This is a genomic window from Streptomyces sp. NPDC025618 (assembly GCF_055558795.1).
Window position 1 is genome coordinate 114,496 of sequence record NZ_JBVHLW010000010.1, and the last position, 47,300, is coordinate 161,795.

A 47,300-nucleotide genomic window follows, 5' to 3' on the forward strand; every position below is an offset into this window, starting at 1 on the left:
GCTCTCGGCGACCTCGCGGTGTTCCTCCTCGGCCTGCCGGGCCGCGTGCGCGGCCTGGTAGAGCACGATCGAGGCGGCCGGATCGAGGACCCCGGCCGTGGCCAGCTCCTGGGCGACCGAGGCCCGCCGCAACAGCTGGGCGTCCAGCGCGGCGCGCGCGGCGTCGATGCGGCTGTGCAGGCGGTCCAGCCGGCCGGCGGTCCAGCTCAGATAGACGCCGATGACGACGAGCGCGGCGACGATCCAGATCACAGTGGTCACGCCGGCCCACGTTACCGCTCGCCGAAGGCCCGGCTCCGCGCCCGGCCTCCACCCACGGGTGGACCCGGCCACGCGCGGACATCCACCCGGACCTCTACCCTGGCGCCGATCCGCCTCCACCCGGGCCGCGCCTAACTTCGGGATCAGGACGCCGCACCCCACGGAGGCACCCATGGAACCGCGTTCCAAGCGAGCCCTGCTCGCCCCGCTGACCGTCGACATCGCGCTTCCGCTCGCCCTTTATTACGTGATGCGGGCTCAGGGAGCGGCCCAGTGGCAGGCCCTCCTGATCAGCGGCGCGGTCCCGGCCGCGCACGCGCTCGGCACGGCCGTCGTCCGCCGGCGCGTGGAGTTCTTCGACCTGTTCATCGTCGGGCTGCTCGCCCTCTCCGCCGCGACCTCACTGATCAGCGGGAATCCGCGGGTGCTGCTCCTGAAGGACGCCGCGCTGCCGGCGCTGCTGGGCATATGGATCCTGGCCACGCTCTCCACGGCTCGGCCCTTCGCCTTCCGGCTCGGCGAGCGGCTGCGCACCGAAGCCGCGGCGGCGGACGCCGAGCGCGCCTGGCACGAGATGCCGGCGTACCGGGCGGCGCTGCGCGGGCTGACCACTCTCTGGGGCTGTGTGCAGTTGCTGGACGCGGCCCTGAGCACGGTGCTGGCGCTGACACTGCCGGTCGACGTGGTGCCCTTGACCGGGCGAATAGAGTCCTTCACCCTGCTGGGCCTGGTGGTCGTGGCCACGGTGCGACGCAGCAGGCGCTTCCGGTCCGCGCACGGGCAGGGCCTGTTCGGCACGGCCGGATCCGGTTCCCGGGAGCGCCTGGAGAAGGCTCCGAGCAACGCCTGAGCACGGGCGGGGTCCCGGTGCGCCGGGGCCCCGCCGCCGGGCCGGTCGGGGCGGTCCGGTCAGTCCCTCGCCAGCCCGAAGCGGGCGAAGAGGCCGGTGCGTTCGTCGGCGGCGACCGAGGCCGCGCCGGCCGTCACCGTCTCGTAGACGGCGAGGATGTCCGCGCCGACCCTCGACCAGTCGAAGCGGCGTACGTGCTTGCTGCCCCGCTCGCTGAGCCCGGCCCGCTGCGCGGGGTCGCCCAGCAGCCGTACGGCGGCGGCGGCCAGCGCGTCCGCGTCCTCGTTGGCGAACAGCTCGCCCGCCGACCCCTGGTCGAGGACCTGCGCGAAGGCGTCCAGGTCGCTGGCGAGGACGACCGCGCCCGCGGACATCGCCTCGACGAGGATGATGCCGAAGGACTCGCCGCCGGTGTTCGGCGCCACGTAGACGTCGACGCTGCGCAGCAGCCGTGCCTTGTCCTCGTCGCTGACCATGCCGAGGAATTCGACGCGGTCCCGCATCTCCGGGGGCAGGCTCGCGACGGCTTCCTCCTCGTCGCCCCGCCCGGCCACCAGGAGCCGGGTGCCGGGGCACTCCGCGAGGATCTTCGGCAGGGCGCGCATCAGGACGGGCAGGCCCTTGCGGGGCTCGTCGATGCGGCCCACGAAGCCGATCGTCGGGGCCTCGGCAGTGCCCTGCCACTCCTCCTTGGGCGTGGCGCGGGCGAAGAAGTCCACGTCGACGCCGTTGGGGATGACGACGGCGTCGCCGCCCAGGTGCTCGACGAGCGTCCGGCGGGCGTATTCGCTCACCGCGATCCGCGCGCTGATCTTCTCCAGCGCCGGCTGGAGGATCGGGTAGGCCGCGATCATGGCGCGCGAGCGCGGGTTGGAGGTGTGGAAGGTCGCCACGATCGGGCCCTGCGCGGCCCAGCAGGTCAGCAGTCCCAGGGAGGGGGAGGTGGGTTCATGGATGTGGATGACGTCGAAGTCGCCGTCGTGCAGCCAGCGGCGCACCCGCGCGGCCGACAGGAAGCCGAAGTTCAGCCGGGCCACCGAGCCGTTGTAGGGCACCGGCACGGCGCGGCCCGCCGAGACGACGAAGGGCGGCAGCGGCGTCTCGTCGTCCGCCGGGGCCAGGACGGAGACCTCGTGGCCCAGCCGGATGAGGTGCTCGGCCAGATCCCTGATGTGGAACTGGACGCCGCCGGGGACGTCCCACGAATAAGGACAGACGATCCCGATCCTCAAGGCTTCTCCGTTCCGGAGCTCTTGTCGGTGGGCTCATCATCGCGCCGGCCGAGGTCGGCGAGCCACAGTCGCTGGAGCATATGCCAGTCCTGGGGGTGCTCGGCGATGCCGGAGGCGAAGGCGTCCGCGAGCTGCTGGGTCATGGCGGCGGCCTTCTCCGCGCGGGTGCCCGTCTCGGGCACCTCCACCGGGGCGTGGATCTTCCCGCGCATCACGGGCGAGCTGTCGTACCAGAGGGTCACCGGGAGCAGCAGCGCTCCGGTCTGCACCGCCAGCATCGCGGGCCCCGCGGGCATCTTCGCGGCCTCGCCGAAGAACTTGACCTCTATCCCGGAGGAGGACAGATCGCGGTCGGCCACCAGGCAGACCAGCCCCCCGGAGCGCAGCCGCCGCGCGAGCGTCCCGAAGGCGCTGCCGCCCGCGTGCGGGAGCACCTCCATGCCGAGCCCCTCGCGGTAGGCCACGAACCGGTCGTAGAGCGACTCGGGCTTGAGCCGCTCGGCGACGGTGGTGAAGGGGACTCCGAGCCGGGTGGTGACCCAGGCGCCCGCGAGGTCGTAGTTGCCCATGTGGGGCAGGGCGAGCACCACACCGCGGCCGCTCGCCAGCCCTTCCTCGAGCCGGTGCAGGTCCTCCGGGGTGAAGCCCTCGCGGACGCGCTCCGCGCTCCAGGCAGGCAGCCGGAAGGACTCCATCCAGTAGCGCATGTACGAGCGCATGCCCGCGCGCGAGAGCTGGGCCAGGCGCCCCGGGCCGGCGTCGGGCAGCACCCGGGCGAGGTTGGCCTCCAGGCGCAGCACGCCCTTGCCGCGCCGCTTCCAGACCGTGTCCGCTATCCGCCGCCCCAGCGCGACGGCCACGGGCTCCGGAAGCTTCTTGACCGTGGCCCAGCCGAGCCCGTACAGAGCGTCGGTCAGCTTCTCCCTCACGCGGCGCCGTCCCCCCGGTCCTCCGTGGCGGCCGCGAGGGCGTCCGCCTCGGCGGCCTCCCGGCGCACGGTCACCACGCGCTGCACCAGCGTCACCAGGCTGCCGGCGGCCACGATCCACAGCGCGACGGGCAGCAGGTACTGGATCCCGGGCACGCCGAACTTGTGCAGGCCGGCGAAGCCGCAGGCCACCAGCGAGATGACGAGCCGCTCGGCGCGCTCGACCAGGCCGTTGACGTTCACCGGCAGACCGATGCTCTCGCCGCGCGCCTTGGTGTAGGAGACCACCTGGCCGCTGGCCAGGCAGAAGATCGTCACCGCGCACAGGGTGAGGCTGTCGCCCCGCCCGGCGTACCACAGGGCCAGGCCGCCGAAGATCGCCGCGTCGGCCACCCGGTCGAGCGTGGAGTCCAGGAAGGCGCCCCAGCGGCTGGACCGGCCGAGCTGGCGGGCCATGTTGCCGTCGACCAGGTCGGAGAAGACGAACAGCGTGATGACGACCGTGCCCCAGAAGAACTCGCCCTGGGGGTAGAAGACCAGCGCGCCCGCCATCACACCGCCGGTCCCGATGAGGGTGACCGCGTCGGGGCTGACGCCCAGGCGGATGAGCAGGGCGGCGAACGGCGTGAGAACACGCGTGAAGAACGCACGCGCGTACTTGTTCAGCATGGCCTTCCCGGAGGGTCGTGGCGGGCCGCGTGGTCAGGAGGCCACCGGCTGGCCCATCGTAGCCAGGCGGCCGGGGGCAGCCGCGCACGCATCACTCCACCCGGCCCCCGACCCCCTCGCCACGGCCGAGCCACGACACCGTCACGGCGCGCTCCCCGCCCGTTCCCGGGCCGTTTCCGGCCACACCCACCCGCCGCCGAAGAACGGCTTCCGGTATACGCCTGCGTGTGCGATGTATGGACGCAGCGTTACCGCAGTGGAAAGCTCGAAGTACCGCAGGTGTCGACCGGGAGGCGGGACACACATGGGCGAGAAGACGGGCACATACCCAGGGGCCGCGGGCAGGGCAGTAGCGGCCGACCGGCCGAGCCAGGTGCGCAACGTGGTGCTGGTCGGCCACAGCGGCTCCGGAAAGACCACACTCGTGGAAGCACTGGCCCTGGCCACCGGGGCCGTCAACCGGGCGGGCCGGGTCGAGGACGGCGGCGCCCTCTCCGACTACGACGAGATCGAGCACCGCCAGCAGCGCTCCGTACAGCTGTCCCTGGTCCCCGTCGAATGGGCCGGGATCAAGATCAACCTCCTGGACGCACCCGGCTACGCCGACTTCGTCGGCGAGCTGAGGGCCGGTCTGCGCGCGGCGGACGCGGCCCTCTTCGTCGTCTCCGCCGCCGAGGGCACCGAGGGCATCACCGGCGCCACCCGCATGGTCTGGGAGGAATGCGCCGCCGTCGGCATGCCCCGCGCCATCGTGATCACCCACCTGGAGGCCGCGCGCGCCGACTTCGAGGCGATGACCGAGACCTGCCGCACCGCCTTCGGCGACGACTCCCCCGACCGGGTGCTCCCGCTCTACCTCCCCCTCCACGGCCCCGAGGGACCCGACGGCCACCGCACCGTCGCCGGCCTCATCGGCCTCCTCTCCCAGAGCGTCCTCGACTACTCCTCCGGCGAACGCACCGAGGCCGCCCCCGGCCCCGACCAGCTCCCGCTCATCGCGGAGGCCCGCGACCGGCTCATCGAGGGGATCATCGCCGAGAGCGAGGACGAGACCCTCATGGACCGCTATCTCAGCGGTGAGGAGATCGACGTCAAGACCCTGATCGAGGACCTCGAACGCGCCGTCGCACGCGGCACCTTCCACCCCGTCCTCGCCGCCGCCCCCGCCGCCGAGGGCGCCCGCCAGGGCCTGGGCACCGTCGAACTGCTGGAACTGATCACCGGCGGCTTCCCCACCCCCCTGGAGCGCACGGCCCCCGCCGTCACCACCCCCGACGGCCGCCCCCACGCCCCCCTGGCCTGTGACCCCGCCGGCCCCCTCGCCGCCGAGGTCATCAAGACCTCCTCCGACCCCTACGTCGGCCGGATCTCCCTCGTCCGCGTCTTCTCCGGCACCCTGCGCCCCGACGAGACCGTGCACGTCTCCGGCCACGGCCTGGAGGACCGCGGCCACGAGAACCACGACATCGACGAACGCGTCGGCGCCCTCTCCTCCCCCTTCGGCAAGCACCAGCGCCAGCTGAACCAGGCCATCGCCGGAGACATCGCCTGCGTCGCCAAACTCGGCCACGCCGAGACCGGCGACACCCTCTCCGCCCGGAACACCCCACTCCTGATGGAGCCCTGGCAACTGCCCGACCCCCTGCTGCCCGTGGCCATCCAGGCCCACAGCAAGGCCGACGAGGACAAGCTCTCCCAGGGCCTCGCCCGCCTCGTCGCCGAAGACCCCACCATGCGCCTCGAACAGAACCAGCACACCCACCAGGTCGTCCTGTGGTGCCTGGGCGAGGCCCACCGCGACGTCGCCCTGGAGCGTCTGCGCACCCGCTACGGCGTACGCGTCGACACCGTCCCGCACAAGGTGTCCCTCCGCGAGACCTTCGGCTCCAAGGCCACCGGCCGCGGCCGCCACGTCAAGCAGTCCGGCGGCCACGGCCAGTACGCCATCTGCGAGATCGAGGTCGAACCGCTCCCCGGCGGCTCCGGCATCGAATTCGTCGACAAGGTGGTCGGCGGCGCCGTCCCCCGCCAGTTCATCCCCTCCGTCGAGAAGGGCGTACGGGCCCAGGCCGCCCGCGGCGTCGCCGCCGGATACCCCCTGGTCGACGTCCGCGTCACCCTCCTCGACGGCAAGGCCCACTCCGTCGACTCCTCCGACGCCGCCTTCCAGACCGCCGGCGCCCTCGCCCTGCGCGAAGCCGCCGCCGACACCCGCATCCACCTCCTCGAACCCGTCGCCGAGATGGAGATCCTCGTCTCCGACGACTACGTCGGCCCCGTCATGAGCGATCTCTCCGGCCGCCGCGGCCGCGTCGTCGGCACCGAGCAGTCCGGCAGCGGCCGCACCCTCGTACGGGCCGAGGTCCCCGAGATCGAGATCGGGCGCTACGCCGTGGACCTGCGCTCCCTCTCCCACGGCACCGGCCGCTTCACCCGCACCTACGCCCGCCACGAACCGATGCCCCCTCAGCTCGCCGAGCGCATCGGCGAACTCACCGAGAACGGAGCATAGTTCGCAAGCCGCCCGCCCCAACTCCACAGGGACGGGCGGCTTTGCGATCTCCGGCGACAGCCGGCACCCCGCCCGGATACGCTGGATACGCGGACCAACACGTATGACACGGGCGGCCGTCGGAAGCGGCAGCGTAATCGGGCATGCGCGGCATTGGGGGCAGCAGTGGCAGCAGGGGATCCGTTCGACTTCAGCCCGGGGGCACAGATCCCCCTCTCGGGCTCCTCCGGGCAGACCGCCGCGACCCAGGCACTCGCCTCGGCCGCCTACCGCGACGGCCCCGTCGACGAACTCCTCAAGGCCAACTCCGACTGGGCCACCTCCGAGGTCAAACCACCCCGCATCTCCCTTTTCGAGCCCAACCTCGGCGAAGCGTTCTCCCGCGCCGTGCAGCTCCGCGTCCTCGGCGGCGGCCGCAAGCCCCTCATCCAGTCCTTCGGCCTCGACCCCCAGCCCGTCGTCGAACACTGCCTCGCCGCCAGCCGCATCCGCAAACAGCGCGACATCCGCCTCACCGTCATCATGCTCGTCGCCGGACTGCTCTTCCTCCCCGGCGTCCTCCTCTGGCTGGCCGCCTTCCAGCTGCGCCGCTCCCTCGCGGGCGCGCAGAACAAGCGGGCCGGCGCCCTCGGCATGGCCCTCCTCGCCGCCCTCGCCATCGGCGGCGTCATCTTCATGATCAAGCTGCCCTTCCACGGCTTCCTGGGCATCTATCTCCGCGCCATGCTCATCGCCCCCCTCATCGGCGGCTTCCTCGCCCACCGCGTCTGCGAGAACACCGCCAAGGACCTCCGCGACCGCTGGAGTGGACTCCTCTCCGGCGGCGGCATCGGCGCCAAGATCCCCGAAGCCGTCCCCAAGAACCCCGGCGAGACCGCCGCCGAGCGCCTGCGCCAGTCCCTGGAACGGCTCGCCGCCGAACAGCACAGCAACGTCGTCTTCTACGCCGGCCCCAAGGGCATACTCGGCATGGGCACCCGCTGGGGCAGCTGGCAGCTCGCCGAGGAACTCGTCCCCGCCGACCCCGAGAAGGAGATCAACCCCTTCCGCAGCTGGGACGTCATCCGCGCCATCCACGACCAACTCCGCCTCCTCGAGCGCAGCCCCCTGCACACCGGCGGCTTCCCCGCCCCCGCCGTCGAGCACTGGGTCGTCTCCCCCGTCGGCGAGGGCGCGGGCGCCGTCTCCCGCCCCGAAGGCACCGACGGCTTCCAGATACGGGGCGCGGAGCTCCAGAAGATCTGCAATGAGCAGCAGTTCGGCGCCGGCAGCAGGCACTACCTCGGCGTGCAGTTCGTCCTCTGGGACGGCCAGCTCGTCATCACCCTCCTGATCACCGTCACCGTCCTGCACAAGACCCTGCGCATCGAGGTCACCGGCCACGCGCTCGGCCCCGTCCACGGCCTCTTCATGGGCAAGCCCTCACCCCGCACGAAGACCGTCACCAAGACCGTCAAATTCTGGGAGACCCGCACCCGGAACCTGTCCATCGTGCCCGCCAAGGAGGTCGTCCGGCTCGCCGCCCGCGCCCCCCTCACCTGGTACCCGCCCCTGCTGGAGTTCTGGGGCGGCAAGCTCGTCCTCCCCGAGCCCTTCGGCCTGCGCCACGCCTGGGCCGACAAGCCCTGGCGCCACCGCTTCATGGCCGACGACGCCCTGCGCGCCACCACCCCGGTCCTCCGCGTCGTCCACGAGGCCGCCCTCCGCGTCCTCGCGGAGAACGGCGTGAACACCGAGCGCTTCGCCGGCCGCGCGATGAACCTCAGCGGCGCCATCCAGGACCCCCAGCCGCGCGCCGCCGACGTCTACAACGCCTGAACCAGGAACGGGGCGCCCCCGAAGGGGCGCCCCGGCCCACCGTCAGCCGCCCGGCCTCACCGGAAGATCCCGGTGTGTCCCAGCGAATACCGCCCCGGCTGCGGATAGACCGCCAGCCCGTGCGGCCCCGCGCCCACCGGGATCTTGGCGATCAGGTGCCCGTCACTGGTGTCGATCGCGTACACCTCCGAGTCATAACGCCCCGACAGCCACAGCACCTTGCCGTCCGCCGACACCCCGCCCATGTCCGGACTGCCGCCACCCGGCAGCTCCCACTTCTCCACCAGCTTGCGACTCGGCAGGTCCAGCACCGAGATCGAACCCTCGCCCCGGTTGGAGATGTACATCGACTTCGAGTCCCGGCTGACATACAGCCCGTGCGCGCCCTTGCCCGTGGGCATCAGCCACGGCTCCGTGAACTTGTCACCGTCCAGCACCCAGATGCCGTCCGCCATCATGTCCGCGATGTACCACGTCTTACCGTCCGAGGAGATCTTCACGTCCTGCGGCATGGCCCCGTCGAACGGCAGCTTCTGCTGGCCGATCACCTTCATCTTCGCCGTGTCGACCTTGAGCAGCTCCCCCGAGAACTCACAGGACACGATGAAATACTTCCCGTCCGGCGAGAAGTCCGCGTGATTGACCCCCTTGCACTTCACCGGCTCCGTCTTCTTCCGCCGCATGGTGTGCGCGTCACGGAAGACCAGCTCCCGGTCCATCGACGCCATCACCACCGCGTACTTCCCGTCGGGCGTGAAATAGAGGTTGTACGGATCGTGCACGTCGACCGGCTTCCCCGCCTTGCCGGTCGCCGGGTCGATGGGCGTCAGCGTGTGCCCCCGGTCGTTGTTGACCCACAGCGTCTTCAGATCCCACGAGGGCACCACGTGCTGCGGCTGCGCACCCACCGGAATCGTCTCGATCACCTTGTACGTCTTGGGGTCGATGACACTGACCGAATCCGACTCCGTATTGGGCACATACACCCGCGACGGAAAGTCCTTCACCACCGGCGAGAGCAGGTTCGGCCGGTCCGCCGCGTACAGATCGTGCGGATCCAGCAGCGGCGGCATCCCGGGCAGCCCCGGCGGAACCGCCTGCGCCTTGCGGTGCGTCCCTTCACGCGGATGCGCGCCCGCCGCCTCGTCACCGGAGTCCCCGCCGCAACCGGAGACCAGAAGAGCACCGGCGGCGGCACACAGCAGCGCCAGTCGCAGACGCGAACGGCGAAGGGAGCGAGGAGAGCGACGGCAGAGTCGGTCGTACGAGGACTGGATCATCGGGTCAGCAGCTCCGTAGTCGTCACCGCACGCAGACCGCGGCGGTGCAGGCCGTCGAGGATCGCGGGCAGCGCGGCCACCGTGCCGTCGTGCCCGAAGTGCAGGCTCACGACCGACCCCGGCCGCGCCGCGCCCAGCACGGTACGCCGGACCGCCTCCGCGCCCGGGTCGGTGTAGTCGAGGGAGTCCACGTCGTAGGAGAGGACGTGCTCATAGCCCGCCTTGCGCGCCAGCCCGGCCACCCGGTCCGTGGCGAACTGCGCGCGCGACGGCCGGAACCAGCGCCCGATCCCGCCCGTCAGCCGGCGCAGCCGGTCCGCGCACCGGGTGATCTCCGCATAGGCGTCGGCCTCGCCCATCGCCGAGATGTCGAGGTGGCGCATGGTGTGGTTGCCCAGCTCATGACCGCCGTCGAGGATCCGTCGCGCCATCTCGGGATGGGCGTCGAGCCATTCGCCGACCGCGAGCACGGTCACCCGCGCCCCGGCCCGCTCGGCCTCCCCCAGCAGCCCGGTCGCGGACCGCGGGTCGCCCTGGCCGTGGAAGGTGAGCGCCACGCCGCTGCCCGTACGGGGCCCATGCTCGATCTGCACGGGCAGGCCCGCCGGAAGCGCGGCCAGGGCGGGCGGCGATCCGGACGGCCGGGGCGGCGCCGTCGACCGTACGGACGGGTCGGCGGCCCGGGGGCCGGGGGACCCTTCGTCCCGGCCGCAGCCCACGGCGGCCCCGGCGAGGGCGCCTCCGGCGGCCGCGCGCAACACGGTACGGCGGTGAAGGAAAGTCACCGCACCATTAGAACTTCTTGTTATTAAGACTTTGGGAGATTTGCCCGCTTTTCACGAACGCGTGTCATCGTCCGTCCGGGTATACGGGTGAACCCGGCCGATCTCAGACAGCGGCGGGCCACGCGTCCGCGAGCATCTTGCGGGTGTCCGCGAGCAGTTGGGGCAGCACCTTGGTGTGGCCGACGACCGGCATGAAATTGGTGTCGCCACCCCAGCGCGGAACCACGTGCTGGTGCAGGTGAGCGGCGATGCCCGCGCCCGCGGCGTCGCCCTGGTTCATGCCGATGTTGAAACCGTGCGCCCCGGAGGCGGTGCGCAGCGCGGCCATCGCCCGCTTGGTGAAGTCGGCGAGCTCCAGCGTCTCGGCCTCGTCGAGCTCGGTGTAGTCGGCGACGTGGCGGAACGGGACGACCATGAGGTGTCCGCCGTTGTACGGATACAGATTCAGCACCGCGTAGACGCGCTCGCCCCGCGCGACGATCAAGCCGTCCTCGTCGGACTTGGCCGGAATCGAACAGAACGGACAGCCGTCACCGGCACCCGGACCGCTCGGCTTGTTCTCCCCCTGGATGTACGCCATCCGGTGGGGCGTCCACAGCCGCTGGAAGGCGTCCGGGGACCCTACTCCGATCTGCTGTTCTGGCTCAGTCGTCATGCGGGCCAGCATATTCCTCGGCGGGTATGCGGAGAGGGGCGGCCCTGGCGGGCCGCCCCTCATTGACCCCGCTGGTGCGGGGATCAGGTCACACCTGGACGCGACGCTCCACGACGTCGAGCAGCTTCGCCAGTGCCTGGTCGCGCGGAATGCCGTTCTCCTGCGAACCGTCGCGGTAGCGGAAGGACACCGTCCCGGCCTGCATGTCGTCGTCACCGACGATGATCATGAACGGGACCTTGAGCTTCTGCTGGTTGCGGATCTTCTTCTGCATCCGGTCCGACGAGGCGTCGACCTCGACCCGCAGGCCCTTCCGCTTCGCCTCGGCCGCGAACTCCTGCAGGTACTCGACGTGCGCGTCACCGACCGGGATGCCGACCGCCTGGACCGGGGCCAGCCACGCCGGGAACGCGCCCGCGTAGTGCTCCAGCAGCACCGCGAAGAAACGCTCGATCGAACCGAAGAGCGCGCGGTGGATCATGACCGGGCGCTGCTTGGTGCCGTCGGCGCCGGTGTACTCCAGGTCGAAGCGCTCGGGCAGGTTGAAGTCCAGCTGAATGGTCGACATCTGCCACGTACGGCCGATGGCGTCCTTGGCCTGAACCGAGATCTTCGGGCCGTAGAAGGCCGCGCCACCCGGGTCGGCGACGAGCTCGAGGCCCTGCTTCTCGGCCACCTTGCGCAGGGTCTCGGTGGCCTCCTCCCAGGTCTCGTCGCTGCCGACGTACTTCTCCGGGTCCTTGGTGGACAGCTCCAGGTAGAAGTCGTTCAGGCCGTAGTCGCGCAGGAGGTCCAGGACGAACGTCAGGGTCCGGTCCAGCTCCTCCGCCATCTGCTCGCGGGTGCAGTAGATGTGCGCGTCGTCCTGCGTGAAGCCACGGGCACGGGTCAGGCCGTGCACGACGCCCGACTTCTCGTAGCGGTACACGGTGCCGAATTCAAACAACCTCAAAGGCAGCTCACGGTACGAGCGACCGCGCGCGTCGAAGATCAGGTTGTGCATCGGGCAGTTCATGGGCTTCAGGTAGTAGTCCACGCCCTCGTCGAGCTGCATGGGCGGGTACATACCGTCGGCGTACCAGTCGAGGTGGCCCGAGGTCTCGAAGAGCTTCCCCTTGGTGGCGTGAGGGGTATAGACGAACTCGTAGCCCTCTTCCTCGTGCTTCCGGCGGCTGTAGTCCTCCATCACACGGCGGATGATGCCGCCGCGCGGGTGGAAGACCGCCAGGCCGGAGCCGATCTGCTCGGGGATCGAGAAAAGGTCGAGCTCGGAGCCGAGCTTGCGGTGGTCGCGCTTCTCCGCCTCCGCCAGGAACTCCAGGTGCGCCTTCAGCTCGTCCTTCGACGGCCAGGCGGTCCCGTAGATGCGCTGGAGCATGGGGTTCTTCTCGCTGCCGCGCCAGTACGCGGCAGCGTTACGCATCAGCTTGAACGCCGGGATGAACCGCGTCGTCGGCAGGTGCGGGCCGCGGCACAGGTCCTTCCAGCACAGCTCGCCCGTCTTCGCGTCCAGGTTGTCGTAGATGGTGAGCTCGCCAGCGCCCACCTCGACGTCCGCGCCGTCGTCGTGCGAGGCGGAGCCCTTGAGGCCGATCAGCTCCAGCTTGTACGGCTCGTCCGCGAGCTCCTCGCGGGCGGCCTCGTCGGTGACCACGCGGCGGGAGAACTTCTGGCCCCGCTTCTGGATCTCCTGCATCTTCTTCTCGATGGCCTTGAGGTCATCGGGGTGGAAGGGCTTCTCGACGTCGAAGTCGTAGTAGAAGCCGTCCTTGACCGGCGGGCCGATGCCCAGCTTGGCCTCGGGGAAGAGTTCCTGCACGGCCTGCGCCATGACGTGCGCGGTGGAGTGGCGCAGGATGTCCAGGCCGTCCTTGGAGGAGATCTCGACGGGCTCGACCTCCTCGCCGTCGGCGACGACGTACGCGAGGTCCTTCAGCTCGCCCGCGACGCGCGCGGCGACGACGGTGCGCTCACCGGCGAACAGGTCGGCGGCCGTAGTGCCCGTCGTCACCACGCGCTCTTCCCGCTCGGAATCGCGATGGATGATCACACGGACGTCTGACACCGGTCTCTCCTGACTGAAGGGGCGCGACAGTGGACACTGCGCGCCTGAATCGTACCGAGCCCGGCCCCCTGGTCGCGAAACGGTTTGGCGCCGCAGGCGGGAGGCACCGGAATCGGTCCGGTCAGCCGTCCCCGCAGCTCTCCTCGAAGAAGTCGGGATTCTCCTGCAAGGTCTTCAGCAGGCGGTCCCGCTCGGCGTCGTCCACGGTCAGCGGCATGACGCCCGCGGCGTCGGCCAGCCGCCGGAATCCGCCGCGGCTCTCCAGCCGCCCGCTCACGCGGACCGGCAGTCCCAGCAGGTGCGCGTGGCCGGCGATGCGGTAGTCGTCCTCGCCGAGCGCGATCCGCACCTGGGTGACCTCCGCTCCCGTGAGCACCCGGAGCCGCACCACTCCCGCGCCACCGGGCCGGTCACGGCGCATGCGCACCACGGTGCCGGTGAGCCGCACGGGCACCGAGGGCTCGTTCCGGATGTAGCGGGCACCCGCCTCGCGGAGGACGGGCAGGTCGCCGGGCGAGAACTCCACCGGCTCGGGGTGCGCGGCGAAGCCCTCGGGCGGACCGGCCGTCGGGGACCAGTGCAGCTCCATCCGGATGCCCTCGGAGCCGCGCACGAGGGTGATGATCGCCTCGGTCAGCTCCTGGCACACCCCCGCCTCGACGGCGGACTCGAACGCCTCCCGGCCGCCGGTGGCGCGCTGGTAGTCGGTGGCGTCGCGGGTCGCGTAGAGGGCGCGGAGCAGTGCGGTGGTGACCGGTCGGCCGGTGCGGTCCCGGTCGTCGGGTCCGACCGGGACGAAGACCGTCAGCTCCCGGCCGCCGGGCGCGGGTCCGACGAGCAGCCGGTCCAGGGCGGCCTCGGCGCGGCGGCGGTGGCGGGCCCCGTGATAGCCGGCCGGTTCGTGGGCGGCGAGGGCGGCGGCGAGCAGCATCGCGCGCGCCCCTGCCCGTAAGCGCTCCTGGGCCGCCCAGACGGCGGCCGGTATTCCGGGGTCGGGCACCTCGCGCCGCCAGCGGACCTCGTCGCCGGGCACGCGCAGGGAGAGGAGGATGTCGCGCGCGGAGGGGTCGGGGCTGCGTTCGAGTGCGGTGAGTGCCTCGGTGAGCAGATCGGCGCTGTCGGGGTAACCGCGGCTCTCGGGGAGCAGCAGGCTGGTGCCGGTGCCGTCGGGCGGGGTCCAGCGGCTGTACGCGCCGGGGGTGCCGCCGCGCCGCCGCCAGCCGTGGCGGGCGAGCAGGGCGCCGAGGACGGCGGGGTCGGGCGGGACGGGGGTTCGTGCGGAGCGGTGGCTCGGCCGGTGCATCAGGGTCTCCCTCCCGCCCCGACGCGCGTCATGATCTCGCAGAGCGCGCGGTCGTCGAAGATGCGTGTGGTCGGGATGCGCACGGTGGTCCTGTTCCTGCCGGTCACCGGGTGTCCCGCGAGGTTGGTCCAGTAGCAGCAGTGCCGCAGTTCGAGGCCCTCGTGTCCGGCGCTGAGCCAGTCGTCGCGGGCGCGGGGCACGATCATCACGACGAGGATCTTGTGCACCGAGACGGGGGTGCGGGCGAGCTTCGCCAGGTGGTCGTTGTCGAGGGTGAAGGCGAAGGTGGGGGCGGCCGGGCGGGCGTCGCGCAGGTCGGTGGGGCGGGTGCCCGGAGGTCTGGCCGGGCGGGGGTCGGGGCGGGCGGCGGGCCGGGGGGCCAGCTGGTAGGTGGCCTTGAGCTGGACCTTGATGGTGACTTCGTCGTCGACGCTGTGGCCGGGGGCGCTGTGGCTGACGTGCCAGTCGATGCCGTAGTCGGGGAAGGGCTGGGCGAGGGAGCAGCCGGCGGCCGCGGCGACGGCGTGCAGATAGCCGACCTGAAGCGTTTCCATGCAGGCGGTGGTGGCGAGTGCGCCGCGCGTGGGGGCGGGCGGTTCCGGCCGGTCTCGCCTCCCGTTCGCGGGGGGCAGCCCGCCCCGTTCGGGCTGCGGGAAGGCCATGTCCGAATCCCTCCGGGCGTCGTCGGACCCTGCGGTCCGTACATCTGTGTTGTCTCCTTTGCAACTCCACTGCAAACAAGGGCGGTTCACGTGGCGGATTACCCGGGTATCACCTCGCGGGGAGGGCCAGAACACGCCATTCGACAGACAAGCGCGAGGAGTTGGGCACATGTGCTGGTTCGAGGGACCACTCGCCGCTTTCGACACCGAGACCACGGGAGTCGATGTCGAGCACGACCGGATCGTCTCGGCTGCGCTGGTGGCGCAGTCGTCGGAGGGGGCGACGCCGCTGGTGACGCGCTGGCTGGTGGATCCGGGGGTTCCTGTGCCGCCGGGGGCGACAGCGATACACGGCCTGACGGACGAGCACCTCCAGCGGAACGGGCGCTGGCCGGCGCCGGTGATGGAGGAGGTGGCGCGGGCCCTGGCCGAGCAGTCGGCGCGCGGCATACCCCTGGTGGTGATGAACGCGCCGTTCGATCTGACGTTGCTGGACCGGGAGTTGCGGCGGCACCGGGCCTCGACGCTGGCGAGGTATCTGGGGCCGAACGCGCTGTGCGTGCTGGATCCGTGGGTGCTGGACAAGCATCTGGACCGCTATCGCAAGGGCCGTCGCACGCTGACGGATCTGTGCGCGCACTACGGGGTGGAGCTGGAGGGCGCGCACGACGCGGCCGCGGACGCTCTGGCCTCGCTGGGGCTCGTGCGGGCGGTGGGCCGTCGTTTCGCGGCGCGGCTGGAGCGGCTGACGCCGGCGGAGCTGCACGAGCGGCAGGCGGTGTGGCACGCGGCACAGGCGCGGGGGCTCCAGGCGTGGTTCGCCCGCAACGGCTCGGAGGAGGCGTGCGACCCGGCGTGGCCGCTGCGTCCGGAGCTGCCCGCCGCGGCGTGAGGGGCGGCGGGGGCCGCTCAAGCCGTCGCCGGGCCGCCGGTCAACGCACAAGGCCGGTGCGTCAGTTGACGCACCGGCCTGCTCGGGGTGGGCGATACTGGGTTCGAACCAGTGACCTCTTCGGTGTGAACGAAGCGCTCTCCCACTGAGCTAATCGCCCGAGTGTGTGTCTCGGGGTCTCCCCCGGGAACGGGTTGAACAATACAGGCCGTGGCGGCGCTTCATCAAATTCGGTCGGCCCCGGCCTCCAGCCGGGTGCGCAGTCCGCGCCGCCCGGCGCGCATCATCCAGGCGTGATTGGCGAGGAAGAGCGGCCGCGCGGGTATGGCGAAGCGCCTCATCAGGGGTTTGCGCACCTCGACCTCCTGCTCGAAGCGGGCCTGGCTGCCGGTGCGGCCGTACGGCAGGACGGTCCAGCGGGCCCAGCCCTCCAGGTCGCCGCCCATGGTCATCTGCAGGGTGCGCGCGAGGGGGTCGCGGCTGGCGTCGCGGGCGGTGAAGACCAGCTCGTACGGCAGGAGGGAGCGGATCCGGAAGGTGCCGGTATCGGCGCCGACGCGCCTGGCCTCCCGCACTTGCGGCCACCAGGAGGGATAGTTCTCCGGGATCTCCAGGCAGGCGTAGAGGACGTCGGGTGTGACGGCGAAGGTCCACGTGGCGCGGAAGCGATACCGGTTCGGGGCGGCCAGTGCCGACGGCAGGGGCATGGGCTCAGGACACACCTAAAAACCGAGGGTCCGCAAGGGGTGAACCTTGCGGACCCTCGGTCCTGTGTGGGCGATACTGGGATCGAACCAGTGACCTCTTCGGTGTGAACGAAGCGCTCTCCCGCTGAGCTAATCGCCCGGGCGCACCGCAAACATTACCGCATGTCAGACGGTGTTCGGTACCGGCTGGGGCGGGGCTCAGCGGCGGGCGTTCCAGGGCATGGTCATGCCGTACCGGGACAGATAGACGCCCAGGAGCACGCCGGCGACGGCGAGGCCGGTGACGGTGAGCGCGATGTTGCGTCTGCGGACGGCGGGGTCGAGGGCGCGCTGGGCGGCCTCGGTGACCTTCCGCCTGGTCCAGCGGAGCACGAGCTGCGCCCAGACGAACTCGGTGGCCCAGATCGCCATGCCCGCGAAGATCACCAGCCAGCCGGGGCCGGGCAGGGGCAGCATGATGACGCCGGCGACGACCACGGCGAGGCCGGCCACGAAGACCCCGGCCTGCCAGCTGAGGTGCAGGGCGCGGGAGCGCTTGACGAAGTGCGGGGCCCGGGAGCCGAGGGCCGGCGGCCGGTCCGTGGTCCGCTCCCCGGGCGCGGGTGCCTCGGCCCGACCGCCGGCCGCCGTCGCGTGGGGCCGCCGCTCGTCACTCTCCGCATTCATACGCCCCAACGTACCGGACCGAACCGGATCTCACCGGAATGGCGGTATTCGCCGGGGAACGGCTCCGCCGTACGAGGTATCCGAACACTCCTAAATCGGTCAGAGGGGTTTACAACGGCACCGTAGGTGGCATGTCGATTTCGCCGACGTGCGAATCCCCGAGCGCACACTGAGCGAAAGGCCCTGGCGCTTATGAACACCACGGTCAGCTGCGAGCTGCACCTGCGCCTCGTCGTGTCGAGCGAATCCTCACTGCCTGTTCCCGCAGGCCTGCGGTACGACACGGCCGATCCGTATGCCGTGCACGCCACCTTCCACACCGGAGCCGAAGAGACGGTCGAGTGGGTCTTCGCCAGAGATCTGCTGGCCGAGGGTCTGCACCGGCCCACCGGCACCGGCGACGTCCGTGTCTGGCCGTCCCGCAGTCACGGTCAGGGCGTCGTCTGCATCGCCCTGAGCTCGCCCGAGGGCGAGGCCCTGCTGGAGGCCCCGGCGCGGGCCCTGGAGTCGTTCCTGAAGCGGACCGACGCCGCGGTGCCGCCGGGCACCGAGCACCGTCACTTCGACCTGGATACGGAGCTCTCGCACATCCTGGCCGAGAGCTGAGCCCGGGCCGGGGCTGACACCGGCGCGCCCGCCCACTCGGGGGGTCGGGTGCGCAACCTCGCACAGTGCGGGCCGTACGGCGCCGTCACCGCGGATCCACCGCGGGCGACGGCGCCGTCGCGTTGTGGAGCCGCTAGAGTCGGTCCTCCGATCGAACACATGCCGCCCCAACCCCCGTCGGCCAGGGAGCGAACGAACCGTGCTGATCAACCACGACACCCGGTGCGCGCTCGACGCAGTGGTGGACCTCGTGAACACCGCGACCGCGGGGCCCGAGGGCGGGCCGGCGGACACGCTCGCCGGCCTCGCGGAGCTGCGGCAGTTCGTCGAGCGGCACGACATCAGCGGGGTCGGCGCCCTCGGGCAGCGGGATCTGGCGGCCGTACGGGCACTGCGGGAGCGATTCGCACTGGCGTTCGCGGCCGAGGATTCGACGGCGCTGGCGGAACTGCTGAACGCCCTGGTGGCCGAGGCCGGCACCACGCCCCGGCTGACCGATCACGACGGCTACGACTGGCATGTGCACTACTTCGCGCCGGGCGCCTCCCTGGCCGATCACCTCGCGGCGGACGGCGGGATGGCGCTGGCCTTCCTCGTGGTGGCGGGCGAACGGGAGCGGCTGCGGCGCTGCGAGGCGCCGGACTGCGGGCGCGCCTTCGTGGACCTCTCCCGCAACCGCTCGCGCCGCTACTGCGACGGGCGCACCTGCGGGAACCGGCTCCACGTCGCGGCGTACCGGGCCCGCCGCAAGGAAGCCACGGGCTGACGGAGGCGCCCCTTCCGCAGAGGCGTGCGAAGAGGGCCGGAATAACGCACGGAAAATCGGTTTGGGAAATTGGGGAGCGGGCGCGAAAAACGACTTCCTCAGGGCCCTGGATTCGTCGCCCGGGGCATCTATACCTGACGGGTCGACAAGTGGGCGGCCGCCGGGGCGGATTCGCTAAATGCCGTGCTTTTTCAGGATGGCCTCGATATCCGAGAAGTCGTCAGCTCCGCCCGCCCGCTTGCCCTTGGCCTGAGGTCGGGTCACCGTGCGCGACGGGTCCAGTGACGGAGCGGAGGCGCCGGGGGCCAGCGCCTCGCGGCTCGCGGCCGCCGCGGCGGCCTTGCGCTCCTTGCGGCCGGCCTTGCCGCCGTCGGCTCCGCGCCGCTGCTCCACCGCCCTGGTGATCATGAAGAGCACGGCCGAGAGCGCCAGCACGCCGAAGCCCAGCCAGACGCCGGGGTCGAAGACCAGGCCGGTGAGCCACCGCAGGATCCCCGTCATGGCCAGGCCGACCGGGACGAGGGCGAACGCCGCTATTCGGGTCGCGGCGAGGAAGCGCTTGCGGTACGCCGTGAGCGCCGCGATGCCCAGGCCGGCCACGGACACCGCCGTGGCACAGATCGTCGAGGCCAGCATCCTGCTCCTCCTGCTTCTCGCGCTGCGCGGGGCTCCCCGGGCGGGGCGCCTCCTTCCATCCTGCACCGGGCCGCGCCGCATCGGCCACGGCCGGCCGGGGACTCCGGGAGATCTGGGGGTCATCTCGGGGGCTCGCTCCTCCCCAGGGCTGACGCGCCCTCCGGCCGCCCCGGCTGGGAGACTGGCCCCATGAGCGATACCGACACCGGCACCACCGCGCGTGCCACCCTCGACGTCTGGTGCGAGTTGCAGTGCCCGGACTGCCGTACGGCCCTCACCGACCTGCGCGCCCTGCGCGAGCGCTACGGCGACCGGCTGGACATCCGCCTGCGGCACTTCCCGCTGGAGAAGCACAAGCACTCCTACGCGGCCGCGCAGGCCGCCGAGGAGGCCGCCGAGCAGGGCAAGGGCTGGCCGTACGCGGAGGCGGTGCTGGCCCGTGCGGAGGAGCTGGGCGCCCGGGGCGACGAGCTGCTCGTCGAGGTGGCGGGCGAGCTGGGCCTGGACGCCGACGAGGTGGACACGGCGCTGATCGACGGCCGCCACCTGCTGATCGTCGACGCGGACCAGGCGGAGGGCAAGGCGATCGGTGTGAAGGGCACGCCGACGTATGTCGTCGGGGGCGAGCTTCTGGATGGCAGCAAGTCGCAGGACGGCCTGCGAGCGCGGGTCGAGGGGATCCTGGATCGGGTGCTGGCGGGATAGCGTCCGGGGGTGCGGGTTGCTGGCGCCTGCGGCGGGCTTTGTTCCCCTACCCCGCCCCTTCCCGAAACTGGGGGCAAGCCCCCAGACCCCCAGCAACACGCTTCACGCGTTGTCCTCAATCGCCGGACGGGCTGATTGTGCTGGCTACGGTCCGCACCATCAGCCCGTCCGGCGTCTGAGGACGCGACCGAAGGTCGCTTCCGCCGCAGGCGGCAACGGCCCGCGGAGAGCCCTCGCACCCGCTACAGCAACCGCTTCGAGAAGTGGAGCTCCGTGCTCCGGTAGCCCAGCGACTCGTACAGCCGCAAAGCGACCGCGTTGCCCGCGAAGACGTTCAGACCCAGTGCCGCCGCCCCGGCGGCAAGCGCCTCCGCCTCGGCCAGCAGCATGAGTGAGCGGCCGTGTCCCCTCCCCCGGTGGTCCTCGGCGACCTCGACGTCGAAGACGTAGGCTTCCGGCTCGCGCAGGCGGCCGACCCAGAGCGTGCCGACCGGGGTGCCGTGGTGGGTGAGGACCCGCAGCGCCGCGTCCGGGGTGTCCAGGCCGTCGGGCAGGAGCTTGCGGTGGTCGGCCAGAGACTTGGCGTGCGCCAGGCCGGCAGGCACGCCGCGGTCGATCCAGCTCTGCGCGTAGTGCTCCTGCCCGCGCTCCGCCCAGGGCCTGAATTCGGCCTCGGTCATCCGCCGCCCCTCGGTGCCCTCGGGCAGCCGGGGCGCGGTGGCGGGGAGCGCCTTGGTCATGTTGCGGTTGCGCTCGGCGTAGCCCAGCGCGCCGGCGAGCCCGAGGGCCACCCCGGCGTCCGCGGGCACGGACACCTCGACGCTTTCGCATCCCCAGCCGCGCAGGACCTCCTCGGCGGCGAGGGCGGCCACGGTGCCGCGCCCGCGGTGCCGGTCCCGTTCGTCGATCCCCAGCCGGAGTATCCGGCCGGCCCGGGGACCGAACCGGTCGTCGGTGGCCAGGTCGATGCGGCCGACGGGTCTGCTGTTGACACAGACCTCGTACGACCGGGACCTGGCTCCGGCGTCGGTGCGCTGTTCGGGAGCGGTGGGGCGCAGGGTGGTGGTCACGGGTTTTTTGTACCTGTCCCGCGCCCGTACGTCACGGGCTTTACGGATCGATGTCCGCCGCCGACCGCTCCTCGAAGATCCGCGCGGCCTTGGCGGTCACCGGGCCGGGGGCGGCGGGCAGGGGCCGGCCGTCGACGGCGGTGACGGCCTGGACGTCCCGCAGGGTGGAGGTCAGGAAGACCTCCTCGGCGCGGTCCAGGACGTCGGCGGGCAGGGTCGTCTCCTTGGCGCCGGTCCACTCCAGCACGAGGGCGCGGGTGATGCCGCCGAGGCAGCCGGAGGCGAGGGGCGGGGTGTGGAGTTCCCCGTCGAGGACGACGAAGACGTTGGAGCCGGTGCCCTCGCAGAGGTCGCCGACGGTGTTGGCGAAAAGGGCCTCGGTGGCGCCGTGTTCGCGGGCGCGGGCCAGGGCGACGACGTTCTCGGCGTACGAGGTGGCCTTGAGCCCGGCGAGCGCGCCGCGTTCGTTGCGGGTCCAGGGGACGGTGACGGCGGTGGTGGTGTCGGCCCGCCGGGTGACCGGGCCGAGGGCGACGACGAGGGTGGGGGTGGTGCCCTCGCGGTCGGAGCCGAGGGGCGCGAGGCCGCCGGTGTAGGTGATCCGGAGCCTGCCGAGCGGCATGGGGTTGGCGTCGAGCACCGCGGCGCAGGCCCGGCGTACCTCGTCGAGGTCGGGTGCGGGCAGGCCGAGGCCGCGGGCGGAGGCGGTCAGCCTGGTGAGGTGGCGGGTCAGGGCGAAGGGGCGGCCGTGGACGGCCTTGAGCGTCTCGAAGACGCCGTCGCCGACCGTCAGCCCGTGGTCGAAGACTGAGACGCGGGCACTGTCCTCGTCGTGCAGGGAACCGTTGAGCCAGATCGTCACCGTTTCGTCCCTCCGAGCGGCTGGTGTGTGCCCGACGCTATCGCGAGCAGCCGGGACGCCTTCAGTTCGGTCTCGGCCCACTCCCGCTCGGGGTCGGAGCCCCAGGTGATCCCGGCACCGGTGCCGAAGCGCAGGGTGGGGCGGGCGGTGCGGTCGATCCAGAAGGTGCGGATGCCCACGGCGAGTTCCCCGGTGCCGCGGTCGGCGTCGACCCAGCCGACGCCGCCGCAGTAGGGGCCGCGGGGCGCGGTCTCCAGGGAGCGGATGATGTCCATGGCGCTGGACTTGGGGGCGCCGGTGACCGAGCCGGGCGGGAAGGTCGCGGCGAAGAGCCGGGCCCATCCGGCGCCGTCGGCGAGGGTGCCCCGGACGGTGGAGACGAGGTGGACGAGGCCGGGGTGCGGCTCGACCGCGCAGAGCGCGGGCACGGTCACGGATCCGGTGGCGCAGACGCGCCCGAGGTCGTTGCGGACGAGGTCCACGATCATGACGTTCTCGGCGTGGTCCTTCTCCAGCAGGTCCGCCGCGGTGCGGCCAGTGCCCTTGATGGGCCCGGATTCCACCGTGCGGCCGCTCCGGCGCAGATAGAGCTCCGGGGAGGCGGTCGCGACCTCCACGCCGTGGGCGGGGAGGCGGACGGTGCCCGCGTAGGGGGCGGGGTTGCCGTGGGCGAGGAGGGCGGTCAGGGCGTCGATGTCGGCGGGGGTGCCGTCGGCGGTCTCCGGCAGGGGCGCGCTGAGGACGCGGCAGAGGTTGGCCTGATAGACCTCGCCGGCCGCGATGTGCTCGCGGATGCGGCGCACGCCCGCGACGTAGGCGGCCCGGTCCAGGGAGGACGTCCAGTCCTCGCGCGCGGGGCCGTGCCAGCGGCCGGGGGCCGCCGGGGGGACGGGCGCGGGCCGTACGTCCGCGAAGCGGGCGCACAGCAGTCCTCCCTCGAAGTCCGCGACCACCGCCCACCAGCCCGTGGAGTCCAGGGCTGCCGGGTCACGGGTGACGTCGCGGAGATCGGTGGCGAGGAGGCCGCCGAAGCGGGCCATCGGGAGGGACACCGGAGGGGAGCTGTGCACGTCAACGAGTCTATGGCGGGGCCACGCCGGGTGGCCTGGGCGGACAATCAGCGCAGCACGCTGCGGAAACGGAATTTGAGCTGGCGCTGGAATCCGCTAGAGTTCAACACGTCGCCGGGACGCGGAAGCGAAACGGACAGACACTGCGGACGTAGCTCAGTTGGTAGAGCACCACCTTGCCAAGGTGGATGTCGCGAGTTCGAGTCTCGTCGTCCGCTCGCAGTCCGGGGGATCTTCCCGAACCCCCGCACTCCTGGTGGAGTGGCCGAGAGGCGAGGCAACGGCCTGCAAAGCCGTCTACACGGGTTCAAATCCCGTCTCCACCTCCAAGGACGATTAGCTCAGCGGGAGAGCGCTTCCCTGACACGGAAGAGGTCACTGGTTCAATCCCAGTATCGTCCACCAAGGTCCGCACGGACCTTCCCGCGCGATTAGCTCAGCGGGAGAGCGCTTCCCTGACACGGAAGAGGTCACTGGTTCAATCCCAGTATCGCGCACGCAGCAGCATCCCGGACGATTAGCTCAGCGGGAGAGCGCTTCCCTGACACGGAAGAGGTCACTGGTTCAATCCCAGTATCGTCCACCGAGATCCGCACGGATCTCCCCGCGCGATTAGCTCAGCGGGAGAGCGCTTCCCTGACACGGAAGAGGTCACTGGTTCAATCCCAGTATCGCGCACACCGATCGGCCGGAGGCCGGGGCTTCGAGCTCCGGCCTCCGGCCGTTTTCCGTGCTCTCGTGTTTCTGATTTCCCGGCCGGAAACGCGCGAGGGGCCGGGCACCTCCCCAGGTGCCCGGCCCCTCGTGCCGTCCGCCGTTCCCCCGTCCCCACGGGGCTGATCAGCCGGTCCTGTCCCCGGCCCGGGCCGCTCTCCCGGGCCTGGGGCGCCTCAGCGCCCCAGCATTCCGGCCACGGACGACGCTTGTACGACGACGGCGTCCCAGCCGCCGAAGATCACGGCGAGGAATCCCGCGAGGGGCAGCACCATGGCCGCCGCGACGAGGGGGTGGCGGGTGCCGGACGGACGGGGACCGAAGGCGTCGACGGCTCGCTGGGCGTGTGCCCGGATGACCGAACGTCCTGCGGTTTCCGCCATGGCCCTCTCCCGCCGCGCGTCCCTCTGCCACCGGTCACACCTGCCGTGATCGACGAGCGGCGGGCGTCTGACCTCGGGGGACGAGTGCATCACCCGCCGCTCTTCCTCAAACCCTAGGCGCGGGGGGCCGCGGGGGCGTCATGCCCTCGTACCGATTGGCGGGCCTCCCGGAGGATGAGCGGCCCCGGGCGGCTACTCCTCTGGTTGGAGACCGGCGGGCCGGGCCCCAGGGTCTTCCCGGAAGGGGCGCGCGGAGCCCGCACGCCCGCCGGGGCGTGACTTCGCTCACTTCCGGTGCGTGCCGCAGCTGACTGATCTTCATTTTTTCCGCTCCCCCGCCGGTGGCCGCCGCGCACGCCCCGGCCGCGTCCGCCGGGCCCGCGGGGGCCGCGTCCGACGGGCCGGGAAGCCGCCCAATCCCCGCTGTCCGGCCGCCTCTTGGGGGATCGCGACCACCGCGGCGGGAAGCAACCCGCTCCCCCGGACCGGGCGTCGGGGATTCCCCGGGGCTCCGGCAAACCGGTCGCCGACGCATGCGCGGCCTATCAGCGCGTGCGCCCGGCAATCCGTAAGCTGGGCACGTCAGACGGACCGGGCAGCGGGGATGAAGATGGCGATGATGCGGCTCCGGCGCGAGGACCCGCGTGTCGTCGGCTCGTTCCGGCTTCACCGCCGGCTGGGCGCGGGCGGCATGGGCGTGGTGTACCTCGGCTCCGACCGGCGCGGGCAGCGGGTGGCGCTCAAGGTGATCCGGCCGGACCTGGCCGAGGACCAGGAGTTCCGGTCGCGGTTCGCGCGCGAGGTGCAGGCGGCCCGGCGGATCCGCGGCGGGTGCACGGCACGGCTGGTGGCAGCCGATCTGGACGCGGACCGCCCGTGGTTCGCCACGCAGTACGTACCGGGCCCCTCGCTGCACGACAAGGTGAACGAGGAGGGGCCGCTGTCGGCGGCTCAGACCGCCTCCATCGGGGCGGCGTTGGCCGAAGGTCTGCTGGCCGTGCACGACGCGGGGGTGGTGCACCGCGACCTGAAGCCGTCGAACATCCTGCTGTCGCCCAAGGGCCCCCGCATCATCGACTTCGGCATCGCCTGGGCGACCGGGGCGAGCACGCTGACGCACGTCGGTACGGCCGTCGGCTCGCCCGGCTTCCTGGCACCCGAGCAGGTGCGCGGCGCCGCCGTGACGCCCGCGACGGACGTCTTCGCGCTGGGGGCGACGCTCGCGTACGCCTCGATGGCGGACTCGCCGTTCGGCCAGGGCAGTTCGGAGGTCATGCTCTACCGCGTCGTGCACGAGGAACCGCAGCTCATGGCCGTGCCGGACGCCTTGGCGCCGCTGGTGCACGCGTGCCTGGCCAAGGATCCCGAGGAGCGGCCGAGCACGCTCCAGTTGTCGTTGCGCCTGAAGGAGATCGCGGCGCGCGAGGCGCACGGTGTGACCGACGGCAGGCATCCGCCGGTGCGGCGGGAGCCCGAGCGCCCCTCGGGACGGCGGGCCGCGGAGTACGCGGAGCAGCGCACCGAGCGGCGTACGGTCCAGGCACCCACGCCGCGCCCGCAGCCGCCACGCCAGTCCGGCGGCCCGGCGCGCCCCGCGGTGCCGCGTCCGGCGGGCCGGCCGGGCGGGCCGCGTGGCGCCTCGCGCGGCGGGGCGCGGCCCGGTGCGCGGACGGGGTCCGGCGCCCGGCGGCCGGGGCCGGACCGGCGGCTGCTGCGGCAGCGCGTGACGGTCTTCTTCGTGGTGACGCTGCTGGTCGCGCTGGGCATCACCGTGGCGCAGGGCTGCCAGGCCCCCGCGCACAGCATGGGAGAGCTCCCCCAGGTGCCCGCGACGTCACAGGGCCCGGCGGTGCCGTCTGGTGACGCGCCGTCGGCTCCGGGCTCTTCCTGACGTCCCGTCCGGGGAGTCAGCTCTCCGGGCGGCCCGCCGTCACGGCGTAGAAGGCCACGGCCGCGGCCGCGCCGACGTTGAGCGAGTCGATGCCGTGGGCCATGGGGATGCGGACCCACTCGTCGGCGGCCCGCAGGGCGCGGGCGGACAGGCCGTCACCTTCCGCGCCGAGCATGAGCGCCACCCGGTCGAGGCGGTGCGGTGCGGCGGTGTCCATGGAGACGGCCTTCTCGGCCGGGGTGAGGGCCAGCACCTTGAACCCGGCGGCCCGGACCGTCTCCAGGTCCTGCGGCCAGCTCTCCAGGCGGGCGTAGGGCACGGAGAAGACGGCGCCCATGGAGACCTTCACGGAGCGCCGGTAGAGCGGGTCGGCGCAGTCCGGGGAGAGCAGGACGGCGTCCATGCCGAGTGCTGCCGCGCTGCGGAAGATCGCGCCGATGTTGGTGTGGTCCACCAGGCTTTCGAGGACCGCGACGCGCCGGGCGCCTCGCAGCAGCGTGCCCGCGTCCGGGAGCGGCTTGCGCGCCATGGAGGCGAGGGCGCCGCGGTGGACGTGGTAGCCGGTGACCCGCTCGGCGAGTTCGGGGGTGACGGTGTAGACGGGGGCGTCGGCGGCCTCGATGACGTCCCGCATGACGTCGGCCCACTTGGCCGTGAGCAGCATGGACCGCATCGCGTATCCGGCCTGCCCGGCGCGCCTGATGACCTTCTCGCCCTCGGCGATGAAGAGCCCCTCGGCGGGCTCGCGCCTGCGGCGCAGCTCGACGTCGGTGAGGCCCGTGTAGTCGTGGAGCCGGGGGTCGGCGGGGTCGTCGATGGTGATGAGCTCGGCCATGCTGTGTCCTGGTCCTCGTTGGTGCTGCGGGTCAGCCGCGGGGTTCCGGGCCGACCGTCACGACGTCGCCGACCACGATGACGGCCGGGGGGCGTATGCCCTCCGCCGCGATCCGCTCCCCCGCGGTGGCGAGGGTCGCGTCGACGCGGCGCTGGGCGGCGGTGGTGCCTTCCTGGATCACCGCGACGGGAGTTCCGGCGGGGCGGCCGTGCTTGACGAGGGCGGCGGCGATGGCACCGATGTTCTCCACCGACATCAGCAGCACGAGAGTGCCGCGAAGCTTGGCGACGGCGGCCCAGTCGACGAGGGAGCGCTCGTCGTCGGGGGCGACGTGGCCGCTGACGACGGTGAACTCATGGGCCACGCCCCGGTGGGTGACCGGGATCCCGGCGGCGGCGGGCACGCTGATGGTGGAGGAGATGCCGGGTACGACGGTGCAGGGGATGCCCTGGTCGGCCAGCGCCTGGACCTCTTCCATGCCGCGGCCGAAGACGTAGGGGTCGCCGCCCTTCAGCCGGACCACGTTCTTCCCGGCGCGGGCGTGCTCGACGAGGGCGTTGTTGATGGCCTCCTGGGCCATGAACCGGCCGTACGGGATCTTCGCCGCGTCGATCACCTCGACGTGCGGCGGGAGTTCGTCGAGGAGGTCGCGGGGGCCGAGGCGGTCGGCGATGACCACGTCCGCCTCCGCGAGCAGCCTGCGGCCGCGCACGGTGATCAGGTCGGGGTCGCCGGGGCCGCCGCCGACGAGGGCGACGCTGCCGGTGCCGCCGGAGGAGGCGGCGGGCGCGCGGTAGTGCGGGGCGGCGAGGGAGCCGTCGCGCAGGCCCTCGACGATGGCGTCGCGCACGGCGGCGGAGCGGCGCGGGTCCTGGCCGGTCAGCACGGCGACGGTGACGCCCTCGCTGCGGCCGGTGGCCGGGGTCCAGGCGGTGGCCGCGTCGGCGTCGTCGCTGCGGACGGCCCAGACGCGGCGGGCCTCGGCCTCGGCGGAGGCCGCTTCGTTGGCGGCGGGGTCGTCGGTGGAGATCAGGGCGTACCAGGCGCCGTCCAGGTCGCCGTCCTGATAGCGGCGGCGCTCCCAGCGGAACCCGCCCGTCTCGGCCAGCGCCTCGACGGAGGGGGTGGCGGAGGGGGAGATCAGCAGCACGTCCGCGCCGGCCGCGAGGAGGGCGGGGAGCCGGCGCTGGGCGACCTGGCCCGCGCCGAGGACGACGACGCGCCGGCCGGAGAGGCGCAGTCCGACGGGGTATGCGCTTTCGCTGCGCGCGTGCGGGGCCATGATCTCCTCCGGAGCTGCTGGTCAGAGTGCTGGTGACACTCTATGGGCTCCCCCATCGGCGCTCGGCCGCGCTCCGGTTTCCCCTGTGTTACAGCCGACGGCGAACCCCGCGCCCGCAAGCGCCGGACGGACTGTTCGGGGCACCGCGCCCCATAGGGGCGCGGGGAACGGCGCGAGCGACCACACACAACCCGCAGCCGCGCCCCGCCCTCACATCCCACCCGGTGGGCGCGACCAGCGGCACGCAGTGCCAAGCCCCATAAGGGGCGCGGGGAACTGCGCGACCAGCCACACACAACGGACAGCCGCCGGACAGGCTCAAGCCCCACCCCCGTAGGCGCAACGTCACCGCGAAGCGCGAGGGCGGGGCCCAGCCCCGAGAAAGAGCTCAGCCCTTCTCGGTGACCCCGGCCGTATCGAAGGTGGCCACCTCATGCATCGCCCGCGCAGCACTCTGCACGACCGGCAGAGCCAGCAGCGCCCCCGTGCCCTCGCCGAGGCGGAGGTCGAGGTCGACCAGCGGGCGCAGGCCCAGCTTGGTCAGGGCCGCGACATGGCCCGGCTCCGCGCTGCGGTGCCCCGCGATGCAGGCGGCCAGCGCCTCCGGGGCGATGGCCCGCGCCACGAGCGCGGCCGCCCCGGCGCTCACGCCGTCCAGGATCACCGGCGTGCGCAGCGACGCGCCGCCCAGGATCAGGCCGACGAGCGCGGCGTGCTCCAGGCCGCCGACCGCGGCGAGGACGCCGATCGGGTCCTTCGGGTCCGGCTGGTGGAGTTCGAGGGCGCGCCGGACGACGTCGACCTTGCGGGCGTGCATCTCGTCGTTGATGCCCGTGCCCCGGCCGGTGATCTCGGCGGGGTCCGCCTCGGTGTAGACGGCGATGAGGGCGGCCGACACGGTGGTGTTGGCGATGCCCATCTCGCCGGTCAGCAGCGCCTTGTTGCCCGCCGCGACGAGGTCGCGGGCCGTCTCGATGCCCACCTCGACGGCGCGCAGCGCCTCTTCGCGGGTCATCGCGGCGCCGGTCGTGAAGTCGCTCGTGCCGGGCCGGATCTTGCGCGGGAGCAGGCCGGGGGTGCTGGGGAGGTCGCCCGCGACGCCGACGTCCACGACGCAGACCTCCGCGCCGACCTGGTTGGCGAAGGCGTTGCACACGGCGCCGCCGCCCAGGAAGTTGGCGACCATCTGCGAGGTGACCTCCTGCGGCCACGCCGTGACGCCCTGGGCGTGCACCCCGTGGTCGCCCGCGAAGATCGCCACGGCGGCGGGCTCCGGGATCGGCGGCGGGCACTTGCGGGAGAGTCCGCACAGCTGCGCGGAGATGATCTCCAGCATGCCGAGCGCGCCGGACGGCTTGGTCATCCGCTTCTGGCGTTCCCACGCCTCGCCGAGCGCCTTGGCGTCCAGCGGCCGGATGCCGCGCAGGGTCTCCGAGAGCAGGTCGTGCGGGTCCTCGCCGGGCAGCGCGCGCCGCCCGTACGTCTCCTCGTGCACGACCCACGACAGCGGGCGGCGCTTGGACCAGCCGGCCTGCATCAGTTCGGGCTCGTCGGGGAATTCGTCGACGTAGCCGACGCAGAGATAGGCGACGACCTCCAGGTGCTCGGGCAGCCCGAGTTCGCGCACCATCTCCCGCTCGTCGAAGAAGCTGACCCAGCCGACGCCGAGTCCTTCGGCGCGCGCGGCGAGCCAGAGGTTCTCGACGGCGAGCGCGGAGGAGTACGGCGCCATCTGCGGCTGGGTGTGCCGGCCGAGGGTGTGGCGGCCGCCGCGGGTGGGGTCGGCGGTGACGACGATGTTGACGGGGGTGTCGAGGATGGCCTCGATCTTCAGTTCCTTGAACTGCTTGGCCCGCGCCTTGGGGAGAGACTTCGCGTACGCGTCGCGCTGACGCACCGCCAGCTCGTGCATCGCCTGCCGGGTCTCGGCGGAGCGGATGACGACGAAGTCCCAGGGCTGGGAGTGCCCGACGCTCGGCGCGGTGTGCGCGGCCTCCAGGACGCGCAGCAGCACCTCGTGCGGGACGGGGTCGGTGCGGAAGCCCTTGCGGATGTCGCGCCGTTCCCGCATCACGCGGTGCACGGCGGCGCGCTCGGCGTCGCCGTAGCCGACGGCGGCGGGGCCCGCGGGCTCCTCGTACACCTCCTCCGGTGCCTCCTCGGAGGCCGGAGCGGGCTGCGCGGGGTCGGCGTGCGGCGCCTCGGCGCCGGCGGTGCGCGGCGCGGGGACGGCCACAGGCTCGGCCACGGGCTCGGCGGCGGGGACCGGCTCCTGCTGCGGGGCGGGGATGTGCGCGGCGGCGGGCGCCGGCTGCTCCTCCCGCGCGGCTACGGGCTCCACGGCCTCGGGCGCGGGGGCCTCGGCCGGTACGGGCTGCGGCTCGGCGGGCGCGGGGACGGCGACGTGCGTGACCGCCGTGTCCTCCGCGACGGCCGTGGTCTGCGTGATCAGCGTGTCCTGCGGGCGCGGGACGAGGAGCACGTCCTCGGAGACCTGCTCCTGCGGCGCGGCGTCCTGCGCGGGGGTTTGCTGGACGACGGCCTCGACGGGCGCCTCGGCCACGGCGGGCTGCGGCTCCTGGACAGCGGGCTCGGGGGCCGGTGCGGCCTGTTCGGCCTGTTCGGCCGGTGCAGCCTGTTCGGCCGGTGCGGCCTGCGGCTCGGGAGCGACGGCCGGCACGGGAGCGGCCGGTGCGGGCTCCACGGCCTCGGCCACGGCGGGGGCCTCCTGGACCTGCTGCTCGGGAGCCGCGGCCGGGGCCTCCTCGGAAAGCGGGGCCGCGACGGGAACCTGCTGTCCGGAACCGGCGTCTACAGGTGCGGGCGCGTCCATGACGACCGGCGCGGGCTGCGCGACCTCGGCCGGAGCCTCCGGTGCCGGGATCTGCTCCGCGGCCGCCTCGGTGACGACAGCGGCTTCGGCTACGGCGGTTTCGGCCACAGCGTTCTCGGCGGCAGCGTTCTCGGCGACGACAGGAGCCTCGGTGACGGCAGTGCCCTCGGCAACGACCGGGGCGGGCTGCGCGCTGTCGGCAACCGGTGCCGCGGCGGCGGGGATCTGCTCGCCGGAACCGGGGTCCGCGAACGCCTGGTGGGCCTCGGCGGGCGGCTGCTCCTGCGGTACGGGCGCGGGCCGCGCGGCCTCCTGGACGGGCTCCACGGGCGCCGCCGGCTGCGGCTCGGGCGCGAAGTGCGCCTCGGCGGGCGCGGCCTGGGGCGTCTCCGCCGGCGCGGGCGCGGCCTCCGCGACAGCGGTGACGACGGGCTGGGGAGCGGTCCGGGGCGCGGACGCCTCCGGCTCGGCGGCCGGCTGCGGGGCCACGGCGGCTGATGTCACATCAGCGGATGCCTCGACAGGCGGGGCGGCCGGCGCCTCGGCAGACACCTCGGCAGACACCTCGACAGGAGCCGGGGCGGCCACGGGCTCGTCCCGCGTCACCGCCGGGGCGGCGGCCTGCTGCGGGGTGACGACCGGGTGTTCGGCGGGGGTCTGCTCGGCGGCGGTGGCCTCCGTGCCCGGCGCGGTGTGTCCGGAGCCGTCGGCGACTATCCCGTGACCGGTGTCGGCCGGGTGCGTGGCGGTGCTCTGCGCCGGCACGAAGGCGACGGCGGGAGCCGCGAGGGGCTCCGCGACGGGCGCGGGCGCGGCCTGGGCCGCGGGTTCGGCGACGGCCTCGGCGGCGGGCGCGGCCGGGGGCTGCGCGGTCATGTGCTGCGGCGGCTGCGGCTGCGCGTCCCAGGTGCCCGGCTGCTGCTGCGGCACCTCGCCGAGGCGCGGGACCTGCGGGAAGTCCGCGCCGTTCTGCGGGACGTCGAGGTATTCGGGGCCCTGACCGGGCGTCACGGGCGGCACGGCCCGGCCCGGCGCGGGCGCCTGGTGCGGGGCCGCCGGGCCGCGGTCGGCGAGGGAGCGCACGACGCCGCCGGTGGGGTCGGGCACGGGCGGGCCCATGTGCAGGGGGCGGCGCGGGGCCGCGGGCGCCGCCGGAGCGGCGGGCGCGGGCGGCTGCCTGACGTCGCCGTAGTCGACGGAGCCGGTGTCGCGGCCGCCGCTCTCGTGCGTACCGCCCTGCACCGGGGGCTGCTCCATCCAGGCGCCCTGGGCGCCCGGCATCAGCAGGAGGTCGTCCTCCTCGGCGCCGTCCGCCTCACCCCCGTGGTCCAGGAAGGTGTAGGCGGCCGGGGCGCCGGGATCGGCGGGGGCGACGGGATCCGCGGGGAACGAGGGGCCGGGAAGCTCGCCTGCGTTCTCCGGCTGTCCCTCGCCCGGGAACTGGCCGGTGTCGGTCATGCGTACCCCTCGCCCATCGGTAGTGCTCCTTCCAACCGCTCACGCCCATAGTCAAGAACGAGCGTCCGTGCCTCGCGGCACGTTGCATGTCGCCCGCCCCTACCTTGCCGTGCTCCCGCCAAAAGGAGGGAACGTTCGGGACATTGACGACTGTGGTGTCGGACACCGAAGGGCGGTACAACGATCCGCAACCCTACCCTCCGCCCGGCGAGCGGGGCTCACAGGTGGGTGTGGCGGCCACTCAGGAGGAAGGCCACGGCGCGCTCGCGCTCGGTCCAGGCCGCGGTGTCGAGCTCCACGGCCTGGAGCAGCGCGCACTCCACCGCGTAGCCGCCTTCGGCGAGCGCCCGGCCGATGGCCTCGGCCTCGTCGCGGGTCGCGGCGTGGGCGACGATCCGCTCGGGCCTGCGGGCGGCGCACGCGGCGACGACGGGCGCTCCCCCGCCGCCGACCCGGACGACGTCGGGCTCGGGGAGGTCCTCCAGGACGTGCGGCGCGGTGCCGTGGACGACCTGGAGCTGTACGCCGTAGCGGCGGGCGGCGGCGGTGGTGCGGGCGCAGGCGTCCGGGTCGCGGTCGACGGCGATGACGGCGGCGCCGAACCTGGCGGCCTCGACGGACGCGGCGCCGCTCGCGGAGCCGATGTCCCAGACGAGGTCGCCCACCCGGGGCCCGAGCCGGGCCAGTTGGGCGGCGCGCAGCTCGGCGGACTCCCCTTCGCCGAGGTCCGTGCCGTAGGCGTCGGAGGGCAGGGCCCAGCCGCGTACGGCCGGGGGGTAGCCGGGGTCGCGGCCGGCGATCCAGCCGCCCGCGGTGCGCTGCCGGGTGACGCCCCAGCCCTGGCCCGCGGGCTCGGCGGTGCCGGGGCCGGCGCCGCCGATGACGATGACGACGTTGGGGTCGCGCCAGGTGTGGTCGGGGACCTTGTCGGAGGTGAGGACGGTGACCTGCTCGCGGGCGGTGCCCAGTTCCTCGCAGATGACGAAGGTGCGGTGGACGGGCCCGAGGAGGAGGGCGAGTTCGGCGGGTCCGGCGCCGGGCGAGGTGAGGACGGCGACCTTGGTGTGGGCGCGGCAGACGTTGACGGCGCGCCGCAGGTCGCGGCTGTGGGCGACGACGACCTGGGCGTCGTCCCAGGGCATGCCCACGCGGGCGAAGGCGGTGGCGACGGCGGAGACGGCGGGCACGACCTCGACCTCCAGGCCGTGCTGGGGGGCGCGCAGGGCGCGTACGACGCCGAAGAAGCCGGGGTCGCCGTCGGCCAGGACCACGGCGGAGCCGCGGTGTCCAGCGATGCGGCGGGCGGCGAGGTCGACGCTGCCGAGCCTGACGCGCTCGGCCGCGGGCGGGATCTCGGGCAGTGCCAGGTGGTGTCCCGCGCCCGCCACCAAGGTGGCGGCGGCCAGGGCCGATCGGGCCGTGTCCGTCAGCGGTGAGCCGTCCCACCCGATCACCGTGACCCGGTCGGCCATCGTCGTCAGTCTCCTGGGGCTCGTCTGTCGCGGGTCGGGGCCCACACACGCGTGGGCAGGGTGAGGTTACCCCGCTCGGTCCGGGCCCGAGCGCGCGCGGACGGTTCGGGGCGGGCGCGTGCGGTCGTACGGGCCGGTGTGTCCGGCCTGGCCGCGCGCCGGTTCAGCGCCAGTCGTGGAAGGCGCCCGCGTAGCCGGGGCCGCCGGCGTGCTGTTCGCGGACCTCGTCGAGGTCCTCGGGGAGCAGGCTCCAGACGATGAGGTCGCTGCGGATCTCCGTCCAGCCGCCGTCGGCCGTGCGGCCGCGGCCTATCCAGGCGTTGCGCAGGACTCCCTCGCTGATGCAGCCGATCTTCTGGGCGACCTGCTGGGAGGCGGTGTTGTCGGCGGCGGTGCGCAGTTCGAGGCGCTCGAACCGCTGGTCGCGGAAGAGCCATTCGGCGACCGCGAGCACGGATTCGCAGGCGTAGCCCTCGCCGCGGGCCCAGGGGGCGACGACATAGCCGACCTCGGCGGAGAGGGTGCGCCAGTCGGTGTGGTGCAGGTGCACGCATCCGACGAGGCGGTGGGTGAGGAACTCGGTGACCGCAAAGACGATTCCGCGTCCCTGGGTGCGCTCGGCGGGTGCCCGGCGCAGTGCCCAGTCGCGGGCCTCGGCGGTGGTGTAGGGGTGGGGCGCGGAGGTCCAGGCAGTGACGAGTTCGTCGCTCATCATCTCGGCGAGCGCGGGCACGTCCTGGGCGTCGAACGGGCGCAGCACCAGCCGGTCCGTACTGATGGAGATGGCCGGGAAGGTGGATGTCATGTGCTGCTCCAACGCCGGTGAGGATGGGCTCGGGACGGTCTCGGTCCGGGCTTCGAGTGCACCAGCATGCAGCATGGGTGCGCGGGTGCGCCAAGCGCGACCCGGTACGGCCGCAGGCCCGCGCGTGTGAGGGGTGCGCGGGCCTGCGGCCGTACGGGCGGGGGCGGGTGTCCCGGTGAGAGGGCGGCGATCAGCCCTTCACGGGCCCGAAGGCGGGCAGGACGGCACCGTTGCTGAACTTCCGCTCGATGAACTTCTTGACCTCGTCCGAGTTGAGGAGCCCCGCGAGCTTCACGATGCGCGGGTCGTCCTCGTTGCCCTTCTTGACCGCGAGGAAGTTGGCGTAGGGGTTGCCCTGGGCCTTCTCCAGGGCGATGGAGTCCTTGGCCGGGTTGAGCTTGGCGCCGATGGCGAAGTTGCCGTTGATCACGGCGGCGGCGACGTCGTCGAGGCGGGAGGGGATCTGGTCGGCGGCGAGCTCGGTGAACTCGACGCCCTTGTTGTCCTCGACGTCGGAGAGCTTGGCCCCGGAGCCCACGCCGTCCTTGAGCTTGATGACGCCGTTGTCGGCCAGCAGCTTCAGGGCGCGGCCCTCGTTGGTGGCGTCGTTGGGCACGGCGATGGTGTCGCCCTTGCCGAGGTCGGAGACCTTCTTGCCCTTCTTGGAGTAGAGGCCCAGCGGCTCGAGCTCGACGTCGACGACGGGCACGATGTCCGTCTTGTTCTTCTTGTTGAAGTCGTCGAGGTAGGGCTTGTGCTGGAAGAAGTTGGCGTCGACCTCACCGTTCTGGGTGGCGGTGTTGGGCAGGACGTAGTCGCTGAACTCCCGCACCTTGAGGTTGAGGCCGGCCTTCTTCGCGAGGTTGTCGCGCACGAAGTTGAGGATGTCGGCGTGCGGGGTGGGGCTGGCGGCGACGGTGAGGGTGGCCTCGGGGTCGGCGTCCTTGCCCTTCTTCCCCGAGCCGGCGGAGGTGTCGGACGGGGCGCTGCACGCGGCCAGGCCGAGGGTGAGGGCGGCCGCGGCGGCCGCGGTGGTGATCTTGACGGTGGTACGCACGAAGAGTGCCTCTTTCTTGTCTCACGAGGTGTTGCCGCCCGGCAAAGGGTCCGGGCTCGTGGGGTTGTCGTCCGTGGGGCGCGGGGCCTCAGCGGGTCTCGGTGAGCGCGGGGGCCTCGGCCACGGCCGCGGCCGCGTCCGGGGTCCCGGCGGGGGCCGGCTTGCGGGCGGACGGCAGGAGTCCGCGCAGTCCGACGGTGGCCGCCTGGCGGGCGCCGCGTCCGGCGATGCGGCGTACGACGAGGTCGCCGGCGAGCTGGACGCCGGTGACGATGACGATGAGCAGCACGATGGTGATGTTCATCAGGCCGGTCTCGTGGCGCTGGAAGCCGTAGGAGATGGCGAGGTTGCCGAGCCCGCCGCCGCCGACGGCGCCGGCCATGGCGGAGTAGCCGATGAGGGCGATCACGGTGGTGGTCAGGCCCGCGACGATCGAGGGCAGCGCCTGCGGGAGCAGCACCTTGAGCACGACGGTCCAGGTGCCGCCGCCCATCGACTGGACGGCCTCGACCAGTCCGTGGTCGACCTCGCGCACGGCGGTCTCCACCAGGCGGGCGAAGAAGGGGATGGCCCCGACGGCGAGGGCGACGACCGCGGCGCTGGGGCCGATGGAGGTGCCGACGACGAAGCGGCTGAAGGGGATCAGCCAGACGAGGAGGATGATGAAGGGCAGCGAGCGGCCGAGGTTGACGACCGCGCCGATGACCTTGTTCACCACGACGTTCTGGAGCAGTGCCCCGCGGTCGGTGAGGACCAGCAGGATGCCCAGCGGCAGGCCGCCGACGATGGCGTAGACCGTGGACCACCACACCATGAAGAGGGTGTCGAGACACGCGTCGCGCAGCAGGGGCTGCATCTCGGACCAGGTCACTTGGCACCTTCCTTGAGGAGCTCGTCGGCGGGCTCCGCGTTCTTCGCGGGCTGGAGGGCTGCGACCTCGACCTGGAGGCCCTGTTCGCGCAGGAAGCCGATCGGGACGACGTTGTCCTCGAAGCGGCCGGGGAGCTCGATGCGCATCCGGCCGATCTGCTTGCCGCAGACGGTGTCCATCGCGGCGCCGAGGATCGAGATGTCGACGTTGTAGGTGCGCGACAGCTGGGAGATGACCGGCTGGGTCGCGGCCTCGCCGTGGAAGGTGATGTCGACGACGGTGCGGTCCTCGCCGGAGGGCTCGCCGCCGACGGGGAAGAGCTCGGCGGCCAGCTCGGAGCCGGGGGTGGCGAGCAGCTCGGAGACGGTGCCGGACTCCACGACGCGGCCGCCCTTCATGAGGGCCGCGGAGTCGCAGATGGTCTTGACGACCTCCATCTCGTGGGTGATGAGGAGGACGGTCAGGCCGAGTTCGCGGTTGAGGTCGCGCAGCAGCGTGAGGATGGAGCGGGTGGTCTCCGGGTCGAGCGCGGAGGTCGACTCGTCGGAGAGCAGCACCTTGGGGTCGCCGGCCAGGGCCCGGGCGATGCCGACGCGCTGCTTCTGGCCGCCGGAGAGCTGGCCGGGGTACGCCTTGGCCTTGTCGGCGAGGCCGACGAGGTCGAGGAGTTCGAGGGCCTTGCGGCTGCGCTCCTTGCCGGAGACGCCCAGGATCTCGAGCGGGAGCTCGATGTTGCTCTGGACGGTGCGCGAGGAGAGCAGGTTGAAGTGCTGGAAGACCATGCCGATGCGGCTGCGGGCCTTGCGCAGCTCGGCATTGGCACGGGGGCCGCGCCCGGCGAGTGCGGTGAGGTCCTGGCCGGCCACGGTGACCGTGCCGGAGCTGGGGCGCTCCAGGAGGTTGACGCAGCGGATGAGGGTCGACTTGCCGGCGCCGCTCTGGCCGACGACGCCGTACACCTCGCCCTCGCGCACGTGCAGGTCGACGCCGTCGAGGGCGGTGACCTCGCGGCCGCGTGAGCGATAGACCTTTGTCAGGCCCGTAGTGGTGATCACAGGGGATTCCGTCACTGTCGAGTGCGCGGCGCGGGTGGTGCCGGCACGGGAATTCATTGCGGAACGCGGCATCGGTGATCCCCGGCGGGCGCGTGGTCGCGCGGCTTCGGGGTCCTGGTGACGCGGGGCGGAGCTCCGGTCCGGTCCTGCTGGATCCGGATCGGGCTCTACGGGTCTCGCTTCGGGGCGCGAGGCACAGAACGGGGGCCCTCAGCGGTCACACATTCGACACATGCAACGAGCACCGGGCGTCATCATCGCCTCGGTCGCAAGGGTGCGGCTGCTCGTCGTGGTCATGCGGGAAAGTAAAACAGAAGCGCGTGCGAGTCGGCCAAGCCTGTCCGAATAGCGGACGCGACTGGCCGAAGCGTGGACGTCACCGGCCGATTCCGGATGATCTTCGGGTCGCCCCGTGGCCTGCGCGGACACGGGCCACGGGCGCGTCCGCCGGGTGCGACGGAGGGGGCGGCGACCCGCCGTATGTGGCCAAGACCACGGCCTCCCTCCGGCGGGACGGGGCCGGGGGCCGGTCCCGGCGCGCCCGCGGCGGGCCATTAAAGTCGTCCCATGCTTGTCCAGCCCCCTCCGCCCGCCCGCGCCGCCCGGCGGCCGCGGTGATCGACGCGCTGACGCTCGCGGTCGGCCTGACCGCCCTCGCGCTCGCCGCCTGGTGCGGCTTCGCCTTCTCCCGCGACCAGTCCACCAAGGACTGGCACTTCATCGGCATGGCCGTGGTGTCGCTCCTGGCCCTCGTCCAGCTCGTCGTCGGCGTGGTGCGGCTCGCGGGCGGCGACAAGCCCGCGCAGGGCATGGCCATCTTCGTCGCCTATCTGATCGGGTCGGCCGCGGCCGTCCCCGCCGCCGGGTTCATGTCGCTCGTGGAGCGCACGCGCTGGGGCTCGGCGACCGTGGCGGCCGGCGGTGTGATCCTGGCCGTGCTCGAAGTCCGGCTCTACGACATCTGGGGAGGCTGACCATGACCGAATCCACCGAGCCGTCCGCCAAGGCGGCCTTCGACCTCGGCCAGGGGCCCGGCCGGCTGCTGGTCTGGCTCTACGGCGTCTTCACCGTCGCGGCGGCCTCCCGCTCGATCGTCCAGATGCTCCTGAACTTCGGCAAGGCGCCCCTGGCCTATGTCCTGTCCGCGGTGGCCGCGGTGGTCTACGCCTTCATCACGTACTCGCTGGTGCGCGGCGGGCCCGCCGCCCGCAAGGCGGCGCTGGTGTGCTGCGCGGCGGAGCTGGCCGGTGTGCTCGTCGTCGGGACCTGGACCCTGGCCGCGCCCTCGGCCTTCCCCGACGCGACGGTGTGGTCGGACTACGGCATGGGCTACCTCTTCATCCCGGTCATCCTCCCGGTGACGGCGATGATCTGGCTCCGACGCGGGCCGCAGCTGTCCGAAGGTGCCTGAATGCTGGAGGTGCCACAGGTCAACAAGCACCTCCAGCACCTCCAGCCCGTCCGGCGATTGAGGACGCGCACGCAGTGCGCCTCCGCCGCAGGCGGCGACAGACCCACGCCTTACGACGAGCCGCGTCCGATCTCTCAGGCAAAAGCCGCCGCAGGCACCGGCTTCTCCAGCGTCACCAGGACCAGCTTGCGGGTCACCTCTTCCGTGCCCGTCTGCGCGTAGCCCCACTTGCGGTACAGCCGCAGATTGCCCTCGTTGCGGTGGCCCGTCGCCAGCCGGAAGCGCCGCGCCGACCACTCGTCCGCGAGCCGGTCCTCGACCGCGCCCAGCAGGCGTCCGCCCAGCCCGTGCCGCTGCATCCGGGGGTGCACGATCAGGCCCGCGATGGACGCCGTGCCGTCCCCGTCGACCGTGCCGCGCACCGAGCCGACGACCTCGTCGCCGAGCCGGGCCACCAGCACACAGCCGCCGGCCAGCTCCGTGCGGAGCCCGTCGAGGGTCTGGGTGAGGGGTTCGATGGAATAGTCGCCGTAGAGCTCGGCCTCGCCCTGGTAACAGAGGTACTGGAGCTTGAGGATCTGCTCGGCATCGTCTTCGGTCGCCGCAGAGATGGTCACGCTCATGCCCATGTGCGCACGCCTCCCCTATGTCGGTTCGGTCCGCCCTGACAGGAGCCGTCGCGTGGAACGCCGCCTCCATGGCGCCGGCTGTCTAACGCTCCTTTCCCCCACGTTCAGGAGCCGCAACCTCCGCCGTGAGCATTCTGCGCAGACAACCAAGGCAACGGGAACGTACGGGCCCCAAAGATCCTTGTGAGATACCCAACTCACCTGCGATTTCCCGGTAGGTCGGGTCGTTGCGCGAGAGCAGGGCCCCCAGCAGCCCGGGGCATCTGCCGGGCAGGCGGCGTACGACGGCACGCAGCGCGCGGCTCTCCTCGGCGGCGAGCACCGCCTGCTCCACGCAGGACTCGCCGGCCGGTTCCTCCATGGTCGGGTCGTAGAGCACCTCACGGCGGGCCCGGCGGCGCGCGACGCGGGCCTCGGCCCGTACGGCCGCGCGCAGCCGCAGCGCGGAGACGGACCACCGGCCGCGAGCGGCGCGCCGGTCGCTCAGCAGCCGTACCCAGACGGACTGTTCGAGGTCGGCGGCCTCGATGCCCGCGGCCGGTGCCTCCGCCGCGCACTCGGCCGCCAGCAGCGGCCGCAGTGCGGTCAGAAGATCGTTCGGTGTCATGACGGGCGGGACGTGACCGGCCCGCCCGCCGGTTGCCACCAGGGCGCGCGCTCACCCTCGCGGGTGAGATCGCGCGCCGTGCTTACGGTTGACCGCCGCGCGCCGTCACTTGCGGAAGTCCGCCGCCGCGAGCGCCGCCGTGTCGCAGTTGTCGGAGAAGATCCCGTCGATGCCGGTGGCGAAGTACGCCTTGAACGCGCCGAAGGCGTCGCCGTAGGCGTTGGGGTCCGTGCCGCGCCGGAAGTCGGCGGGCAGGAAGCTGTTCTCGTTGCGCATGGTGTAGGGGTGCAGGAAGAGGCCCTGCGCGTGCGCGTCGTGGACGAGGGTGGTCGGCTTCATGAGCCGGTCGTTCTTGTCGCGGGGGATGATCTGGTTCACCCACGGGCCGATGCCCTGCGCGAAGCCGGCGATCCACTTCAGGCCCTGGGGCGTGATGAGGTCCTTGACCGTGCGCGGGTCCTTGGCCTCGACGAAGTCCCAGGGGCGGGTGGGCAGGTCGTCGAGCAGCAGCACCTTCGGGCAGTCCACGCCCAGCCTGCCCAGCCGCTGGAGGCTGCTCGGCTCGAAGGACTGGAGGAAGGTGTGCCCGTTGCGGCCGGCCCGGCCGTAGCGACGCAGCAGCTTGGCCAGGCGCTCCTCCAGGCCGAGACCGGCCTTGCGGAAGTACGTGGGGTGCTTGGTCTCGACGTGCAGCCAGATCTTGCGCCCGCGCTTGCGGCCCTGCTCGTCGGCCCACTTGAGGACCTCTTCGAAGGTGGGCACGTCCCAGCGGCCGTCGTAGAGGGTGTTGTGCTGCCGGGTGCCCGGGATGCGCTCGATCGCCCGCAGCGTCTTGAGCTCGGCCAGCGTGAAGTCCTCGGTGAACCAGCCGGTGTGGGCCTCGCCGTCGACCGTCTTGGTCGTCTTGCGGGAGGCGAACTCCTTGCGCGTGGCGACATCGGTGGTGGCGGTGATGTCGTTCTCGTGCCGGCAGACCAGGTGCCCGTCCTTGGTGGGCACGACGTCCTGCTCGATGACGTCCGCGCCATTGGCGAGGGCGTACTCGTAGGAGCCGAAGGTGTGCTCGGGGCGGTAGCCGCAGGCGCCGCGGTGACCGACGACGACCGGTGTCGGCAGGTCCTTGTACGAGCCGGAGTCACCGTGCCCGCGCCCGTACGCCGCGGGAGTCCCGCCGGACGGTGTGCCCGGCCCGCGCTGCGCGGCGGCCGCCGTACCCGCCGTGCCGCCGAGGGCGACCGCCCCCGCTCCGAGGGCCGCCGCGGCCCCCAGAAGGGTGCGCCTGCCCGGCCGCTGCTCCTGCTCCATGAACACTCCTAGCGATGTGGTGCTTTCGGTGCCTGTCCGGCACCTGTGCGACGCGCCGATCGTAGGCACGTACGACTTTCCGATGGGAAGACGAAGGTCAAACAGGGTGCAAAGTCACGTCAACACTGCGTATCAGGTCGATGAACCCGGCGTGCGCGTCCGAGGTACCGGCGAGTATGGTCAGCCCTTGCGCTGGAGTGCGCCACCTCGACCACCACGACCGGAGGGCCCGTTGTCCCGCATCTTGCTCAAGGCGTTTCTCGGATTGCTCATGCGCGTCCTGTACCGCCCGAAGGTCGAGGGCGCGGAGCACATCGCCGAGAGCGGCCCGGTGATCCTGGCCGGCAGCCACGTCACCTTCGTCGACTCGCTCTTCCTCGCGCTGGTGGTCAAGCGCCAGGTGTTCTTCATCGGCAAGGACGAGTACGTCACGGGCAAGGGGATCAAGGGCCGGCTGATGGCCTGGTTCTTCGGCAGCTCCGGGATGATCCCGGTGGACCGCGACGGCGGTCACGGCGGCGTCGCCGCGCTGATGACCGGCCGCCGGATCCTGGACGAGGGCAAGGTCTTCGGGATCTACCCCGAGGGCACCCGCTCCCCCGACGGCCGCCTCTACCGCGGCCGGACCGGCATCGCCCGTCTCACGCTGATGACGGGCGCGCCGGTGGTGCCGTTCGCGATGCTCGGGATGGACAAGGTCCAGCCGGGCGGCAAGGGCAAGTTGCGCATCGCCCCGGTGACGATCCGCTTCGGCAAGCCGCTGGACTTCTCCCGCTACGAGGGCATGGACCGCGACCGCTACGTCCTGCGGGCCGTCACCGACGAGGTGATGACCGAGGTGATGGAGCTGTCGGGCCAGGAGTACGTCGACATGTACGCCACCAAGGCCCGGGAGGCCAAGGTCGCCTGACACGCCGTCACTCCTGACCCGGGATCCCCCTAGGCCCGGCCGAGGCACGCGGGCTGGAAGCCCGGGTCGGCCGGGCCCTTGCGTGCCAGGGCGTCGAGCACCCACTGGGCGACGACCGGGTCCTTGGTCGCCTGGTCGTGCATGAAGGGGTCGAGCGGGCACTTGTCCTGGAGCACGACGTTGGTGAGGTGCTCCGCGGGCCCGGTCAGCAGCGCGCTGGTGTAGGGGATGACGACCTCGTCGTGCCGGGTGGTGATCACCGTGTAGTCCGGACCGGCCGGGGTCTCGTCGCCCGCGTTCAGCTTCTTCATCAGGTCGGAGCCGACCTGCTGGTCCACGCAGGAGGGGCAGAAGGTCCAGCCCGCGGGGATCGCCAGCGGGTTCTTGGTGCCGTGGTTGGAGGGCACGATGCCGATGAGGTCGTCGACCTTGTCCGCGCCGCCCAGGAACTTGACGTAGTAGCGCGGCATCATGCCGCCCTGGCTGTGGCCGACGATGTCGACCTTGGCGGCACCCGTCGCGCCCCGCACGGCCTCGACGAAGTCCCGCAGCTCGGCGGCCGCCTGGGGGATCGGGTCGGTCTCCAGGTGCCCGTAGTTGAAGGCGAAGACGCAGTAGCCCGCCTCCTTCAGCTTCGGGGAGAGCGCCGCCCAGTTCTCGCCCATCAGCTTGAAGGTGCCGTTGACCAGCACCACGGGCTGGGGGTGGGCCGAATCCGGCTTGCACGACCAGTCGTTGGCGCCGCGCGGCGGGATGTCGAGGACGGAGGCGGAAGCGGGGGTCGCGAGCCCCGCGAGGCCGAGGGTCGCGGTGGCCGCGGCGGCGAGGAGGAGCCTGACAGTTCTGCGCAGACGCATGGGGGGTCCTTAAGCACGGGACTCTCGTCCGAACCATGTTCGACAATGTCGACCAGTGGACGAGATGGTTGCCTGCGCATAAGGATCACGTCAAGGGCAAATGTTTCCGGGAAATGTCACACGGGCCGAGGCTTGCCGCCCCGGCCCGTGTGCGATTTGCTGCTCAATTGAGCTTTGCCGCGCTCACGGCGCGGGACGAGACCGTCCGACCGTGGCCTAATGGCCTCCTGATCCCTCCTCCAGGCGCTGGCCGCGCAGCAGGAACCACGCCGCGGCCGCCGTCGCCAGCAGCACCGCCGCGCCGATCCCGGAGGCGATCCGCAGGCCCTCGACGAAGGCTTCCTGCGCCGAGGAGAGCAGGGCGTCGCCCGTCCCGCCCGGCAGCCCGGCCGCGGCCTCGACCGCGCCGCCCAGCGAGTCGTGGGCCTCGGCCGAGGCCCGGTCGGGCACCGCGGCCGGCGTGTGGAAGCCGCGGTAGACGCCGGTGACGATCGATCCGAGCAGGGCGATGCCGAGCGCCGCGCCCAGCTCGTACGCCGTCTCGGAGACCGCCGAGGCGGCGCCCGCCTGCTCCTTGGGGACGCTGGAGAGGATCACGTCGGCGGTGACGGTGAACGAGAAGCCCGCGCCGACGCCGACCACCAGCAGCACCGCGCCCAGCACCGGGTAGGCGGTGTCCGTGTGCAGCCAGGCGAGTACGGCGAGCGCGATGCCTATCGCCGCGAGGCCGCCCGCCACCACCGAGCGCACGGACCAGCGCCGGGCGGCCCGCCCGGCGAGCAGGCCCGCGGTCACCGCGCCCACGGCGGCGGGCAGTTCGGCGAGCCCGGCCTCCAGCGGGCTGCGACCCTGGACCAGTTGGAGGAACTGCGACAGGAAGAACACCAGCCCGGACAGGCCCAGGATGGTCAGCAGGTCGGCGAGCACCGCGCCGGAGAAGCCGCGGTGGTGGAAGAGCCGCATGTCCAGCAGCGGCTTGGGCAGCTTGAGCTGACGCCGCACGAACCACAGCATCACCAGCAGTCCCACGACCCCGGCCAGCAGGTAGTTCCAGCGGAAGCCGTACGCCGCCGCCTCCTTGACCGCGTAGACGACCGCCACGATGCCGACCATCGACAGGGCCACGCTGAGCAGGTCCCAGGGGCCGGGCGAGGGGTCCTTGGACTCGGGCAGCAGCTTGAGGCCGACGAGGACGAGGACGGCCATGACCGGCAGGTTGATCAGGAAGACCGAGCCCCACCAGAAGTTCTCCAGCAGGAAGCCGCCCACCACCGGGCCCACGGCCGCGCCGGCGGAGGCCATCGCGCCCCAGATGCCGATGGCGAGGCTGCGCTCCCTGGGGTCGTGGAAGAGATTGCGGATCAGGGCCAGGGTCGAGGGCATCAGGGTCGCACCCGCCACGCCCAGCAGGGCGCGGGCGGCGATCATCATCTCGGGGGTGCTCGCGTAGGCGTTGAGCACGGAGACACCGCCGAACGCCACCGCGCCCGTGAGCAGCAGCTTCTTACGGCCGATGCGGTCGCCGAGGCTGCCCATGGAGACGAGCAGGCCGGCGATGACGAAGGAGTAGATGTCACCGATCCACAGCAGCTGGGTGCCCGAGGGGCGCAGGTCCTCGCTGAGGAAGGGGGTGGCGAGGCCCAGCACGGTCGCGTCGACGGCGACCAGCAGGACGGCCAGGACGAGGACGGCCAGCGCGAGCCAGCGGCCGGGACGCGGCGCTTCCGGCGCGACGGGCTGCTGCGGGGTGATGGTGTGACCGGTCATGGTTTAACCCTCCGCTCCGCTCCGCCGAGCAGCAGCTCGGCGACCATGCGGGTGCGGTCCTTGGCCGCGACCCTACCCTCCTGCACGGCCCAGGCGCCGGAGCCGATCAGGCCGTAGAGCGCCTCGGTGAGCCAGGCGGGCGAGAGGTCGAGCCGGAAGGTGCCCTCTTCCTGGCCGCGCAGGAAGAGCGCGGTGACGCGGGCGTCCAGCCGGTTCCAGCCCTCGTTGACCCCGGCTTCGTAGAGCTGGTTCTCGGTGAAGAGGAAGGCCATCAGCCCGGCCGCCGGCTCGGTCCGCGCGATCAGGCGGCGGACCGCGTCGGCCGCGTCGCCCTCCTCGGTGCGGGCCTCGTCCAGGGCGTGCTCGAACTGGCGGATGCTGAGGTCCTCCAGCGCGCGCACGAGCGCGTCGCGCCCGGCGAAGTGGCGGTGGAGGGTGGCGCGGCTGATTCCCGCCGCCCGGGCGATCTCGTCCATGGACGCGGTCGCCTTGCGGGTGAGCAGCCCGGCGGCTGCTTCGAGCACGTGGTCCGGTTCGACACTCATGAGACGACCATAACCCGAATGAGACAGTCATGTCTCATTCGGGTGGTCGACGCCTCAGGATCGACGTGTGCGTCTAGCCGCGCTTGGCCTCGGCCCACTCGCGCTGGACCGCCAGATCCGCCTTGACCTCGCCCAGCTGCACCGCGACCGCCGAGGGGGCCGTGCCGCCCCGCCCGCTGCGCGAGGCGAGCGCGCCGGGCACGTCGAGGACCGTGCGGACCTCGGGGGTGAGGTGCGGGGAGATCGCGGCGAACTGCTCGTCCGTGAGCTGGTCGAGCTCGAGGCCGTGGGCCTCGCACTCCTTGACGCACTCCCCCGCGACCTCGTGCGCGACCCGGAACGGCACGCCCTGCTTGACCAGCCACTCCGCGATGTCGGTGGCCAGCGAGAAGCCCGCCGGGGCCAGCTCCTCCATCCGGGCGCGGTTGACCGTGAGGGTCGCCATCATCCCGGTGAAGGCCGGGAGCAGGATCTCCAGCTGGTCGCAGGAGTCGAAGACCGGCTCCTTGTCCTCCTGGAGGTCGCGGTTGTAGGCGAGCGGCAGCGCCTTGAGCGTCGCCAGCAGGCCGGTCAGATTGCCGATGAGCCGGCCGGACTTCCCCCGTGCGAGCTCGGCGATGTCGGGGTTCTTCTTCTGCGGCATGATCGAGGAGCCGGTGGAGAAGGCGTCGTGGAGGGTCACGAAGGAGAACTCCTTCGTGTTCCAGATGATCACTTCCTCGGCGATCCGCGACAGGTCCACGCCGATCATCGCCGTGATGAAGGCGAACTCCACGACGAAGTCCCGGGCGGCCGTCCCGTCGATGGAGTTGCCGGCCGAGCCGCGCTCGAAGCCCAGGTCGGCGGCGACCGCCTCCGGGTCCAGGCCGAGCGAGGAACCGGCGAGCGCCCCCGAGCCGTACGGCGAGACGGCCGTGCGCGTATCCCACTGCCGCAGCCGCTCGGCGTCCCGGCCGAGCGCCTGGACGTGGGCGAGCAGGTGGTGGGCGAAGAGCACGGGCTGGGCGTGCTGGAGGTGCGTGCGCCCCGGCATGGCGACGTCCGCGTGCGCCTCGGCCAGGCCGACCAGCGCCTCCTGGAGATCGGCGAGCAGCCCGCCGATGATCCGGGCGTGGTCCCGCAGATACATCCGGAAGAGCGTGGCGACCTGGTCGTTGCGGGACCGCCCGGCGCGCAGCTTGCCACCGAGGTCGGGGCCGAGCCGCTCCAGCAGGCCGCGCTCCAGGGCGGTGTGCACGTCCTCGTCGGCGATGGTGCCGGTGAAGGTGCCCGCCGCGACATCGGCCTCCAGCAGGCCGAGGCCGTCGATCATCCGCTGGAGCTCGTCGGCCGTCAGCAGACCGGCCTTGTGCAGCACGCGCGCGTGCGCGCGGGAGCCCGCGATGTCGTACGGGGCGAGGCGCCAGTCGAAGTGGACGGAGGCGGAGAGCTTGGCCAGTGCCTCGGCGGGTCCGTCCGCGAAGCGGCCGCCCCACAGCCGTACGTCGCCGCCGCTGTTGCCGTTGCTCACTTGCTGCTCCTCAAGGCTGGTGGTGTGCGGCCGCCCCCCCCCCCCCCCGGGGGGGGGGGGGGCCCTGTAAAGGACCCACCCAGTGGGCCTCGCACAAGCCCTC

At 72.5% G+C, this 47,300-nt stretch carries 43 protein-coding genes and 8 tRNA genes (1 of these 51 running past the window's edge); 17 read left to right on the forward strand and 34 right to left on the reverse strand.

The window, feature by feature from the left end; translation table 11 throughout:
* A protein-coding gene (locus ACZ4A5_RS12540; protein WP_398872848.1) for a hypothetical protein crosses the window boundary here: on the reverse strand, positions 1-261 show its 5' end (the start). It extends 282 nt beyond the left edge of the window; the window shows 261 of its 543 coding nt (coding positions 1-261); it begins with the start codon at positions 259-261; the stop codon falls past the left edge of the window.
* A 172-nt stretch (positions 262-433) separates the two neighbouring features.
* On the opposite strand from ACZ4A5_RS12540, the gene ACZ4A5_RS12545 reads away from it, so the two are divergent.
* The gene (locus tag ACZ4A5_RS12545) at positions 434-1,111 is read left to right on the forward strand and encodes a VC0807 family protein (protein WP_467581892.1); all 678 of its coding nucleotides are present in this window, start codon (positions 434-436) and stop codon (positions 1,109-1,111) included.
* 59 nt (positions 1,112-1,170) lie between these two features.
* Here the strand turns inward: ACZ4A5_RS12545 and ACZ4A5_RS12550 are convergent, their stop codons facing one another.
* Genes ACZ4A5_RS12550 through pgsA form a run of 3 tightly spaced genes read right to left on the reverse strand, consistent with a single transcriptional unit; the run spans position 1,171 to position 3,940 of the window.
* Positions 1,171-2,343: a glycosyltransferase family 4 protein gene (locus ACZ4A5_RS12550; RefSeq protein WP_467581894.1), complete on the reverse strand. Its 1,173-nt coding sequence runs from the start codon at positions 2,341-2,343 to the stop codon at positions 1,171-1,173.
* Positions 2,340-3,272: a phosphatidylinositol mannoside acyltransferase gene (locus ACZ4A5_RS12555; protein WP_467581896.1), complete on the reverse strand. Its 933-nt coding sequence runs from the start codon at positions 3,270-3,272 to the stop codon at positions 2,340-2,342. Before ACZ4A5_RS12555 ends, ACZ4A5_RS12550 begins: the two co-directional genes overlap by 4 nt.
* Positions 3,269-3,940, reverse strand: a complete 672-nt coding sequence (pgsA, locus tag ACZ4A5_RS12560) for a phosphatidylinositol phosphate synthase (RefSeq protein WP_398872856.1) — start codon at positions 3,938-3,940, stop codon at positions 3,269-3,271. Before pgsA ends, ACZ4A5_RS12555 begins: the two co-directional genes overlap by 4 nt.
* A gap of 304 nt (positions 3,941-4,244) precedes the next feature.
* Here pgsA and ACZ4A5_RS12565 point away from each other — a divergent pair, with 304 nt between their 5' ends.
* Together ACZ4A5_RS12565 and ACZ4A5_RS12570 are read left to right on the forward strand one after the other, a co-directional pair.
* Positions 4,245-6,452, forward strand: a complete 2,208-nt coding sequence (locus ACZ4A5_RS12565) for an elongation factor G-like protein EF-G2 (RefSeq protein ID WP_467581898.1) — start codon at positions 4,245-4,247, stop codon at positions 6,450-6,452.
* Positions 6,453-6,617: 165 nt separating this feature from the next.
* Positions 6,618-8,270, forward strand: a complete 1,653-nt coding sequence (locus tag ACZ4A5_RS12570) for a hypothetical protein (protein WP_467581900.1) — start codon at positions 6,618-6,620, stop codon at positions 8,268-8,270.
* Positions 8,271-8,326: 56 nt separating this feature from the next.
* On the opposite strand, the gene ACZ4A5_RS12575 is transcribed toward ACZ4A5_RS12570, so the two are convergent.
* From ACZ4A5_RS12575 to ACZ4A5_RS12600, 6 genes are all read right to left on the reverse strand, one after another.
* Positions 8,327-9,550 carry a YVTN family beta-propeller repeat protein gene (locus tag ACZ4A5_RS12575; RefSeq protein WP_467581902.1) on the reverse strand — a complete coding sequence of 408 codons (1,224 nt, stop codon included), beginning with the start codon at positions 9,548-9,550 and terminating at the stop codon, positions 8,327-8,329.
* Complete coding sequence (locus tag ACZ4A5_RS12580) at positions 9,547-10,335, reverse strand: polysaccharide deacetylase family protein (protein ID WP_467581904.1); 789 nt, start codon at positions 10,333-10,335, stop codon at positions 9,547-9,549. Before ACZ4A5_RS12580 ends, ACZ4A5_RS12575 begins: the two co-directional genes overlap by 4 nt.
* A 103-nt stretch (positions 10,336-10,438) precedes the next feature.
* Positions 10,439-11,002, reverse strand: a complete 564-nt coding sequence (locus ACZ4A5_RS12585; protein WP_398872866.1) for an HIT family protein — start codon at positions 11,000-11,002, stop codon at positions 10,439-10,441.
* A gap of 76 nt (positions 11,003-11,078) precedes the next feature.
* Positions 11,079-13,055: a threonine--tRNA ligase gene (gene thrS, locus ACZ4A5_RS12590; RefSeq protein ID WP_467581905.1), complete on the reverse strand. Its 1,977-nt coding sequence runs from the start codon at positions 13,053-13,055 to the stop codon at positions 11,079-11,081.
* A 121-nt stretch (positions 13,056-13,176) separates the two neighbouring features.
* On the reverse strand, positions 13,177-14,358 hold the full coding sequence (locus ACZ4A5_RS12595; protein ID WP_467581907.1) for a hypothetical protein: 1,182 nt from the start codon (positions 14,356-14,358) through the stop codon (positions 13,177-13,179).
* Positions 14,358-15,020 carry a DUF4365 domain-containing protein gene (locus ACZ4A5_RS12600; protein ID WP_467581908.1) on the reverse strand — a complete coding sequence of 221 codons (663 nt, stop codon included), beginning with the start codon at positions 15,018-15,020 and terminating at the stop codon, positions 14,358-14,360. Before ACZ4A5_RS12600 ends, ACZ4A5_RS12595 begins: the two co-directional genes overlap by 1 nt.
* Positions 15,021-15,189: 169 nt before the next feature.
* Between ACZ4A5_RS12600 and ACZ4A5_RS12605 the strand changes: the two genes are divergently transcribed.
* Complete coding sequence (locus ACZ4A5_RS12605) at positions 15,190-15,912, forward strand: exonuclease domain-containing protein (protein WP_467581910.1); 723 nt, start codon at positions 15,190-15,192, stop codon at positions 15,910-15,912.
* 88 nt (positions 15,913-16,000) lie between these two features.
* Here the strand turns inward: ACZ4A5_RS12605 and ACZ4A5_RS12610 are convergent.
* From ACZ4A5_RS12610 to ACZ4A5_RS12625, 4 genes are all read right to left on the reverse strand, one after another.
* Positions 16,001-16,072, reverse strand: a tRNA-Val gene (locus ACZ4A5_RS12610).
* 64 nt (positions 16,073-16,136) lie between these two features.
* A complete protein-coding gene (locus ACZ4A5_RS12615) occupies positions 16,137-16,619 on the reverse strand; it encodes an SRPBCC family protein (RefSeq protein ID WP_467581912.1) in 483 nt (160 codons plus the stop codon).
* Between the two features lie 67 nt (positions 16,620-16,686).
* Positions 16,687-16,758, reverse strand: a tRNA-Val gene (locus ACZ4A5_RS12620).
* Positions 16,759-16,817: 59 nt separating this feature from the next.
* A complete protein-coding gene (locus ACZ4A5_RS12625) occupies positions 16,818-17,285 on the reverse strand; it encodes a TIGR02611 family protein (RefSeq protein WP_467581914.1) in 468 nt (155 codons plus the stop codon).
* A 192-nt stretch (positions 17,286-17,477) separates the two neighbouring features.
* On the opposite strand from ACZ4A5_RS12625, the gene ACZ4A5_RS12630 reads away from it, so the two are divergent.
* Both ACZ4A5_RS12630 and ACZ4A5_RS12635 read left to right on the forward strand, forming a co-directional pair.
* On the forward strand, positions 17,478-17,891 hold the full coding sequence (locus tag ACZ4A5_RS12630) for an SsgA family sporulation/cell division regulator (protein ID WP_003959770.1): 414 nt from the start codon (positions 17,478-17,480) through the stop codon (positions 17,889-17,891).
* A gap of 199 nt (positions 17,892-18,090) precedes the next feature.
* Entirely contained in the window at positions 18,091-18,657 is a 567-nt protein-coding gene (locus ACZ4A5_RS12635; RefSeq protein ID WP_467581916.1) for a CGNR zinc finger domain-containing protein, read from the forward strand.
* A 174-nt stretch (positions 18,658-18,831) separates the two neighbouring features.
* Here the strand turns inward: ACZ4A5_RS12635 and ACZ4A5_RS12640 are convergent, their stop codons facing one another.
* A complete protein-coding gene (locus tag ACZ4A5_RS12640; RefSeq protein WP_467581918.1) occupies positions 18,832-19,293 on the reverse strand; it encodes a hypothetical protein in 462 nt (153 codons plus the stop codon).
* Between the two features lie 189 nt (positions 19,294-19,482).
* On the opposite strand from ACZ4A5_RS12640, the gene ACZ4A5_RS12645 reads away from it, so the two are divergent.
* Positions 19,483-19,998: a DsbA family protein gene (locus ACZ4A5_RS12645; protein WP_467581920.1), complete on the forward strand. Its 516-nt coding sequence runs from the start codon at positions 19,483-19,485 to the stop codon at positions 19,996-19,998.
* A 242-nt stretch (positions 19,999-20,240) separates the two neighbouring features.
* On the opposite strand, the gene ACZ4A5_RS12650 is transcribed toward ACZ4A5_RS12645, so the two are convergent.
* From ACZ4A5_RS12650 to ACZ4A5_RS12660, 3 genes are read right to left on the reverse strand one after another with little or no spacing between them, the layout of a single operon-like run.
* The gene (locus ACZ4A5_RS12650; RefSeq protein ID WP_467581922.1) at positions 20,241-21,068 is read right to left on the reverse strand and encodes a GNAT family N-acetyltransferase; all 828 of its coding nucleotides are present in this window, start codon (positions 21,066-21,068) and stop codon (positions 20,241-20,243) included.
* A 40-nt stretch (positions 21,069-21,108) separates the two neighbouring features.
* Complete coding sequence (locus ACZ4A5_RS12655) at positions 21,109-21,930, reverse strand: aminotransferase class IV (RefSeq protein ID WP_467581923.1); 822 nt, start codon at positions 21,928-21,930, stop codon at positions 21,109-21,111.
* Positions 21,927-22,970, reverse strand: a complete 1,044-nt coding sequence (locus ACZ4A5_RS12660; protein WP_467581987.1) for a chorismate-binding protein — start codon at positions 22,968-22,970, stop codon at positions 21,927-21,929. Before ACZ4A5_RS12660 ends, ACZ4A5_RS12655 begins: the two co-directional genes overlap by 4 nt.
* A gap of 175 nt (positions 22,971-23,145) precedes the next feature.
* Here ACZ4A5_RS12660 and ACZ4A5_RS12665 point away from each other — a divergent pair.
* From ACZ4A5_RS12665 to ACZ4A5_RS12690, 6 genes are all read left to right on the forward strand, one after another.
* A tRNA-Gly gene (locus tag ACZ4A5_RS12665) sits at positions 23,146-23,218 on the forward strand.
* Between the two features lie 37 nt (positions 23,219-23,255).
* Positions 23,256-23,329 (forward strand) — tRNA-Cys (locus tag ACZ4A5_RS12670).
* A gap of 1 nt (position 23,330) precedes the next feature.
* A tRNA-Val gene (locus ACZ4A5_RS12675) sits at positions 23,331-23,405 on the forward strand.
* A 20-nt stretch (positions 23,406-23,425) separates the two neighbouring features.
* Positions 23,426-23,497, forward strand: a tRNA-Val gene (locus ACZ4A5_RS12680).
* A gap of 14 nt (positions 23,498-23,511) precedes the next feature.
* Positions 23,512-23,583, forward strand: a tRNA-Val gene (locus ACZ4A5_RS12685).
* 23 nt (positions 23,584-23,606) lie between these two features.
* A tRNA-Val gene (locus ACZ4A5_RS12690) sits at positions 23,607-23,678 on the forward strand.
* A gap of 212 nt (positions 23,679-23,890) precedes the next feature.
* Here the strand turns inward: ACZ4A5_RS12690 and ACZ4A5_RS12695 are convergent.
* Positions 23,891-24,097 (reverse strand): hypothetical protein, encoded by a 207-nt coding sequence (locus ACZ4A5_RS12695; RefSeq protein WP_398872890.1) that lies wholly within the window; start codon positions 24,095-24,097, stop codon positions 23,891-23,893.
* A 610-nt stretch (positions 24,098-24,707) separates the two neighbouring features.
* Here ACZ4A5_RS12695 and ACZ4A5_RS12700 point away from each other — a divergent pair.
* Complete coding sequence (locus ACZ4A5_RS12700; protein ID WP_467581925.1) at positions 24,708-25,988, forward strand: serine/threonine-protein kinase; 1,281 nt, start codon at positions 24,708-24,710, stop codon at positions 25,986-25,988.
* A gap of 16 nt (positions 25,989-26,004) precedes the next feature.
* Here the strand turns inward: ACZ4A5_RS12700 and ACZ4A5_RS12705 are convergent, their stop codons facing one another.
* From ACZ4A5_RS12705 to ACZ4A5_RS12740, 8 genes are all read right to left on the reverse strand, one after another.
* The gene (locus tag ACZ4A5_RS12705) at positions 26,005-26,823 is read right to left on the reverse strand and encodes a TrmH family RNA methyltransferase (RefSeq protein ID WP_398872894.1); all 819 of its coding nucleotides are present in this window, start codon (positions 26,821-26,823) and stop codon (positions 26,005-26,007) included.
* A 31-nt stretch (positions 26,824-26,854) separates the two neighbouring features.
* Positions 26,855-28,105: a uroporphyrinogen-III C-methyltransferase gene (gene cobA / locus ACZ4A5_RS12710; RefSeq protein WP_467581927.1), complete on the reverse strand. Its 1,251-nt coding sequence runs from the start codon at positions 28,103-28,105 to the stop codon at positions 26,855-26,857.
* Positions 28,106-28,493: 388 nt separating this feature from the next.
* A complete protein-coding gene (gene cobT / locus ACZ4A5_RS12715; RefSeq protein ID WP_467581929.1) occupies positions 28,494-32,396 on the reverse strand; it encodes a nicotinate-nucleotide--dimethylbenzimidazole phosphoribosyltransferase in 3,903 nt (1,300 codons plus the stop codon).
* Between the two features lie 218 nt (positions 32,397-32,614).
* Positions 32,615-33,868: a precorrin-6y C5,15-methyltransferase (decarboxylating) subunit CbiE gene (cbiE, locus tag ACZ4A5_RS12720; RefSeq protein WP_467581930.1), complete on the reverse strand. Its 1,254-nt coding sequence runs from the start codon at positions 33,866-33,868 to the stop codon at positions 32,615-32,617.
* Between the two features lie 163 nt (positions 33,869-34,031).
* The gene (locus ACZ4A5_RS12725) at positions 34,032-34,673 is read right to left on the reverse strand and encodes a GNAT family N-acetyltransferase (RefSeq protein ID WP_467581932.1); all 642 of its coding nucleotides are present in this window, start codon (positions 34,671-34,673) and stop codon (positions 34,032-34,034) included.
* Between the two features lie 190 nt (positions 34,674-34,863).
* A complete protein-coding gene (locus ACZ4A5_RS12730) occupies positions 34,864-35,730 on the reverse strand; it encodes a MetQ/NlpA family ABC transporter substrate-binding protein (protein WP_467581934.1) in 867 nt (288 codons plus the stop codon).
* Positions 35,731-35,818: 88 nt separating this feature from the next.
* Positions 35,819-36,601, reverse strand: a complete 783-nt coding sequence (locus tag ACZ4A5_RS12735; protein ID WP_467581936.1) for a methionine ABC transporter permease — start codon at positions 36,599-36,601, stop codon at positions 35,819-35,821.
* Complete coding sequence (locus ACZ4A5_RS12740) at positions 36,598-37,713, reverse strand: methionine ABC transporter ATP-binding protein (protein WP_467581989.1); 1,116 nt, start codon at positions 37,711-37,713, stop codon at positions 36,598-36,600. The genes ACZ4A5_RS12735 and ACZ4A5_RS12740 overlap by 4 nt, the downstream gene beginning before the upstream one ends.
* A 557-nt stretch (positions 37,714-38,270) precedes the next feature.
* Here ACZ4A5_RS12740 and ACZ4A5_RS12745 point away from each other — a divergent pair.
* The gene (locus tag ACZ4A5_RS12745) at positions 38,271-38,630 is read left to right on the forward strand and encodes a hypothetical protein (RefSeq protein ID WP_467581938.1); all 360 of its coding nucleotides are present in this window, start codon (positions 38,271-38,273) and stop codon (positions 38,628-38,630) included.
* Positions 38,631-38,632: 2 nt separating this feature from the next.
* The gene (locus ACZ4A5_RS12750) at positions 38,633-39,067 is read left to right on the forward strand and encodes a hypothetical protein (protein WP_467581939.1); all 435 of its coding nucleotides are present in this window, start codon (positions 38,633-38,635) and stop codon (positions 39,065-39,067) included.
* Between the two features lie 134 nt (positions 39,068-39,201).
* Here ACZ4A5_RS12750 and ACZ4A5_RS12755 read toward each other — a convergent pair whose 3' ends face one another.
* From ACZ4A5_RS12755 to ACZ4A5_RS12765, 3 genes are all read right to left on the reverse strand, one after another.
* Positions 39,202-39,696: a GNAT family N-acetyltransferase gene (locus tag ACZ4A5_RS12755; protein WP_467581941.1), complete on the reverse strand. Its 495-nt coding sequence runs from the start codon at positions 39,694-39,696 to the stop codon at positions 39,202-39,204.
* Between the two features lie 82 nt (positions 39,697-39,778).
* Entirely contained in the window at positions 39,779-40,303 is a 525-nt protein-coding gene (locus ACZ4A5_RS12760; protein WP_467581943.1) for a sigma-70 RNA polymerase sigma factor region 4 domain-containing protein, read from the reverse strand.
* A gap of 105 nt (positions 40,304-40,408) precedes the next feature.
* Complete coding sequence (locus ACZ4A5_RS12765) at positions 40,409-41,608, reverse strand: glycerophosphodiester phosphodiesterase (protein ID WP_467581944.1); 1,200 nt, start codon at positions 41,606-41,608, stop codon at positions 40,409-40,411.
* A gap of 232 nt (positions 41,609-41,840) precedes the next feature.
* Here ACZ4A5_RS12765 and ACZ4A5_RS12770 point away from each other — a divergent pair, with 232 nt between their 5' ends.
* Positions 41,841-42,518 carry a lysophospholipid acyltransferase family protein gene (locus tag ACZ4A5_RS12770; protein WP_467581946.1) on the forward strand — a complete coding sequence of 226 codons (678 nt, stop codon included), beginning with the start codon at positions 41,841-41,843 and terminating at the stop codon, positions 42,516-42,518.
* A 29-nt stretch (positions 42,519-42,547) separates the two neighbouring features.
* On the opposite strand, the gene ACZ4A5_RS12775 is transcribed toward ACZ4A5_RS12770, so the two are convergent.
* The 4 genes from ACZ4A5_RS12775 to argH form a co-directional block, all read right to left on the reverse strand.
* The gene (locus ACZ4A5_RS12775; protein WP_467581948.1) at positions 42,548-43,375 is read right to left on the reverse strand and encodes an alpha/beta fold hydrolase; all 828 of its coding nucleotides are present in this window, start codon (positions 43,373-43,375) and stop codon (positions 42,548-42,550) included.
* A 216-nt stretch (positions 43,376-43,591) separates the two neighbouring features.
* Positions 43,592-45,142: an MFS transporter gene (locus ACZ4A5_RS12780; RefSeq protein ID WP_467581950.1), complete on the reverse strand. Its 1,551-nt coding sequence runs from the start codon at positions 45,140-45,142 to the stop codon at positions 43,592-43,594.
* Positions 45,139-45,687 (reverse strand): TetR/AcrR family transcriptional regulator, encoded by a 549-nt coding sequence (locus tag ACZ4A5_RS12785; RefSeq protein WP_467581952.1) that lies wholly within the window; start codon positions 45,685-45,687, stop codon positions 45,139-45,141. The genes ACZ4A5_RS12780 and ACZ4A5_RS12785 overlap by 4 nt, the downstream gene beginning before the upstream one ends.
* Before the next feature lie 73 nt (positions 45,688-45,760).
* Positions 45,761-47,197 carry an argininosuccinate lyase gene (argH, locus tag ACZ4A5_RS12790; RefSeq protein ID WP_467581954.1) on the reverse strand — a complete coding sequence of 479 codons (1,437 nt, stop codon included), beginning with the start codon at positions 47,195-47,197 and terminating at the stop codon, positions 45,761-45,763.
* Between the last annotated feature and the right edge of the window lie 103 nt (positions 47,198-47,300).

Bases quoted from the DNA above. Each gene is read 5' to 3' on its own strand.
- ACZ4A5_RS12575 (WP_467581902.1), bottom strand. From the start codon at position 9,550: ATGATCCAGTCCTCGTACGACCGACTCTGCCGTCGCTCTCCTCGCTCC.
- ACZ4A5_RS12545 (WP_467581892.1), top strand. From the start codon at position 434: ATGGAACCGCGTTCCAAGCGAGCCCTGCTCGCCCCGCTGACCGTCGAC.
- ACZ4A5_RS12645 (WP_467581920.1), top strand. From the start codon at position 19,483: ATGAGCGATACCGACACCGGCACCACCGCGCGTGCCACCCTCGACGTC.
- ACZ4A5_RS12595 (WP_467581907.1), bottom strand. From the start codon at position 14,358: ATGCACCGGCCGAGCCACCGCTCCGCACGAACCCCCGTCCCGCCCGAC.
- ACZ4A5_RS12775 (WP_467581948.1), bottom strand. From the start codon at position 43,375: ATGCGTCTGCGCAGAACTGTCAGGCTCCTCCTCGCCGCCGCGGCCACC.
- pgsA (WP_398872856.1), bottom strand. From the start codon at position 3,940: ATGCTGAACAAGTACGCGCGTGCGTTCTTCACGCGTGTTCTCACGCCG.
- ACZ4A5_RS12750 (WP_467581939.1), top strand. From the start codon at position 38,633: ATGACCGAATCCACCGAGCCGTCCGCCAAGGCGGCCTTCGACCTCGGC.
- ACZ4A5_RS12600 (WP_467581908.1), bottom strand. From the start codon at position 15,020: ATGGCCTTCCCGCAGCCCGAACGGGGCGGGCTGCCCCCCGCGAACGGG.
- ACZ4A5_RS12700 (WP_467581925.1), top strand. From the start codon at position 24,708: ATGGCGATGATGCGGCTCCGGCGCGAGGACCCGCGTGTCGTCGGCTCG.
- ACZ4A5_RS12660 (WP_467581987.1), bottom strand. From the start codon at position 22,970: ATGGCCCGCTTCGGCGGCCTCCTCGCCACCGATCTCCGCGACGTCACC.
- ACZ4A5_RS12765 (WP_467581944.1), bottom strand. From the start codon at position 41,608: ATGGAGCAGGAGCAGCGGCCGGGCAGGCGCACCCTTCTGGGGGCCGCG.
- ACZ4A5_RS12565 (WP_467581898.1), top strand. From the start codon at position 4,245: ATGGGCGAGAAGACGGGCACATACCCAGGGGCCGCGGGCAGGGCAGTA.
- ACZ4A5_RS12755 (WP_467581941.1), bottom strand. From the start codon at position 39,696: ATGGGCATGAGCGTGACCATCTCTGCGGCGACCGAAGACGATGCCGAG.
- cobT (WP_467581929.1), bottom strand. From the start codon at position 32,396: ATGACCGACACCGGCCAGTTCCCGGGCGAGGGACAGCCGGAGAACGCA.
- ACZ4A5_RS12615 (WP_467581912.1), bottom strand. From the start codon at position 16,619: ATGCCCCTGCCGTCGGCACTGGCCGCCCCGAACCGGTATCGCTTCCGC.
- cbiE (WP_467581930.1), bottom strand. From the start codon at position 33,868: ATGGCCGACCGGGTCACGGTGATCGGGTGGGACGGCTCACCGCTGACG.
- ACZ4A5_RS12725 (WP_467581932.1), bottom strand. From the start codon at position 34,673: ATGACATCCACCTTCCCGGCCATCTCCATCAGTACGGACCGGCTGGTG.
- ACZ4A5_RS12630 (WP_003959770.1), top strand. From the start codon at position 17,478: ATGAACACCACGGTCAGCTGCGAGCTGCACCTGCGCCTCGTCGTGTCG.
- ACZ4A5_RS12640 (WP_467581918.1), bottom strand. From the start codon at position 19,293: ATGCTGGCCTCGACGATCTGTGCCACGGCGGTGTCCGTGGCCGGCCTG.
- ACZ4A5_RS12585 (WP_398872866.1), bottom strand. From the start codon at position 11,002: ATGCTGGCCCGCATGACGACTGAGCCAGAACAGCAGATCGGAGTAGGG.
- ACZ4A5_RS12760 (WP_467581943.1), bottom strand. From the start codon at position 40,303: ATGACACCGAACGATCTTCTGACCGCACTGCGGCCGCTGCTGGCGGCC.
- ACZ4A5_RS12625 (WP_467581914.1), bottom strand. From the start codon at position 17,285: ATGAATGCGGAGAGTGACGAGCGGCGGCCCCACGCGACGGCGGCCGGC.
- ACZ4A5_RS12780 (WP_467581950.1), bottom strand. From the start codon at position 45,142: ATGACCGGTCACACCATCACCCCGCAGCAGCCCGTCGCGCCGGAAGCG.
- ACZ4A5_RS12740 (WP_467581989.1), bottom strand. From the start codon at position 37,713: ATGAATTCCCGTGCCGGCACCACCCGCGCCGCGCACTCGACAGTGACG.
- ACZ4A5_RS12695 (WP_398872890.1), bottom strand. From the start codon at position 24,097: ATGGCGGAAACCGCAGGACGTTCGGTCATCCGGGCACACGCCCAGCGA.
- ACZ4A5_RS12705 (WP_398872894.1), bottom strand. From the start codon at position 26,823: ATGGCCGAGCTCATCACCATCGACGACCCCGCCGACCCCCGGCTCCAC.
- ACZ4A5_RS12605 (WP_467581910.1), top strand. From the start codon at position 15,190: ATGTGCTGGTTCGAGGGACCACTCGCCGCTTTCGACACCGAGACCACG.
- cobA (WP_467581927.1), bottom strand. From the start codon at position 28,105: ATGGCCCCGCACGCGCGCAGCGAAAGCGCATACCCCGTCGGACTGCGC.
- ACZ4A5_RS12785 (WP_467581952.1), bottom strand. From the start codon at position 45,687: ATGAGTGTCGAACCGGACCACGTGCTCGAAGCAGCCGCCGGGCTGCTC.